At 72.7% G+C, this 57,671-nt stretch carries 54 protein-coding genes and 1 tRNA gene (1 of these 55 running past the window's edge); 47 read left to right on the top strand and 8 right to left on the bottom strand.

Going from position 1 to position 57,671, the window contains the following annotated elements:
* Positions 1–11: the beginning of an AAA family ATPase gene (locus ACERUN_RS00275; protein ID WP_370287534.1), read on the bottom strand. 1,024 nt of this gene lie to the left of the window's left edge; the window shows 11 of its 1,035 coding nt (coding positions 1–11); its start codon is at positions 9–11; the stop codon falls past the left edge of the window.
* Between the two features lie 390 nt (positions 12–401).
* On the opposite strand from ACERUN_RS00275, the gene mraZ reads away from it, so the two are divergent.
* From mraZ to ACERUN_RS00150, 25 genes are all read left to right on the top strand, one after another.
* Positions 402–824: a division/cell wall cluster transcriptional repressor MraZ gene (gene mraZ, locus ACERUN_RS00270; protein ID WP_370287533.1), complete on the top strand. Its 423-nt coding sequence runs from the start codon at positions 402–404 to the stop codon at positions 822–824.
* A gap of 378 nt (positions 825–1,202) precedes the next feature.
* Entirely contained in the window at positions 1,203–1,358 is a 156-nt protein-coding gene (locus tag ACERUN_RS00265; RefSeq protein WP_370287532.1) for a hypothetical protein, read from the top strand.
* A 94-nt stretch (positions 1,359–1,452) separates the two neighbouring features.
* Positions 1,453–2,472 carry a 16S rRNA (cytosine(1402)-N(4))-methyltransferase RsmH gene (gene rsmH, locus ACERUN_RS00260; RefSeq protein WP_370287652.1) on the top strand — a complete coding sequence of 340 codons (1,020 nt, stop codon included), beginning with the start codon at positions 1,453–1,455 and terminating at the stop codon, positions 2,470–2,472.
* A complete protein-coding gene (locus ACERUN_RS00255; RefSeq protein WP_370287531.1) occupies positions 2,472–3,053 on the top strand; it encodes a hypothetical protein in 582 nt (193 codons plus the stop codon). Before rsmH ends, ACERUN_RS00255 begins: the two co-directional genes overlap by 1 nt.
* Before the next feature lie 248 nt (positions 3,054–3,301).
* On the top strand, positions 3,302–5,056 hold the full coding sequence (locus ACERUN_RS00250; protein WP_370287530.1) for a peptidoglycan D,D-transpeptidase FtsI family protein: 1,755 nt from the start codon (positions 3,302–3,304) through the stop codon (positions 5,054–5,056).
* 8 nt (positions 5,057–5,064) lie between these two features.
* Positions 5,065–6,630: a UDP-N-acetylmuramoyl-L-alanyl-D-glutamate--2,6-diaminopimelate ligase gene (locus ACERUN_RS00245; protein ID WP_370287529.1), complete on the top strand. Its 1,566-nt coding sequence runs from the start codon at positions 5,065–5,067 to the stop codon at positions 6,628–6,630.
* Positions 6,627–8,015 (top strand): UDP-N-acetylmuramoyl-tripeptide--D-alanyl-D-alanine ligase, encoded by a 1,389-nt coding sequence (gene murF, locus ACERUN_RS00240; RefSeq protein ID WP_370287528.1) that lies wholly within the window; start codon positions 6,627–6,629, stop codon positions 8,013–8,015. Before ACERUN_RS00245 ends, murF begins: the two co-directional genes overlap by 4 nt.
* Positions 8,015–9,085, top strand: a complete 1,071-nt coding sequence (gene mraY / locus ACERUN_RS00235; protein WP_370287527.1) for a phospho-N-acetylmuramoyl-pentapeptide-transferase — start codon at positions 8,015–8,017, stop codon at positions 9,083–9,085. Before murF ends, mraY begins: the two co-directional genes overlap by 1 nt.
* Positions 9,082–10,101: a hypothetical protein gene (locus ACERUN_RS00230; RefSeq protein WP_370287526.1), complete on the top strand. Its 1,020-nt coding sequence runs from the start codon at positions 9,082–9,084 to the stop codon at positions 10,099–10,101. Before mraY ends, ACERUN_RS00230 begins: the two co-directional genes overlap by 4 nt.
* Before the next feature lie 122 nt (positions 10,102–10,223).
* Positions 10,224–11,585, top strand: coding sequence for a putative lipid II flippase FtsW (gene ftsW, locus ACERUN_RS00225; protein ID WP_370287525.1), 1,362 nt, complete (start codon positions 10,224–10,226; stop codon positions 11,583–11,585).
* Positions 11,586–11,594: 9 nt separating this feature from the next.
* A complete protein-coding gene (gene murG / locus ACERUN_RS00220) occupies positions 11,595–12,698 on the top strand; it encodes an undecaprenyldiphospho-muramoylpentapeptide beta-N-acetylglucosaminyltransferase (RefSeq protein WP_370287524.1) in 1,104 nt (367 codons plus the stop codon).
* Between the two features lie 8 nt (positions 12,699–12,706).
* Positions 12,707–14,158 (top strand): UDP-N-acetylmuramate--L-alanine ligase, encoded by a 1,452-nt coding sequence (murC, locus tag ACERUN_RS00215; RefSeq protein ID WP_370287523.1) that lies wholly within the window; start codon positions 12,707–12,709, stop codon positions 14,156–14,158.
* Entirely contained in the window at positions 14,151–15,089 is a 939-nt protein-coding gene (locus tag ACERUN_RS00210) for a cell division protein FtsQ/DivIB (RefSeq protein ID WP_370287522.1), read from the top strand. Before murC ends, ACERUN_RS00210 begins: the two co-directional genes overlap by 8 nt.
* A gap of 291 nt (positions 15,090–15,380) precedes the next feature.
* Positions 15,381–16,589 (top strand): cell division protein FtsZ, encoded by a 1,209-nt coding sequence (gene ftsZ / locus ACERUN_RS00205; protein ID WP_370287521.1) that lies wholly within the window; start codon positions 15,381–15,383, stop codon positions 16,587–16,589.
* A 3-nt stretch (positions 16,590–16,592) separates the two neighbouring features.
* Positions 16,593–17,312 (top strand): polyphenol oxidase family protein, encoded by a 720-nt coding sequence (locus ACERUN_RS00200; protein WP_370287520.1) that lies wholly within the window; start codon positions 16,593–16,595, stop codon positions 17,310–17,312.
* Entirely contained in the window at positions 17,309–18,007 is a 699-nt protein-coding gene (locus ACERUN_RS00195) for a YggS family pyridoxal phosphate-dependent enzyme (RefSeq protein ID WP_370287519.1), read from the top strand. The genes ACERUN_RS00200 and ACERUN_RS00195 overlap by 4 nt, the downstream gene beginning before the upstream one ends.
* Positions 18,008–18,059: 52 nt before the next feature.
* Positions 18,060–18,560 carry a cell division protein SepF gene (locus ACERUN_RS00190; protein WP_370287518.1) on the top strand — a complete coding sequence of 167 codons (501 nt, stop codon included), beginning with the start codon at positions 18,060–18,062 and terminating at the stop codon, positions 18,558–18,560.
* A 98-nt stretch (positions 18,561–18,658) separates the two neighbouring features.
* Complete coding sequence (locus ACERUN_RS00185) at positions 18,659–18,952, top strand: YggT family protein (RefSeq protein ID WP_370287517.1); 294 nt, start codon at positions 18,659–18,661, stop codon at positions 18,950–18,952.
* A gap of 132 nt (positions 18,953–19,084) precedes the next feature.
* Positions 19,085–19,843 (top strand): DivIVA domain-containing protein, encoded by a 759-nt coding sequence (locus tag ACERUN_RS00180; protein ID WP_370287516.1) that lies wholly within the window; start codon positions 19,085–19,087, stop codon positions 19,841–19,843.
* A gap of 191 nt (positions 19,844–20,034) precedes the next feature.
* Positions 20,035–20,829 (top strand): TraR/DksA family transcriptional regulator, encoded by a 795-nt coding sequence (locus ACERUN_RS00175; RefSeq protein ID WP_370287515.1) that lies wholly within the window; start codon positions 20,035–20,037, stop codon positions 20,827–20,829.
* Between the two features lie 81 nt (positions 20,830–20,910).
* Positions 20,911–21,525: a signal peptidase II gene (lspA, locus tag ACERUN_RS00170; protein ID WP_370287514.1), complete on the top strand. Its 615-nt coding sequence runs from the start codon at positions 20,911–20,913 to the stop codon at positions 21,523–21,525.
* Positions 21,522–22,460, top strand: a complete 939-nt coding sequence (locus tag ACERUN_RS00165; protein WP_370287513.1) for an RluA family pseudouridine synthase — start codon at positions 21,522–21,524, stop codon at positions 22,458–22,460. Before lspA ends, ACERUN_RS00165 begins: the two co-directional genes overlap by 4 nt.
* Positions 22,447–22,932, top strand: coding sequence for an N-acetyltransferase family protein (locus ACERUN_RS00160; RefSeq protein ID WP_370287512.1), 486 nt, complete (start codon positions 22,447–22,449; stop codon positions 22,930–22,932). Before ACERUN_RS00165 ends, ACERUN_RS00160 begins: the two co-directional genes overlap by 14 nt.
* Before the next feature lie 144 nt (positions 22,933–23,076).
* Entirely contained in the window at positions 23,077–26,646 is a 3,570-nt protein-coding gene (gene dnaE / locus ACERUN_RS00155; RefSeq protein ID WP_370287511.1) for a DNA polymerase III subunit alpha, read from the top strand.
* The gene (locus ACERUN_RS00150) at positions 26,643–27,308 is read left to right on the top strand and encodes a hypothetical protein (protein WP_370287510.1); all 666 of its coding nucleotides are present in this window, start codon (positions 26,643–26,645) and stop codon (positions 27,306–27,308) included. Before dnaE ends, ACERUN_RS00150 begins: the two co-directional genes overlap by 4 nt.
* Here the strand turns inward: ACERUN_RS00150 and ACERUN_RS00145 are convergent.
* The 4 genes from ACERUN_RS00145 to ACERUN_RS00130 are packed head-to-tail and all read right to left on the bottom strand — an operon-like array spanning position 27,269 to position 30,243.
* A complete protein-coding gene (locus tag ACERUN_RS00145) occupies positions 27,269–27,871 on the bottom strand; it encodes a nucleoside deaminase (protein ID WP_370287509.1) in 603 nt (200 codons plus the stop codon). The genes ACERUN_RS00150 and ACERUN_RS00145 overlap by 40 nt on opposite strands.
* 46 nt (positions 27,872–27,917) lie before the next feature.
* Positions 27,918–28,421, bottom strand: coding sequence for a Cys-tRNA(Pro) deacylase (gene ybaK, locus ACERUN_RS00140; protein ID WP_370287508.1), 504 nt, complete (start codon positions 28,419–28,421; stop codon positions 27,918–27,920).
* Positions 28,418–29,377, bottom strand: coding sequence for a serine hydrolase (locus ACERUN_RS00135; RefSeq protein ID WP_370287507.1), 960 nt, complete (start codon positions 29,375–29,377; stop codon positions 28,418–28,420). Before ACERUN_RS00135 ends, ybaK begins: the two co-directional genes overlap by 4 nt.
* The gene (locus ACERUN_RS00130; RefSeq protein WP_370287506.1) at positions 29,374–30,243 is read right to left on the bottom strand and encodes a LysR family transcriptional regulator; all 870 of its coding nucleotides are present in this window, start codon (positions 30,241–30,243) and stop codon (positions 29,374–29,376) included. The genes ACERUN_RS00135 and ACERUN_RS00130 overlap by 4 nt, the downstream gene beginning before the upstream one ends.
* Before the next feature lie 81 nt (positions 30,244–30,324).
* Here ACERUN_RS00130 and bla point away from each other — a divergent pair, with 81 nt between their 5' ends.
* Positions 30,325–31,341 (top strand): class A beta-lactamase, encoded by a 1,017-nt coding sequence (gene bla / locus ACERUN_RS00125; RefSeq protein ID WP_370287505.1) that lies wholly within the window; start codon positions 30,325–30,327, stop codon positions 31,339–31,341.
* A gap of 7 nt (positions 31,342–31,348) precedes the next feature.
* On the opposite strand, the gene ACERUN_RS00120 is transcribed toward bla, so the two are convergent.
* Positions 31,349–32,122 (bottom strand): LON peptidase substrate-binding domain-containing protein, encoded by a 774-nt coding sequence (locus tag ACERUN_RS00120; protein WP_370287504.1) that lies wholly within the window; start codon positions 32,120–32,122, stop codon positions 31,349–31,351.
* 76 nt (positions 32,123–32,198) lie between these two features.
* Between ACERUN_RS00120 and hisD the strand changes: the two genes are divergently transcribed.
* The 12 genes from hisD to ACERUN_RS00060 all read left to right on the top strand — a co-directional run bounded on the left by hisD (position 32,199) and on the right by ACERUN_RS00060 (position 42,958).
* Positions 32,199–33,530 (top strand): histidinol dehydrogenase, encoded by a 1,332-nt coding sequence (gene hisD, locus ACERUN_RS00115; protein WP_370287503.1) that lies wholly within the window; start codon positions 32,199–32,201, stop codon positions 33,528–33,530.
* On the top strand, positions 33,527–34,672 hold the full coding sequence (locus ACERUN_RS00110; protein ID WP_370287502.1) for a histidinol-phosphate transaminase: 1,146 nt from the start codon (positions 33,527–33,529) through the stop codon (positions 34,670–34,672). Before hisD ends, ACERUN_RS00110 begins: the two co-directional genes overlap by 4 nt.
* The gene (gene hisB, locus ACERUN_RS00105) at positions 34,669–35,277 is read left to right on the top strand and encodes an imidazoleglycerol-phosphate dehydratase HisB (protein ID WP_370287501.1); all 609 of its coding nucleotides are present in this window, start codon (positions 34,669–34,671) and stop codon (positions 35,275–35,277) included. The genes ACERUN_RS00110 and hisB overlap by 4 nt, the downstream gene beginning before the upstream one ends.
* A 4-nt stretch (positions 35,278–35,281) precedes the next feature.
* The gene (gene hisH / locus ACERUN_RS00100; protein WP_370287500.1) at positions 35,282–35,932 is read left to right on the top strand and encodes an imidazole glycerol phosphate synthase subunit HisH; all 651 of its coding nucleotides are present in this window, start codon (positions 35,282–35,284) and stop codon (positions 35,930–35,932) included.
* Positions 35,929–36,666, top strand: a complete 738-nt coding sequence (priA, locus tag ACERUN_RS00095) for a bifunctional 1-(5-phosphoribosyl)-5-((5-phosphoribosylamino)methylideneamino)imidazole-4-carboxamide isomerase/phosphoribosylanthranilate isomerase PriA (RefSeq protein ID WP_370287499.1) — start codon at positions 35,929–35,931, stop codon at positions 36,664–36,666. Before hisH ends, priA begins: the two co-directional genes overlap by 4 nt.
* Positions 36,663–37,439: an imidazole glycerol phosphate synthase subunit HisF gene (gene hisF / locus ACERUN_RS00090; RefSeq protein WP_370287498.1), complete on the top strand. Its 777-nt coding sequence runs from the start codon at positions 36,663–36,665 to the stop codon at positions 37,437–37,439. The genes priA and hisF overlap by 4 nt, the downstream gene beginning before the upstream one ends.
* A 49-nt stretch (positions 37,440–37,488) precedes the next feature.
* Positions 37,489–37,857 carry a hypothetical protein gene (locus ACERUN_RS00085; RefSeq protein WP_370287497.1) on the top strand — a complete coding sequence of 123 codons (369 nt, stop codon included), beginning with the start codon at positions 37,489–37,491 and terminating at the stop codon, positions 37,855–37,857.
* Between the two features lie 134 nt (positions 37,858–37,991).
* Entirely contained in the window at positions 37,992–39,773 is a 1,782-nt protein-coding gene (locus ACERUN_RS00080) for an ABC transporter ATP-binding protein (protein ID WP_370287496.1), read from the top strand.
* Positions 39,770–41,566: an ABC transporter ATP-binding protein gene (locus ACERUN_RS00075; protein WP_370287495.1), complete on the top strand. Its 1,797-nt coding sequence runs from the start codon at positions 39,770–39,772 to the stop codon at positions 41,564–41,566. Before ACERUN_RS00080 ends, ACERUN_RS00075 begins: the two co-directional genes overlap by 4 nt.
* A 65-nt stretch (positions 41,567–41,631) precedes the next feature.
* Positions 41,632–41,982: a phosphoribosyl-AMP cyclohydrolase gene (gene hisI / locus ACERUN_RS00070; RefSeq protein ID WP_370287494.1), complete on the top strand. Its 351-nt coding sequence runs from the start codon at positions 41,632–41,634 to the stop codon at positions 41,980–41,982.
* Complete coding sequence (locus tag ACERUN_RS00065; protein WP_370287493.1) at positions 41,975–42,676, top strand: Trp biosynthesis-associated membrane protein; 702 nt, start codon at positions 41,975–41,977, stop codon at positions 42,674–42,676. Before hisI ends, ACERUN_RS00065 begins: the two co-directional genes overlap by 8 nt.
* Positions 42,677–42,745: 69 nt before the next feature.
* Positions 42,746–42,958, top strand: a complete 213-nt coding sequence (locus tag ACERUN_RS00060; protein WP_370287492.1) for an HGxxPAAW family protein — start codon at positions 42,746–42,748, stop codon at positions 42,956–42,958.
* A gap of 114 nt (positions 42,959–43,072) precedes the next feature.
* Here ACERUN_RS00060 and ACERUN_RS00055 read toward each other — a convergent pair whose 3' ends face one another.
* The gene (locus tag ACERUN_RS00055; RefSeq protein ID WP_370287491.1) at positions 43,073–43,513 is read right to left on the bottom strand and encodes a hypothetical protein; all 441 of its coding nucleotides are present in this window, start codon (positions 43,511–43,513) and stop codon (positions 43,073–43,075) included.
* A 241-nt stretch (positions 43,514–43,754) separates the two neighbouring features.
* On the opposite strand from ACERUN_RS00055, the gene trpC reads away from it, so the two are divergent.
* The 7 genes from trpC to pyk all read left to right on the top strand — a co-directional run bounded on the left by trpC (position 43,755) and on the right by pyk (position 55,485).
* Positions 43,755–44,549: an indole-3-glycerol phosphate synthase TrpC gene (gene trpC / locus ACERUN_RS00050; protein ID WP_370287490.1), complete on the top strand. Its 795-nt coding sequence runs from the start codon at positions 43,755–43,757 to the stop codon at positions 44,547–44,549.
* Positions 44,546–45,766: a tryptophan synthase subunit beta gene (gene trpB / locus ACERUN_RS00045; RefSeq protein ID WP_370287489.1), complete on the top strand. Its 1,221-nt coding sequence runs from the start codon at positions 44,546–44,548 to the stop codon at positions 45,764–45,766. The genes trpC and trpB overlap by 4 nt, the downstream gene beginning before the upstream one ends.
* On the top strand, positions 45,763–46,587 hold the full coding sequence (gene trpA / locus ACERUN_RS00040) for a tryptophan synthase subunit alpha (RefSeq protein ID WP_370287488.1): 825 nt from the start codon (positions 45,763–45,765) through the stop codon (positions 46,585–46,587). Before trpB ends, trpA begins: the two co-directional genes overlap by 4 nt.
* A 57-nt stretch (positions 46,588–46,644) precedes the next feature.
* Positions 46,645–47,646, top strand: a complete 1,002-nt coding sequence (lgt, locus tag ACERUN_RS00035; RefSeq protein ID WP_370287487.1) for a prolipoprotein diacylglyceryl transferase — start codon at positions 46,645–46,647, stop codon at positions 47,644–47,646.
* A 246-nt stretch (positions 47,647–47,892) separates the two neighbouring features.
* Positions 47,893–52,443, top strand: a complete 4,551-nt coding sequence (gene gltB / locus ACERUN_RS00030) for a glutamate synthase large subunit (protein ID WP_370287651.1) — start codon at positions 47,893–47,895, stop codon at positions 52,441–52,443.
* Positions 52,436–53,905: a glutamate synthase subunit beta gene (locus tag ACERUN_RS00025; protein WP_370287486.1), complete on the top strand. Its 1,470-nt coding sequence runs from the start codon at positions 52,436–52,438 to the stop codon at positions 53,903–53,905. The genes gltB and ACERUN_RS00025 overlap by 8 nt, the downstream gene beginning before the upstream one ends.
* A gap of 119 nt (positions 53,906–54,024) precedes the next feature.
* Complete coding sequence (gene pyk / locus ACERUN_RS00020) at positions 54,025–55,485, top strand: pyruvate kinase (RefSeq protein ID WP_370287485.1); 1,461 nt, start codon at positions 54,025–54,027, stop codon at positions 55,483–55,485.
* Between the two features lie 18 nt (positions 55,486–55,503).
* On the opposite strand, the gene ACERUN_RS00015 is transcribed toward pyk, so the two are convergent.
* Positions 55,504–55,576, bottom strand: a tRNA-Leu gene (locus ACERUN_RS00015).
* A gap of 67 nt (positions 55,577–55,643) precedes the next feature.
* Between ACERUN_RS00015 and ACERUN_RS00010 the strand changes: the two genes are divergently transcribed.
* Together ACERUN_RS00010 and ACERUN_RS00005 are read left to right on the top strand one after the other, a co-directional pair.
* Entirely contained in the window at positions 55,644–56,261 is a 618-nt protein-coding gene (locus tag ACERUN_RS00010; RefSeq protein ID WP_370287484.1) for an ANTAR domain-containing response regulator, read from the top strand.
* Positions 56,262–56,503: 242 nt separating this feature from the next.
* The gene (locus ACERUN_RS00005; RefSeq protein WP_370287483.1) at positions 56,504–57,583 is read left to right on the top strand and encodes a branched-chain amino acid ABC transporter substrate-binding protein; all 1,080 of its coding nucleotides are present in this window, start codon (positions 56,504–56,506) and stop codon (positions 57,581–57,583) included.
* The last annotated feature ends 88 nt before the right edge of the window (positions 57,584–57,671 follow it).

Genomic DNA, 57,671 nt, shown 5'->3' with positions numbered 1-57,671 from the left:
GTGGGTTCCACGAGTACTCCCTGGTCGTGCGGGGGTGCGGGTGGCGCGGGTCGGTCGCCCTGCCGGTGGCGCCGTCCGCTGGTCGTGTCGACGCCTTTGGCCACCCTACGGCCGCAGTGGCTGAGACGGACCTGAGAAGGAGCCGCCCGCTCCACCGTCCTCCACCCGGACCCACCACGGCGCCCACCCCGGCGTCCCACGCCCCTCCACCGCGCCCCACTGCGCCTTCCCCCCCTGGTCGAGCGCTCCCATCGCTGCCGCCCGGGAGGGGCGTTCGGGGGTGGCCGGGGGCGGATCGGGGCGGTCGGTGGGGGAGTGGGGGGAGCGATGGGGGGCGAAGTGGTTGACGGTGGAGGAAAGTGGAGTAGGGTGGGGCGAAGTGGAGGAGAGGGAGGTGCCAGATGCTCTTCATGGGCACCTACACCCCCAAGCTCGATGACAAGGGCCGCCTCGTTCTCCCCGCGAAGTTCAGGGATCGACTGGCGGAGGGGCTCGTGGTGACACAGGGACAGGACAAGTGCCTCGTCGTGTGGCCCACGGACGTCTTCGAGGCCGAGGCCGAGCGGGCTGCCGCGCGGCCGATGACCAACCGGGCAGCACGCAACTACGCCCGTGTCCTGTTCGCGGGCGGCGACGAGTCGACGCCCGACAAGCAGGGCCGCATCGGCATCCCGGTGCCGCTGCGGGCCTACGCCGGACTCGAGCGCGACGTCGTCGTGATCGGTGTGCGGGATCGCCTCGAGATCTGGAACCCCACCGCGTGGGCGGAGTTCCAGAACCAGGCCCTGGAGGAGTTCGCCGACCTCGACGAGGACGACGACTGAGGTTGCCCGAGCCTCGGACGACGTCCGAGCCGGTCATCAGCACAACACCACAGCGGATCCGCAGGGCGAGGTCTCAGCCCGCTCCTGCTCCCGACGTCACCGTCGTCGCGACCTCCTGGGGCACCTTCCCCGGCACCAGGCGCTCGCGGCACCGGCGACCTTGACGACGCGGCCCCCTGGAGCACCTTCCCCGGCACCAGGTGGCCCCCGGAACGCCCGGGTCGGGAGCGGGCAGGGACCTGGCTCGGCGGATCCACCGGCGCGGCGGTCGTCCGCGCCCTGGCACCAATCAGCAGCAATTAGCAGCAACGCACAGCAGTCACAGCAGTCACAGCAGTCACAGCAGTACCGGGTCGAAACGGGTCGAGGGGTCGAGAGATGAGTGCCGTCGGAGCACAGTCGCAGTCGGAGCGGGAGGCGCCGCGCCGCGTGCGGGAGCAGGCGCGCGACGCCGCCGTCCTCATGGCCTTCTCGCTGGTCGTCTCGATCGGATGCGCGCTCGCGCTGCTGCTCGCCCCGCGGATCGGACGCTGATCACGCCGTGGGCACCTTCCCCCCCGAGCCCACCGAGCCCACCGAGCCCACCGAGCCAACCGGGGCCAGCGTTGTCGCGCCGCGTCACGAGCCCGTGCTGCTCGCGCGCATCGTCGAGCTGCTGAGTCCCGCCCTCATCTCGAGCGGCTCGATCCTCATCGACGCCACCCTCGGCCTCGGCGGCCACACCGAGGCCGTGCTCACCGCGTGTCCCGAGGCGACGGTCATCGGCGTCGACCGCGACCCGCACGCGCTCGCGATGAGCCGCGAGCGGCTCGCCGGATTCGGCGATCGCTTCCTCGGCGTCCACGCCGTCTACGACGAGATCCCCGATGTACTGGAGCGTCTCGGGATCCCCGCGGTGGCGGCGGTGCTCTTCGACCTCGGCGTCTCCTCGATGCAGCTCGACGTGCGCGAGCGCGGGTTCGCCTACGCCATCGACGCGCCGCTCGACATGCGCATGGACCCCACCCGCGGACTCACGGCCGCCGACGTCCTCAACACCTACAGCGCACCCGAGCTGGCCCGGGTGCTCAAGGAGTACGGCGAGGAGAAGATGGCGCGGCGCATCGCCGACGCGGTGGTGCGTGAGCGTGCGAGCGAGCCCTTCGCCACCTCCGCTCGCCTCGTCGAGCTGCTCTACGACGTGATCCCCGCGCCGGCGCGCCGCTCCGGGGGACACCCCGCGAAGCGCACCTTCCAGGCGCTGCGCATGGAGGTCAACGACGAGCTGGGCGTGCTGCGGCGCGCGATGCCGGCGGCCATCGAGGCCATCGGCGTCGGCGGGCGCGTGGTCGTCGAGTCGTACCACTCGCTGGAGGACCGGCTGGTCAAGCGCGCCTTCACCGGCGTCACCCGCTCCACCGTGCCCGACGACCTCCCGTTCGTGCCGGAGGGCTCCGAGCCCGCGTACCGCCTCGTGACCCGGGGTGCCGAGCAGGCCGACGAGGGCGAGCGCGAGCACAACCCCCGCGCGGCCTCCGTGCGACTGCGCGCGCTCGAGCGCCTGCGCGGGCCGCATCCGGTCGCGCCGCACCGGCCCGCCCTCGACGACGACCAGCTCGATGACCAGCACGACGACCAGCTCGACGACCACGGCAAGGGAGCCCGCTGATGTCCGCCACCGCCCCCCAGGCACGCGCTCGGCTGCCGCACGCCGCGCCGCGTCTCGCGCAGGCCGCCCTGGACCGCGCCCGCTTCACCGTGGTGCCGCGCCGGCGCACCACTGCTCCGCGCGTGCCCTTCGTCATCTTCGTCAGCGTCATCCTGCTGGCCGGCGTGGTCGGCCTGCTGATGTTCAACACCTCGATGCAGCAGGCTTCCTTCCGCGAGTCGGCCCTCCAGCGCCAGGCCACCGACCTCGGCGCCCAGCAGGAGGCGCTCGAGATGGACCTCCAGCGCCTGCGGGAGCCCCAGCGGGTGGCCGCGGCCGCCCAGCGCCTCGGCATGGTCATCCCCTCGACGCCGGCCGGCATCGTCCACCTCGACACCGGCAAGGTGACCGGGCGCCCCACCCCGGCCAGTGCTGACGACAGCATCCCGCTGCAGACGCCGGCCCCGGTCAAGCCCGGCGTGCTCCGGCCCGGCACCGTGCGCGTGGAGGTGCCCGCGCCGGTGCGGAAGGCCACGCCCGCCCCGCGCACCGCGCCCCAGCGCACCAGCACGGCCCCGAGGACGGCGCGCCCCGCGCGCTGACGAGCGGCCCGACCCGGCCACCCGCGTCGTCGGACCCCGGCGTGCCGAGCCGAGGTCGCGGGCCCGCGGATCGTAGGTTGAGCCCGAGCCCTCCCGAACCGTTCCCGACCACCCGCCCGACGCCACGCAGACGAGGAACCGTGAGCCGACCCAGCCCCCTCCGCAAGCCGCGCCCGGCCCGACCGCCGCGCCCCGGACGTGCCGGGAGCACGACGCGCGGGGGTCGGCGCGGGTCGCCGTCGCGACGCATGAGCGTGGGCTTCGTGCTCATCGCGATGGTGCTGTCGGTGTTCGCGGCCCGCCTGGTGCAGCTGCAGGCCGTCGACCCCCACTCCTACGCGCAGATGGCGGCGGAGGAGGGCTCGCGCACCGTGATCCTCCCGGCTGCGCGGGGCGAGATCCTCGACCGCAACGGCGAAGCGCTCGCCGAGACGGTCGACGGCCGCATGATCGTGGCCGACCCGGCCGTCACGAAGCGGGTGGCCCCGCAGCTCGCCACCTTCCTCTCCCAGCGCCTCGGACTCGACTACATCGAGACCCTGGAGAAGCTGCGGGTCACCGGAGCGGGCGGTCGCTTCCAGTACATCGCCCGCCAGGTGCCGGCGAGCAAGGCGGAGAAGGTGGTGGCCGACGCCACCGACAGATTCCGCGACGAGAAGGGCCGCCCCTTCGCCGGCCTCGCCACCGAGCGCGACCCGCTGCGGGTCTACCCGAACGCTGACATCGCCGCCAACGTCCTCGGCTTCCTCGGCACGCCTGACGCCGACGGCACCACCAAGCCGCTCGCCGGGCTGGAGGCGGCCTTCAACCGCTACCTCTCCGGCAAGGACGGCGAGGCCCGCTACGAGGTCGGGGCCGGTGGTGCCCAGATCCCGCTCGGCGACAGCACGCTCACCCCGGCGGTCGACGGCCGCGACCTGCACACCACGATCGACCGCGACCTGCAGTTCTACACCCAGCGGGTGCTCCAGCAGACCGTCCAGGGCTCCGGCGGCCAGTCCGGCATCGCGGTCATCATGGACTCGCGCACCGGTGACCTGCTCGCGCTCGCCGACTACCCGACCTACGACGCCTCGCGCCCCCGCGAGTACGACGACTCGCTCTACAAGTCCTCCGCGCTCACCGACGTCTACGAGCCCGGCTCGGTGGAGAAGGTGCTGACGCTCAGCTCGCTCATCGACGCCGGGCTGTCGAGCCCTTCGCAGCGCTTCCGCGTGCCGGGCAAGCTCATGCGCCAGGACCGCCCCATCGGCGACTACTGGGAGCACGGCACCCTGCGACTCACCCTGGCCGGCATCCTGGCCAAGTCGTCGAACATCGGCACGGTGCTCGCCGCCGACCAGTTCCGCCGGGGCCAGCTGCGCTCCTACCTCACCCGCTTCGGCCTCGGCACCCGCACGGGCCTCGGGCTGGGCGGCGAGACCCGCGGCCTGCTGCCCGACGGCGCGGCCTGGACCTCGCAGGTCGGCGACCGCATCGCCTTCGGTCAGTCGCTCTCGGTCAACGCGGTGCAGATGGCCGCTGCGGTCAACACGATCGCGAACGGCGGCGTGCGCGTCGACCCCAGCATCATCGAGGGCGAGGCCACCACCGATCGCGGGGCCGCCGTCGGCAGCGCGACGGCGTCGGCTCGCCGCGTGGTGAGCACGGATGCCGCCCGCGAGACCATGCTCATGATGGAGCGCGTCGTCGACCCCGAGGCGGGTGTGGCCCCCAAGGCGGCCGTGCCCGGCTACCGCGTCGCCGGCAAGACCGGGACGGCGCAGCGCGTCGGCGCGGAGTGCGGCTGCTACGACGGCAGCACCTCGGTCTCCTTCGCCGGGTTCGCGCCCGCCGACAAGCCGCGCTTCACCGTGTACGTCGTCGTCCACAGCCCCCGCGCCGGCAGCGGCGGTGGTTCGGTCGCCGGCCCCGCCTTCAGCCGACTCATGAGCTACACGCTGCGCCGCTACGGGGTGCCCCCGACCGGCCAGGCGCCCAACCGCATCCCGGTGGAGTGGTGAGGCGGGCCGTGGCGAGCACACCTGCGACCCGCCCGGCCCGACCTCCGCACACCCCGCTCGCGCGGGTCGCCGAGGTCGCGGGCGCGGTGCGTGCCCCCGAGGCTCCCGAGGTCGCCGTCACCGGGCTCACGCTCGACTCGCGGCGCGTGCAGCCCGGCGACCTCTACGCCGCACTGCCCGGCGCCCGCGCGCACGGGGCCGACTTCTCCCTCCAGGCCGCCGCAGCAGGGGCGGTCGCGGTGCTCACCGACGCCGAGGGTGCCGAGCGCTCGGCCGTGCGCGAGGCGGGGCTGCCCGTCGTCCTCGTGGACGACGCCCGCGCCGTGCTCGGGCGGGTGGCCGCGCTCGTCTACGACCACCCGGCCGAGGCGCTGCGCACGATCGGCGTCACCGGCACGCAGGGCAAGACCACCGTCACCCGCCTGCTCGAGGCCGCGCTACTCGCCAGCGGGGTGCGCAGCGCCGTGGTCGGCACGGTGGGCACCCGGATCGCCGGGCAGGACCTCGCCACCTCGCTCACCACGCCCGAGGCCCCCGACCTGCACGGCCTCTTCGCCCGCATGCGCGAGCTCGAGGTGCAGGCCTGCGCGCTCGAGATCTCCAGCCACGCCCTCGTGCTCGGGCGCGTGGACGGCGTCGTGGTCGACGTCGCGGTCTTCACCAACCTCGGACGCGACCACCTCGACTTCCACGTCGACATGGAGGACTACTACGCCGCGAAGGCCAGCCTGTTCACCCCCGAGCGCTCCCGCCGCGCCGTCGTGTGCGTGGACGACGAGCACGGCCGTCGCCTCGCCGGCGAGGTGGCCGCCACGTCGGTGCCGGTGCGCACCTACGGCGTGAGCGAGCGCGCGGCGGGCGCCGACTATCGCGCCGTCGACGTCGAGTCCGGCCCCACGGGCTCGCGCTTCACCGTGCTCGGCCCCGACGGCCTGCGCCTCCAGAGCGCCGTCGCGCTGCCGGGTGCCTTCAACGTGGCCAACGCGCTCGCGGTGGTGGCCGCCGCGGCCGAGGCCGGACTCGACCCGGCCGCCGTGGCGGCGGCGCTGCCCGGTGTGGGCGGCGTGCCCGGCCGCCTTGAGCGGGTGGTCGCCCCGAGCGCCACCGACCGGCCCCAGCCCACCGTGGTCGTCGACTACGCCCACAAGCCCGACGCGGTCGAGGCGGTGCTGCGCACCCTGCGCCCGCTCACCCGGGGCCGCCTGGTCGTGGTGATCGGCGCCGGTGGCGACCGCGACCGCGGCAAGCGACCCCTGATGGGCCGCCTCGCCGCGGCGCTGGCCGACGAGGTGGTCGTCACCGACGACAACCCGCGCAGCGAGGACCCCGCCTCGATCCGTGCCGAGGTGCTCGCCGGCGCAGCCGACGGGCCGGCCGTCGTCCGCGAGGAGGGCGACCGGGAGCGGGCGATCACCGGGGCGATCCTGGGCGCCGCACCCGACGACGTCGTGCTCGTGGCCGGCAAGGGCCACGAGACCGGCCAGGAGGTCGCCGGCACCGTCCACCCCTTCGACGACCGGGAGGTGGCCCGCGCAGCCCTCGCCGCACGAGCATCCCAGGAGGATCCCCGGTGATCGCGACCCGCCTCTCCGAGATCGCGGCCGCCGTCGGCGGCACGCTGGCCGGTGACGACGTCAGCGTCACCGGCGAGGCCTACTACGACAGCCGCACGCCCAGCGCGCACGGCCTCTACGTGGCGATCGTCGGCGCGCGCTCCGACGGTCACGACTTCGCCGACGGCGCCCACGCGGTGCTCGGCAGCCGCCCGACGTCGGCGCCCACGGTCGTCGTCCCCGACCCGGTGGCCGCGCTGGCCCGGCTCGCGCGCCACCAGCTCGAGCTGCCGCAGGCGCCCACCGTGCTGGCCATGACCGGCTCGCAGGGCAAGACCGGCACCAAGGACTACCTCGCCGCGGTGCTGCGCCACGTGCACGGCGACGACGCCGTGGTGGCCACGGCCGCGAACAACAACAACGAGCTCGGCGTCCCGATCACCGTGCTCAAGGCCGGGCCGAGCACCAGCCACCTCGTCGTCGAGATGGGGGCGCGCGGCGTCGGCCACATCGCCGAGCTGTGCCGCATCGCCCCGCCCCGGCTGGCCGCCGTGCTCAACGTCGGCAGCGCCCACCTGAGCGAGTTCGGCAGCCGCGAGGCCATCGCGCAGGGCAAGGGCGAGATCGTCGAGGCCCTCCCGGCCGACGGCGTCGCCGTGCTCAACGCCGACGACCCGCTCGTCGCGGCGATGCGCCCCCGCACCCGCGCCCGCGTGCTGACCTTCGGCACCGAGGGCGACGTGCGCTGGCGCGACCTGCGCACCGGTCGGCTCGGCAGCACCACCTTCGAGCTCGGCTACGCCGGGCGGTGGACGACGGTCAGCCTCCGCCAGCCCGGCGCCCACCAGGTGCTCAACGCGGCGGCCGCCGCGGCGCTCGCGATCGGCGACGGTGCTGACCTCGAGGCGGTGGCCGACGCGCTGAGCGCGGCCGGGCCGGCCTCGCGCTGGCGCATGGAGGTCGCCGAGCGCGCCGACGGCCTCGTGGTCGTCAACGACGCCTACAACGCCAACCCCGAGGCCGTGCGCGCCGCGCTCGAGGCGCTCGTCACGATGGCGGGCGAGCCTCCCGCGCGCCGACGCACGGTCGCGGTGCTCGGCGTCATGCTGGAGCTCGGCCCCGAGCACGACGCGGGCCACCGCTCGGTGGGTCGCGCCGCACGCGAGCTGGGAGTCGACGTCGTCGTCGTCGTCGGATCGCAGGCCGCAGGGATCGCCGAGGGCGCCGAGGGCACCGGGGAGGGCGGGGACGCACACGGTCCGCTCGTCGTCCGCACCGAGGGGCGCGACGGAGCCGTCGCCTGGGTGAGGCAGAATGCGCGCCCGGAGGACGTCGTGCTGGTCAAGGCGTCCCGAGGTGCAGCCCTCGAGCTCGTGGTCGAGGCGATCATGGAGGAGACGACGTAGTGAGAGCGATCCTGCTCGGCGGGGGCATCTCCCTGCTGATCTCGCTCCTCGGCACCCGGGTGGCCATCAACGTGTTCACCTCGTGGGGCTACGGCCAGGAGATTCGCGACGACGGCCCCACCAGCCACCACGTCAAGCGGGGAACACCCACGATGGGTGGCGTCGTCATCATCCTCGCCGCGGTCATCGGCTACTTCCTGGCCAAGCTCATCACGCTCACCACGCCGAGCGCCTCCGCGCTGCTGCTCCTCTTCCTCTTCGTCGGCATGGGCCTGGTGGGCTTCCTCGACGACTTCATCAAGATCTACAAGCAGCGCAGCCTCGGCCTGCGCAGCAAGGCCAAGATGGCGGGGCAGACCGTGATCGCCCTGGTCTTCGGTGGCCTGGCGCTCTCCCCGTGGCTGGAGGACGAGAACGGGCGCACCCCGGCGAGCCACAACGTCTCGTTCCTGCGCGAGATCGACTGGCTGGTGCTGCCCACGGTGCTCGCCCTGGTGCTCATCTGGCTCTTCGTGGCCGGCTTCAGCAACGCGGTCAACCTCACCGACGGGCTCGACGGCCTCGCGGCCGGCGCCTCGGTCGGTGTGTTCGGCGCCTACACGCTCGTCAACATCTGGCAGAACAACCAGTTCTGCCAGAGCGAGCCGTCGGCCACCTGCTACAACGTGCGCGACCCGCTCGACCTCGCGATCATCGCCGCGGCCATCACGGGTGCCTGCTTCGGGTTCCTGTGGTGGAACGCCTCGCCGGCGCGCATCTTCATGGGCGACACCGGGTCGCTCTCGCTCGGCAGCGCGCTCGCCGGCTTCGCGATCCTCACCCGCACCGAGCTGCTGCTGGTGATCCTCGGCGGGCTCTTCGTCCTCGAGACCCTTTCGGTCATGCTGCAGGTGGGCTTCTTCAAGGCCACCAAGGGCAAGCGGATCTTCCGCATGGCCCCGATCCACCACCACTTCGAGATGCTCGGGTGGGAGCAGGTCACCGTGGTCATCCGGTTCTGGATCATCACCGGGCTGTTCGTCGCCACCGGGCTGGGCATCTTCTACGCGGAGTGGGTCTCGCGGCTGTGAGCGAGCCGGCCCCCCGCGTCGATGCCCTGACCTCGCGCGACTCCTGGGAGGGCGTGCGGGCGGTGGTCGTCGGCTTCGACGCCGCCGGCGCCTCCGCGGTCGACAACCTGCTGCACCTCGGTGCCGACGTCCACGCCGTCTCCGAGGACGTCGACCCGGGCATGCTCGAGCGCGTCGAGCTCTTCGAGGTGCTCGGCGCCCGCGTCGACGTCCACGCCGGCGCCACCGCGGCGCTGCCGCGCGAGGCGGCGCCCGACCTGCTGGTCGTCACCCCCGACATCGCGTCCGACTGCCCGGCGCTGCGCGAGGCCGAACGGCTGGGCGTGCCGGTGTGGGGCGAGGTCGAGCTCGCCTGGCGCCTGCGCACCCCTGACTCCCCGCCCCCGTGGCTCGCCGTCACCGGCGCCGATCTCGAGGACGTCGCCCTCACCACCTCGATCCTCGGCAGCATCCTCACCGCGGCCGGCCTGCAGGTCGCGGTCGCGGGGGAGGGCGGCGCGCCCCTGGTCGAGACCGTGATGGATCCCGAGGCCCGCGACGTGCTCGCGGTCGGCCTCAGCGCGCGGCAGCTGGAGCGGGCCGGCGCGATGGCGGCCGAGAGCGCGGCGGTGCTCTCGCTGGCCGCCCCCGACGCGGCGGCCGGGGCCGACGAGGCCGTGCGGCGAGCCGTCGGGCGCATCTACCACCTCGTCGCGCAGGCCTGCGTGTACCCCTTCGCCGATGAGCGGGTCGAGGACCTCGTGCGCGACGCCGAGGTCACCGAGGGCGCCCGGGCGATCGCACTGACGCTCGGCACGCCGGCGGTGAGCATGCTGGGCGTGGTCGAGAACATCCTCGTCGACCGCGCCTTCATCGAGGAGCGCGCCACCAGCGCGGCCGAGCTCGGCACCTTCGACGACCTCGCCGAGGCCACGCCGCGCTACGTGCAGGCCGCACTCGCGGCGTCCGCGCTCGCCCGCGCCCACGGCGTGGGCCAGGTGGCCGTGCGCGACGGCCTGCGCGCCCACCGTCCCTGATCGCGCGCACCGGCCCCCCATCCCGTCCGGGCACTGCGGAGTCCTCGACCCCGCGACACGCGCCGGATGTGCACGGTGGTGAGCGCGGGACCGGTGAGACTTGTGGTGCGCCGGTGACGGATGTGACCAGCGCGTCCGTCGTCCACCGTGCGCCGCTCGTCGCCCGACCCCAGGGGGCCGTCATCACCACCGCGAACCCCGAGCCGTCGTCGCTCGACTGGCGAGCCCGCCTCGCGGGAGGCGCGGCGGCGCTGTCCCCGGCGCGGCTGCGACGCCACCGTCAGCGCGACGCCGCCGGCGCGACGGGCTGGACCGGCGCGCTGCGCGAGGCCCTCGACCGGCCGCTGACCACCTACTACCTGCTGCTCGGCGTCACCGCGCTCCTGCTGACCATCGGCCTGATCATGGTGCTGAGCGCCTCGAGCGTGTACTCCTACCGCCAGACCGGCGACTCCTACACTGTGGTCAAGCGGCAGCTGATGTGGGTGCTGATCGGGGTGCCGGCCGCCGTCGTCGCCGCGCGCGTGTCGCCGCGCTTCGTGCGCGGCCTCGCCTACCCGGCCTTCTCGGTCTCGCTCCTGCTCCTCGGCCTCACCGCCGTGGTGGGCGTCGAGCGCAACGGCAACACCAACTGGCTGGCACTCGGCCCCCTGCTCATCCAGCCCTCCGAGATCGCGAAGCTCTCGCTGATCATCTGGGCCAGCCACATCTACGCCAACAAGGAGCGCCGACTCCACGACCTGCACCACATGCTGGTGCCCGTGGTGCCCGGCATGGCGATGGCCACCGGCCTGGTGATCGTGGGGCGCGACCTCGGCACCGCGCTGGTCTTCTTCGCCCTCGGCGTGGCGCTGCTCTGGATCGTGGGCGCGCCCGGGCGGCTGTTCGCGATCGCGCTCGCCGGTGTCAGCGTGCTCGCGCTCGGCCTCGCCGCCACCGACACCGAACGCCTGGCGCGCATCGCGACCTTCGCCGACCCGTTCAAGGACTTCCATGGCACGGGGTGGCAGCCGGCGCACGGCCTCTACGCGATGGCCAGCGGGGGAGTGTTCGGCGAGGGCATCGGCGCGAGCCAGCAGAAGTGGGGTCAACTGCCCGAGGCTCACACCGACTTCATCTTCGCCGTGCTCGGCGAGGAGCTCGGGCTCATCGGCTGCCTGCTCGTCATCTCGCTGTTCCTCGCCCTGGCCTACGCCGGCCTGCGGGTCGCGCGCGAGGCCACCACGCCGTTCGTGCGCTACTGCTCCTTCGGCATCGTCGTGTGGCTCCTCGGGCAGATGATCATCAACATCGGCATGGTCCTGGCGATGCTGCCCGTCATCGGCATCCCGCTGCCGCTCGTCTCCTACGGCGGCTCGAGCCTCGTGCCCGCCCTCACCGCGCTCGGACTGCTCATCGGGTTCGCACGACGCGAGCCCGCGGCCGCCCGCGCCCTGCAGCAGCGGCGCCGGGCCCGTTCGGCCGGCCTCGCCGCGCGCCGGTAGGTTGCTCGCGTGAGAGTGCTACTGGCCGGCGGAGGCACTGCGGGCCACACCTCGCCCCTCCTCGCCACCGCCGACGCCCTGCGCCGCCTCGACCCCGCCGTCGAGATCACCTGCCTCGGCACCCCGCGCGGTCTCGAGAACACCGTGGTGCCCGCGGCCGGCTACCCGCTACGGCTGGTGCCGCCGGTGCCGCTGCCCCGCAAGCCCGGCGCCGACCTCGCGCGCGTGCCCGGCCGGTTGCGCGCGGCCGTCAAGGCCGCCCTCGACATCGTCGACGACGTGCGCCCCGACGTCATCGTCGGCTACGGCGGCTACGTCTCGGTGCCGGCCTACCTGGCTGCCCGCCGCCGCCGGGTGCCGCTCGTCGTCCACGAGCAGAACGCGCTGCCGGGCGTGGCCAACAAGCTCGGCGCGCGCATCGCGGGGCGGGTCGCGGTCAGCTTCCCCTCCACGCCGCTGCGCGGGGCGGAGTACGTCGGCCTGCCGCTGCGCCGGATGATCGCCACGCTCGACCGCGCGGCCCTGCGCGCTGAGGCCCGGGCCTCCTTCGGCCTCGAGCCCGACCGGCCCACGCTGGTCGTCACCGGGGGATCGCAGGGTGCGCGCCGGCTCAACCAGGCGGTCACCGGTGCGGCCCCGGCCCTCGCGGCGGCGGGCGTGCAGGTGCTCCACGTGGTGGGCCCGAAGGGGGCCGACGACCCCAGCTGGAGCGAGCCCGTGCCCAGCGGCGTGCCCTACATCGTCCTGCCGTTCGTCGAGCGCATGGACCTCGCCCTCGCCGCCGCCGACCTGATGATCTGCCGCAGCGGCGCCAACAGCGTGGTCGAGGCCGCCGCCACCGGTGTACCCGCCGTCTTCGTGCCGCTGCCGATCGGCAACGGCGAGCAGCGCCTCAACGCCCAGCCCGTGGTCGACGCCGGCGGCGCCCTGCTGGTGGAGGACGCCGCGATGACCGCCGACCACGTGGCCGACGTGATCGCCCCGCTGGCCCGCGACACCGAGCGTCTCGCCGCCATGAGCACCGCCGCCTCCGGCCTGGTCCCGCGCGACGCCGACGAGCGCCTCGCCCGCCTGGTCGCCGAGGTCGCCTCGTCCGGCGGGAGCGCCCGATGAGACTCCCTGTGCCTGACGAGCTGCTCGCCGCCGAGCAGCTCGGCCGCGTGCACTTCGTCGGCATCGGCGGCGCCGGCCTGTCGGGCATCGCGCGCATCATGGCGCGCCGCGGTGTCGCCGTCACCGGCAGCGACGACAACGACACCCCCTTCCTGGTGCCGCTGCGCGAGATCGGGGTGCCGGTGCACCGGGGCTACGCCGCCGACCACGTGGCCGACGCCGACACCCTCGTGGTCACCACGGCCGCCCGCGACGACAACCCCGAGGTGCTCGAGGCGCAGCGGCGCGGCCTGCGACTGCTGCCGCGCTCGGCCGGCCTGGCCGCGGTGATGGCCGGACGCCGCGTGCTCGCCGTCGCCGGCACCCACGGCAAGACCACGACCACGAGCCTGCTCACCACCGCGCTGATCGAGGCCGGTGCCGACCCGTCCTACGCGGTCGGCGGGGTGCTCACCGCCACCGGCCGCAACGCCGACCTCGGCGGCGGCGACCTGTTCGTCGCCGAGGCCGACGAGAGCGACGGCGCGTTCCTCGTCTACGACACACACGCCGCGATCGTGCTCAACATCGAGGCCGACCACCTCGACATCTGGGGCACGCCCGAGGCCTACGCCGCGGCCTTCGACGAGTTCGCCGACGGCATCGACGTCGCCGGCTTCGCCGTGTGCAACGTGGACGACGCCGGCGCCGCCCGCCTCGCCGAGCGCCAGCGCGCCGCCGGACGACGCGTCGTCACCGTCGGCGTGGACGCCGGCCCCGATCGCGCCGACCTGCGGGCGGTCGACCTGCGCGTGGTCGGCGGCGGCACGACGTTCACCGTGGTGCGCGGCCACGAGGTGCTCGCCGAGGTGGCCCTGCAGATCCCCGGGCGCCACTACGTCGTCGACGCGCTGGCCGCCTTCGCCCTCGGCGTCGAGCTCGGCCTCGACGCCTCCGCGCTCGCCCGCGGCCTCGGACAGTTCCGTGGCACCGGGCGCCGCATGGAGGCCATCGGCACCGTCGAGACCCCCACCGGCGCCGTGCGGGTCTACGACTCCTACGCCCACCACCCCAGCGAGATCGTGGGCGACCTCGAGGCCGCCCGCTCGCTCGTGGGGGAGGGCGGACGGCTGCTGGTGTGCTTCCAACCGCACCTCGTCTCGCGCACCCGGATCTTCGGCGCCGAGATGGGCGCCGCGCTGGGGGCGGCCGACGAGGTCGTCGTCCTCGACGTCTACGTGGCCCGCGAGCAGCCCGACGCCGAGGTGAGCGGTGCGCTCGTCGCGGACGCCGTGCCGCTGCCCGCCGACCGGGTGCACTTCGTGCCCGAGCGCGCTCGGGCGCTCGCCACCCTGCTCGGGCTCGTGCGCCCCGGCGATCTCGTGCTCACCCTGGGGGCGGGCGACGTCACGGCGCTCGCGCCGCAGGTCCTCGCGGCGCTGCGGTCCTCCGCCCCGGGCGAGGAGCGAGGCGATGGCTAGCGGCCGCGGCGCGACCCGCGGGCCGTCGGCCGCCCGGCGGCCGTCGTCCGCCTCGTCGGGGCGCGGCAGCACCTCGAAGGGTGCTGCGAAGAATGGCGCGTCCACGAAGCCGTCGGCGAAGTCGTCCGGCCGCCCGCCCGCCAAGAACGCGCCCAAGGGCGGCGCGAAGGGTGGTGCGAGAGGTGGCGGCCGTCGTCCGAGCGCTGCGGCCGATCGCTCGCTCGATCGCACCCGCCGCGCGTTCGCGCGACGCCAGCGTGCCCGCCGCTGGCTCACCTGGCGCTACGTGCTGGCGGCCGTGCTGGTCGTGGCCCTGGCCGGGTTCGCCACCTACGCCGTGTACTTCTCACCCTGGCTGCGCACCGAGTCGGTGCGCGTGGAGGGCACGAGCCTGGTCCCGCGCGACCAGGTGCTGGCCACCGCGAAGGTGCCCGTGGGCGAGGCGCTCATGAGCGTCGACATCACCTCGGTGGAGCGCAGGGTCGAGTCGCTGGCGGCGGTCAAGGACGTCGACGTCACCCGCAGCTGGCCGCACAGCATCAGCATCAAGGTCACCGAGCGCGTGCCGGTCGCCGTCCTCGAGCTCGGCGGACGACGCCTCGCCCTCGATGCCGCCGGCACCGCCTTCACCGCCCCCTCCCGTGCGCGGGAGGGGCTGCCGCGGATGCGCGTCGGCGCCACCGCGGATCGCGATGCCCTGCAGGAGGGGGCCTCGGTGATCACCGCCCTCGCCCCCGACGTGGCGCGGATGGTCGACTACCTCGAGGTGCGCACGATCGACGAGATCGTGCTGCACCTGCGCGGTGGTCGGCTGGTGCGCTGGGGGAGTGCGGAGCAGTCGTCGGACAAGGCGCGCGTGCTGCTCGCGCTGCTGACCCGCGACGCGCGGGTGTACGACGTGTCGGTGCCCGGCGCGCCGACCACGCGCTGAGCGCCCGCCTCGCGCCCGCCTCCCGCCCGCACGGCCCCGACCGGGGTCGGGGATTTCCTGCAGGACGCCGTCGCGCGGCGTGTCGGCGTCGATCAGGCGCTCGCGCTGCCTAGTGTCATGGGCACGACGAGGTTGACATAACTATAACCCTCTGCTTGAGGGTGAGGGTTGTGGACATCGGTCCGGTGGGGAAGCCGGCCCGCACCACTGACCCACCACCACCTCGATCACCACGTACGCCGACGAGACCATCGGGCCCGCAGGGTCCACCACCGGAAGGGTGAAGCCGCCGTGGCAGCTGCACAGAACTACCTGGCCATCATCAAGGTCGTCGGCATCGGCGGCGGCGGCGTGAACGCCGTCAACCGGATGATCGAGGTCGGGCTCAAGGGCGTGGAGTTCATCGCCATCAACACCGACGCCCAGGCGCTGCTCATGAGCGACGCGGACGTGAAGCTCGACATCGGCCGCGAGCTCACCCGCGGTCTCGGTGCGGGTGCCAACCCCGACGTGGGCGGCAAGGCCGCGGAGGACCACGCCGAGGAGATCGAGGAGGTGCTCAAGGGCCCCGACATGGTCTTCGGGCCCGCGGGCGCGGGCGGCGGCACGGGCCCCGGCGGTGCGCCGGTCGTGGCGCGCATCGCCCGCTCCCTCGGCGCCCTGACGATCGGCGTCGTGACGCGGCCCTTCACCTTCGAGGGCGCCCGCCGCAAGAAGTCGGCCGACGAGGGCATCGAGCGCCTGCGCGAGGAGGTCGACACCCTCATCGTCATCCCCAACGACCGGCTGCTGCAGATCTCCGACCGCAACGTGTCGATGCTCGACGCCTTCAAGCAGGCCGACCAGGTGCTCCTGCAGGGTGTCTCCGGCATCACCGACCTCATCACGACCCCGGGTCTGATCAACGTCGACTTCGCCGACGTCAAGGCCGTCATGAGCAACGCCGGCTCGGCCCTCATGGGCATCGGCTCGGCCCGCGGCGAGGACCGCGCCCTCCAGGCCGCCGAGATGGCCATCAGCAGCCCGCTGCTCGAGGCCTCCATCGACGGAGCCCACGGCGTGCTGCTCTCGATCGCCGGCGGATCCGACCTCGGCATCTTCGAGATCAACGAGGCCGCCGCGATGGTGGCCGACGCCGTGCACGAGGACGCCAACATCATCTTCGGCACCATCATCGACGACGCCCTCGGCGACGAGGTGCGCGTCACCGTCATCGCCGCCGGCTTCGACGGCGGCCTGCCCAAGCGCAAGGACGACGCCGCCGCGCGTCGGCCCGCGGCCTCGGCGGCCACCGCGCCCCGCGCGGCCCAGCCCGCCCCGGCCCGCCCGGAGCAGGCGCCGGCACGTCGCGAGGGCGAGTCGCGCGAGCAGCAGGCCCCGGCTCCCGCCCGGTCCGAGCGCCCCACCGAGCCCCCGGCGCCTCAGCCCGTCGGAGCCCGCACGCCGGCGCCGATGAGCTTCGACGACGACGACCTCGACGTGCCCGACTTCTTGAAGTGAGCCGTGTTCTCCTTCCGTGAGTCGTTCCTCCTCGACCCCGACGCCCCTGCGGCGTCGCGGGTCGAGGTGGCGTTCACGGACGCCTCGATCGACCTCCAGGGCTCGCGCGAGGGGTTCGCCTCGGCGCTCCACGAGCTCGAGGTGGTCGCGGGGGTGCCCTTCGCCCGTCTCAACCAGGTGCACGGGGCCGACGTCCACCGGGTGGAGGTCGTGCCCACCGTCGGTGTCGCCGACGACGTGCCCACCGCCGACGCCCAGGTCACGACCCTGCGCGGCGTGGGGCTGATGGTGCGCGTGGCCGATTGCGTGCCCGTCGTCCTCGCGGCGCGCGGTGCCGGTGACGGCGAGGCGGTGCTCGGGGTCGCCCACGCCGGACGACGCGGGGTCGCCCTCGACGTGGTCACGCGCACGGTCGAGGCGATGCGTGATCTCGGCGCCCGTGGCCTGCGGGCCTGGGTCGGGCCGCACGTGTGCGGTCGCTGCTACGAGGTGCCGGCGGCGATGCAGCGCGAGGTCGTCGACCTCGTGCCGGCCACGCGGGCCACCACCCGGGCCGGCACCGCCGCCCTCGACCTCGGCGCGGGCGTGCTGGCCCAGCTGGCGGCCGCCGACGTGGAGGCCGTCGCGGTCGGTCCCTGCACGCTGGAGGACGCGGGCCTCCACTCCTACCGTCGTGACGGATCGGCCGCGGGTCGGTTCGCAGGCCTGGTGTGGGCCGCATGAGCCGCGCGACGGAGTTGCAGGCCAACCTCGAGCAGGTGCGCGATCGCATCGCCCGGGCCGAGGCCGCTGCGGGACGCCCCGCGGGGGAGGTCGGCCTCGTCGTGGTGACGAAGTTCTTCCCCGCCTCCGACGTGCGGCTGCTGGCCGGCCTCGGGGTGCGCGAGGTGGGTGAGAACCGGCACCAGGAGGCGGAGTCGAAGGCCGCGGACTGCGACGACCTCGGTGTGCGCTGGCACTTCATCGGCGGTCTGCAGTCCAACAAGGCCGCTGCGGTCGGGCGTTACGCCGACGTCGTCGAGTCGGTCGACCGCGACTCGCTGGTGGCCCGGTTGGCCCGCGGTGCGGCCGAGACCGACCGCGTCGTCGAGGTGCTGCTCCAGGTGAGCCTCGACCCGCCGGGCACCGAGCACCGGGCCGGTGCCGATCCCGACGACCTCGCCGCCCTGGGCGAGGCCGTCCTCGCCCACGACTCCCTCGCGCTGCGCGGCCTCATGGCCGTGGCGCCGCTGGGTGAGGAGCCGGCGGCGGCCTTCGCCCGGCTCGCCGACATCCGCGCCAGGTTCCTGGCCCACCACCCGCAGGCCACCGTGCTCTCGGCCGGCATGAGCGGCGACCTCGAGGAGGCCGTGGCGATCGGCGCGACACACGTGCGCGTCGGCTCCGCGGTCCTCGGATCACGCCCGACAGTCCAGTAATGTCCGAACCAATCGATGCCCGCACGGGCAGCAATCACGGAGGCGAACAGTCATGAGCGGTGCGATGCGCAGGATCGGCGAGTACCTCGGCCTGCTGGAGGACACCGGCTACGACGAGTACGACGACGAGACCACCGAGCAGGCGCCGGCGCGCGATCAGCGCGCCGACCGGCTCCGCAAGGAGCCGGCGATGCGATCGGTCGCACCGGCCCCCGTCGCCGACCTCGCCGCCCACCGTCCCGTGGCCGCGGCGCCGGCGTCCATGGTCGCCGAGCTCTCGCGCATCACGACGCTGCACCCCACCACCTACAACGATGCGCGCGCCGTGGGGGAGCAGTACCGCGAGGGCATCCCGGTGATCATGAACCTCAGCGAGATGAACGACGCCGACGCCAAGCGCCTGGTCGACTTCGCCGCCGGCCTCATCTTCGCCACCCGCGGCAGCATCGAGCGGGTCACGAACAAGGTCTTCCTGCTCTCGCCGCCGAACGTCACCGTCGCCGCCGAGGACAAGCAGCGCATCGCCACCGACGGGTTCTTCAACCAGAGCTGACCGCACGCGGCCCCGTGCCGCCCGCAGCGCACACGACGCGCCGACACCGAACCGGTGTCGGCGCGTCCGCGTTCGGGGCCACCCGGTAGTTTGAGGGCGTGACGACCGTGGGCTGGATCATCGAGAGCGTCCTGTTCGCCTTCATCGCGTTCCTGTGGATCCGCTTCATCACCGACTGGGTGCTGGTGTTCGCGCGCGCCTGGGAACCCCGCGGCCCGGTGCTGGTGCTGCTGGAGGCCTCCTACACCGTCACCGACCCGCCGGTGAACGGCCTGCGTCGGGTGATCAAGCCGATCCGCATCGGCAACTTCTCCCTCGACCTCAGCTTCATCCTCGTGATGATCGTGGCCTACATCCTGCTCTCGGTGAACCGCTCGACGCTCCTGCTCTGACGCCGTTCCCGCGCGGGCTTCGTCCCACCGGTCCCACCTGTCTCGGCAGGTTGATGCGGCCATCGCCGAGGCAGGCGCTAAGGTTCGGTGGGACAGAGTGTCCTGTGAAGTTCTGCGAAGATAGGTGAGGTCATGCCGCTGACGCCTGAGGACGTGAGCAACAAGCGCTTTACGCCGGTCCGGCTGCGCGAGGGCTACGACATGGGCGAGGTCGACCAGTTCCTTGATGAGGTGGAGGCCGAGCTGGCCCGCCTGACCCAGGAGAACGACGACCTCCGCGCCAAGCTCGCGGCTGCCCAGGCGGGCAGTGCCGCCTCCTTCGATGTGCCCACGCAGCTGACGAAGGTGCCCGAGATCGCCCCCGAGCCCCCGGCCCCCGTGGTCGCGCCGGCTCCAGTGGCCGCGCCCGCCCCCGTCGCGAATGGTGGGGTCGAGACCATCCGCGTCGAGACGGTGCCCGAGGCCTCCAACGCGGCTGCGCGTCTTCTCGAGATCGCCACGCGCAACGCCGACGAGCTCGTCGAGGACGCCAAGAACGAGGCCGACAAGATCGTCGGCGAGGCCCGCACCAAGGCCGAGCGCCTGGAGTCCGAGGCCAAGGTCAAGGCCGACCGCCTCGAGTCCGACGCCCGCACGCGCGCGGAGATGCTCGACAGCGAGACCGCCGAGCGCCGCACCCAGCTCTTCGGCGACCTCGAGAAGGAGCGCGACAAGCTCTCCGCCGAGGTCGAGACGCTGCGCTCCTTCGAGCGCGAGTACCGCTCGCGTCTCAAGAGCTACTTCACCCAGCAGCTCGAGTCGCTGCAGACCCCGGGCGACACCCTCGCCCCCGCCGAGGAGTCGCCGGCACCCAAGCGCCTGCGCTCGATCCTCGGTGAGGACGACGCCTGAGGCGCACCCGCTCCACCACCTCGGCCGGCCCCGCGGGGCCGGCCGACGTGCTTTTCCGGGCCTGTCCTGCGCACGCCCGGGTCAGCAGTCGCCGACGTCGTGCGGTGTGGCTGCTTGGAGCCGTCGGGCTCAGCCGCTAGCCTCACGCTCGCCCGCGGGTGAGGCCCGGGCCGTCTGATGAGGAGGCCACCATGGCCCGCACCAAGAAGTCCCTCGCCGGTCAGGCCGCGTCGGCCGCGCGCAAGATCATCCGTCCGCGCAAGGCGGCCCCCGCGCCGGAGAAGCCCGCTGCGGCGCCCGCAGCGTCCGCGCCCGCGAAGAAGGCTGCGCCCGCGAAGAAGGCCGCGCCCGCGACGAAGGCCGCGCCCGCGAAGAAGGCCGCGCCCGCGAAGAAGGCCGCGCCCGCGAAGAAGGCGGCGCCCGCCAAGAAGGCCGCGGTCGACCCCGAAGTTGGATCGGCCCGCAAGACTGCTCCTGCATCGCCCGAGAAGGCGTCGTCCACCGACGCGCCGCCCCCCACGACGACCGAGGTGAACCCGGTGACCAAGGCCCCCGCCGAGAAGACCCCCGCCCCCGCTGCGAACGCCGACAGCGCGTCGCTCGTCGTCCTCGAGACCGAGGACGCGTGGTCGAGCGAGGAGCTCGCCGAGGTGTTGGCCGAGCTCAACGAGCAGCGTGAGCACAGCACGCAGATCCTCGCCGAGCAGGAGGCCGACCTCTCGGGCCTGCTGCGCAACCCCGGTGACGGTGCCGGCCAGGACCAGGCCGACGTGGGTGCCACCAGCTTCGAGCGCGACCACGAGCTCACCGTCGTCAACCACGAGCGCGAGAAGCTCGCCCAGATCGACCGGGCGCTGGCGCGTATCGCCGACGGCACCTACGGCGTGTGCGAGTCCTGCGGGCAGGCGATCGGCAAGCTGCGTCTGATGGCCTTCCCGCGCGCGACGCTCTGCATGGCGTGCAAGCAGCGCGAGGAGCGTCGCTGACCGCTCGTGCGATGGGCCGCCCCGCGGGCGGTCCTCGCGCTTGGGTGCGGTGCCCGCCCGTGTGGGAGACTCGGCCCCGCCATGGAAGACGCGTCCACCCCACCTCCGCCCGCCCCTGACGACACCGTGCGCGGGGGCGCCGGACGCCTCGCCGCCCCGCGGGTGTGGCGGATCTTCGCCGTGATCGCGGCGGTGATGCTGGGCGTCGACCAGGTCACCAAGGCGCTCGCCGAGCACCACCTCGAGGGCCGACCCGACATCCAGGTCATCGGCACGATCTTGCAGCTGCACCTCACCTACAACCCGGGCGCCGCGTTCAGCCTGGGCACCGGCTTCACCGCCGGCCTGAGCGTGCTGGCCATCGTGGCGACCTGTGTCGTGCTCTTCATCAGCCGCCGCCTGGTCGACCGCATCTGGGCGGTCGCACTCGGCCTGCTCCTGGCCGGCATCACCGGCAACCTGGTCGACCGGATCTTCCGCGACCCGGCCCCGTTCCGCGGCCACGTCGTCGACTTCCTCATGCTGCCGAACTGGCCGGTGTTCAACATCGCCGACGTGTGCATCAACGTCGGCGTCGCCCTCATCCTGCTGCAGGTGCTGCGCGGTATCGGGATGGACGGACGACGCGTGAGCGACGCCGAGAGTGCGGCCGACGACGACGCGCCGGCCGCACCGGCCGCGGAGGAGGGCCGATGACGCAGGTCGACCACCGCAGCCTCGCGGTGCCCGAGAGCCTGGAGGGCGAGCGCATCGACGTCGCCATGGCGCAGCTGTTCGGTGTCTCGCGGACCCGTGCCGCCGAGCTGGTCGCGCAGGGGCGCGTCGTCCTCGAGGGGGCGGCCGTCAGCGGCAAGAGCGAGCGGGTCTGGGCGGGCGCGCAGCTCGACGTCGAGATCCCCGCGGAGTCCGACCCGCTGGAGATCGTGCCCGAGATCGTCGAGGGCATCGGGATCATCCACGACGACGACGCCATCGTGGTGATCGACAAGCCCGTGGGAGTCGCCGTCCACCCCTCGCCCGGCTGGCGCGGCCCGACCGTCGTCGGCCACCTCGCCGGAGCCGGCTTCCGGATCTCCACCTCGGGGGCCAAGGAGCGTGAGGGCATCGTCCAGCGCCTCGACGTCGGCACCTCGGGCGTGATGGTGATCGCCAAGTCCGAGCACGCCTACTCGGTGCTCAAGAACGCCTTCCGCCAGCGCACCGTCGACAAGACCTACCACGCGCTCGTGCAGGGCCACCCCGATCCGCTCGAGGGCACGATCGACGCCCCCATCGGTCGCCACCCGAAGCACGACTACAAGTTCGCCGTCATGGACGACGGCCGCGCGAGCGTCACGCACTACGAGACCCTCGAGGCCCACCGCTTCGCCAGCCTGCTCGAGGTGCACCTCGAGACCGGTCGGACCCACCAGATCCGCGTGCACATGAGCGCCATGAAGCATCCGTGCGTCGGCGACCTCACCTACGGCGCCGATCCGGCCCTCGCCCGCCGCGTGCGGCTCGAGCGGCAGTGGCTGCACGCCGTGCGCCTCGGCTTCGAGCACCCGGGCACGGGGGAGTACGTCACCTTCTCCTCGAGCTACCCCGACGACCTCGCGGCCGCCCTCGAGACCATCCGTGCGAGCCACTGACGCCGACCCGCCCGACCTGGTGCTGCGCCCGGCCGAACCGGCCGACCTCGTCGAGATCGGGGAGCTGTTCTGGGCGGCGCGGGTGGCCGCCGCGCCGGCGATGCCGTCGCCGATGCACCCGCGGTCCGACGTCCTTGCCTTCTACTCCGCGATCGACCTCGCCGACGGCCGCGAGACGTGGGTGGCCGAGGACGCCGCCACCGCGAGGCTCCTCGGGTTCGCCGAGGTGAAGCGCGAGTGGCTCGACGACCTCTACGTGCTGCCCGCGGCCCAGGGCCGCGGGGTGGGCTCGGCGCTCCTCGACCTGGTCAAGGGCCTGCGCCCCGACGGCTTCGGCCTCTGGGTCTTCGCCTCCAACGCCCCCGCGCGAGCCTTCTACGCCCGTCACGGCCTCGTCGAGCACGAGACCACCGACGGCTCGGGCAACGAGGAGCGGGCTCCCGACGTCCGGCTCGAGTGGCCCGGGCGCTGATCCGTCGGTATGGGTCGGCGCCACTCGGACGCCGATCTGTGTCGGACCCTCCTGGCACGATCCGGGCGTCCGTTCACGTAGTCTGGTCCTCTTCCCCGAGGGCCCACACGTCCATCTCTCTTCTCGAGGAGTCGCGAACCGCACATGGCTGCTGACGCCGGGGATTTCGCTCACCTGCACGTCCACACCGAGTACTCCATGCTCGACGGGGCCTCGCTGCTCGACGGCCTGTTCTCGCGCGTGCGCGACCTCGGGATGTCGTCGATCGCGATGACCGACCACGGCAACCTCCACGGCGCCTACGACTTCTACTCCAAGGCCAAGAAGTACGACGTCAAGCCGATCATCGGCATCGAGGCCTACATCACCCCCGGCACCGCCCGAGGCGAGCGTCGCCGGGTGCGGTGGGGCAAGGGCGACCTGGCCGAGGAGGGCGGCGACGACGTCGCCGGCGGCGGCGCCTACACCCACATGACGATGTGGGCCGAGAGCACCGAGGGCATGCACAACCTCTTCCGGCTCTCCTCGCGCTCGAGCCTCGAGGGCTACTTCTACAAGCCGCGCATGGACAAGGAGATCCTCGCCGAGCACAGCAAGGGCCTCATCGTCTCCACCGGCTGCCCCAGCGGCGCCATCCAGACCCGCCTGCGGCTCGGGCAGTGGGACGAGGCCGTGCGCGAGGCCGGCGAGCTGCAGGAGATCTTCGGGCGCGACAACGTCTTCCTCGAGCTGATGGACCACGGCATCAGCATCGAGAAGCGGGTGCGCGACGACCTCCTGCGCCTCGGGCGCGAGCTCAACATCCCGCCGATCGCCACCAACGACTCCCACTACAACAACCCCGAGGACGCCGACGCCCACGACGCCCTCATCTGCGTCGCCTCCGGCAAGCGGCTCTCCGACACCAACCGCCTCAAGTTCGACGGGGGCGGCTACTACATCAAGTCCGCCGCCGAGATGCGCGAGCTGTGGGCCGACCGCTTCGGCATGCCCGAGGCCTGCGACAACACCCTCGCCATCGCCGAGCGCTGCGAGGTGCAGTTCACCGAGTCCACCGGCGGCTACATGGCCAAGGCCGACATCCCGGCCGGTGAGACCGAGGACTCCTGGTTCCGCAAGGAGGTCTGGCGGGGCATCGAGTCGCGCTACCCGGGCGAGGCGCTCACCCAGGAGGTGCGCGACCGCGTCGAGATGGAGCTCGCGATCGTGGCCCAGAAGGGCTACTGCGGCTACTACCTCGTGGTCGCCGACTTCATCCAGTGGGCCAAGGACAACGGCATCCGCGTCGGGCCCGGCCGCGGTTCGGGCGCCGGCTCGATCGCCGCCTACGCGCTGCGCATTACCGACCTGTGCCCGTTGGAGCACGGTCTGTTCTTCGAGCGCTTCCTCAACCCCGAGCGTCCCTCGATGCCCGACTTCGACATCGACTTCGACGACCAGCGCCGCGCCGAGGTCATCAACTACGTCACCGAGAAGTACGGCAGCGACAAGGTCGCCTACATCGCCACCTTCGGCCGGCTCAAGTCCAAGGCGGCCATCAAGGACGCCGCGCGCGTGCTCGACCACGGCTTCGCGATCTCCGACAAGATCACCAAGGCGCTGCCGGCCGACGTCATGGGCAAGGGCGTGCCGCTCAAGGAGCTCTTCAACCCCGAGCACAAGCGCTACAACGACGGCGGCGAGTTCCGCGCCCTCTACGAGTCCGACGCCGAGGTCCGCACGATCTACCAGACGGCGCTCGGACTCGAGGGCCAGATCCGCAACTGGGGCGTGCACGCCGCGGGCGTGATCATGTCGAGCGAGCCGCTCACCGACGTCGTCCCGATCATGATGCGCCCCCAGGACGGCGCCGTGATCACCCAGTTCGACTACCCGATGTGCGAGTCGCTCGGCCTGGTCAAGATGGACTTCCTCGGCCTGTCGAACCTCCGCATCCTCGAGGACGCCCTGCTCAACATCAAGGCCAACCGCGACGTCGACGTCGTCCTCGAGGAGCTGCCGTTCGACGACCGGGCCACCTACGAGCTGATGGGGCGCGGCGACACGCTCGGCGTCTTCCAGCTCGACGGTGGCGGCATGCGGGCCCTGCTGCGCTCGATGCTGCCCGACACCTTCGCCGACATCACGGCCGTCTCCGCGCTCTACCGGCCCGGCCCGATGGGTGCGGACTCGCACAACAAGTACGCGCGTCGCAAGAACGGCCGCGAGCCGATCGAGCCCATCCACCCCGCCCTGGCGGAGGCCCTCGAGCCCGTGCTGGGCGAGACCTACGGCCTGATCGTCTACCAGGAGCAGGTGATGGCGATCGCGCAGGTGCTCGCCGGCTTCTCCCTGGGCGCCGCCGACAACATGCGTCGCGCGATGGGCAAGAAGAAGAAGGAGGAGCTCGACAAGCAGTACGCCGGCTTCGAGGCCGGCATGCTCGAGCGCGGCTACCCGCTGGATGCGGTGAAGAAGCTCTGGGAGATCCTCGTCCCCTTCGCCGACTACGCCTTCAACAAGTCGCACTCGGCCGCCTACGGCGTCATCACCTACTGGACCGCCTACCTCAAGGCCAACTACCCCACGGAGTACATGGCCGCGCTCCTCACCTCGGTGAAGGACGACAAGGACAAGATGGCGATCTACCTCAACGAGTGTCGCCGCATGAAGATCCAGGTGCTGCCGCCCGACGTCAACGAGTCGGCGCACAACTTCACCGCCGTCGGCCGCGACATCCGCTTCGGCCTCACCGCCGTGCGCAACGTCGGGTCCAACGTCGTCGACGGCATCGTGGAGGCACGCACCAGCCAGGGCCGCTTCACCGACTTCAACGACTTCCTCTCCAAGGTGCCGGCCACGGTCTGCAACAAGCGCGTCATCGACTCCCTCATCAAGGCCGGCGCCTTCGACGACATGAAGCACCGCCGTCGTCCACTGGTGGCCGTGCACGAGACGGCGGTCGACCAGTACGTCGACATCAAGCGCAACGAGGCGATCGGTCAGGACTCGCTGTTCGCCGGCCTCGGGGACGACGACGACGCGGGCGGCTTCGGTGGCTTCGGGGTGAGCGTGGCGATCCCCGACCTCGACGAGTGGGACAAGATGACCCTGCTCGGCCACGAGCGCGAGATGCTCGGCCTCTACGTCTCCGACCACCCGCTGCTCGGCCTGGAGCACGTGCTGTCCAACGGCACCGACTGCACCATCGGCCAGCTGGTCACCGACGAGGACCGCCCCCACAACGCCACCGTCACGGTCGCGGGCCTGGTGACCTCCATCCAGCGCAAGATCACCAAGAACGGCGACCCCTGGGCCACCGTCACCCTCGAGGACCTCGAAGGTGCGGTCGAGGTGCTGCTGTTCCCGAGCTCCTACCGCCTGGCGGCCCCCTACCTCACCGACGACGCGATCATCCGGGTGCGAGGTCAGCTCGACAAGGAGCGCGAGACGCCGCAGCTGCGCGGCCAGGAGGTCACGGTGCCCGACCTCGAGCGCGGCAGCGACGGCCCCGTGGTCATCTCGCTGCCCTCCACCCGCTGCACCGGCCCGGTGGTCCAGCAACTGCGCGAGGTGCTCGTGACGCACCCCGGGCTCACCGAGGTGCGCCTGCAGCTGCTGAGCCGCGAGTCCACCAAGCTCATGCGCCTGGGGGACAATCTCAGGGTGACGCCCACTCCTGCGCTCTTCGCCGACCTCAAGCAGCTGCTCGGGCCCGGGTGCCTCGGCGCATGAGCGGCGCCCAGGCCGAATCCGCGGCCGATCACCAGCCCCTCGACACCTCGGCGGCCCGCTCGGGACTGGCCGCCCTCGGCGCCACCGTGGTGCTGGGCGCCGCGCTCGGCGCCCTCGGCGGCTGGCTGTGGTGGCGCTGGTGGGGCCCCGCACCGAGCGGTCGCATCTACCGCACCGACGCCGGCCCGGCCTGGTACCCCGACCCGTTCGACCCCGGCGTGGCGCGCGACTTCAGCGGCACGGCGGAGTACGTCGTCCTGGCGCTCGGGCTCGGCGTGCTGCTCGGCCTGGTCGGCGGGTGGCTCGCCCGGCGTCGTCCGCTCGCGGGGTTGGGCGCGGTGCTCCTCGGCGGCGTGATCGCCGCAGCCCTCAGCACCGTGATCGGGCAGGCCCAGAGCCCGCCCGATCCCCAGGAGAAGGCGAAGGAGGTCGCCATCGGCACCCGGCTGCCCGGCCACCTGAGCCTCGCCCAGGCGCAGATCGGTCCGGAGGGCAGCACGGTCGGCGTCACCGTGCCGTGGCTGATGTGGCCGGTGGCCGGCTCCGCGGGCTTCCTGGTGGTGATGCTCGCGCTGGGCAGCACCGAGCGTCGTGCCCAGCTCGCCACCTCGCTGCCGACCGCTCAGGGCAGCGGGATGCCGCTGCCGCCGCGCGAGGTCTGATAGGTCGCGGAAAGCTCGGCGTAGCGCGAGGAGAGGCCCGAGATGCGCTCGGCGACCCGCGCGTCGTCCACGCCCAGCTCGGCCACCGACCGCGCGGTGAAGAAGGCGTTGTCGCGCCGGTAGTCGACCGTGCCGAACACCTCCTGCAGGATCCGCAGGTCGTGCGGGATCGCGAAGCTGTCGCGCGAGTCCTCGTGGGTGAAGAGATAGACGATCGCGTCGAAACCCGACCACGTGATCGCGCTCAGGCACAGCGAGCAGGGCTCGTGCGTCGAGACGAAGAGCAGCTCCGAGGTGGCCGGGCGATCGCTCGACGGCAGCGAGTAGAAGCGCACGAGCGTGTGCACCTCGCCGTGGAAGAGCGGGTTGGCGGTCTCGTGGTTGGTCTCGGCCAGCACCAGCGACAGGTCGTCCTTGCGCAGCAGCGCCGCCCCGAACACCTTGTCGCCGCGAGCCACGCCCCGCGCGGTCAGCGGCACCACGTCGTGCTCGATCACGTCGAGCACGCGATGGGCGAGGGCGGGATCGGAAGCGCTCAGCAGCGCGGGCGGCAGGGAGGTCACGAGCGCCAGCGTGGCGCCCGCACGCTACGGGAAGGTTGCGGCCGGATCACGCTCGGGCGATCGGCGCGACCACGGCGTCGGTGAGGCGCTGCAGATCGGCGGGGGCGAGCTCGACGTCCAGCCCGCGTCGTCCACCCGAGACCAGCACGGTGCCGTGCTCGAGCGCGCTGGCGTCGAGAGCCGTCGGCAGCCGCCGCCGCTGGCCGATGGGGGAGATCCCGCCCACCACGTAGCCGGTGGAGCGCTCCGCCGCCCGGGGGTCGGCCATCGCGGCACGCCGGCCCCCGAGGGCGCGCGCGAGCGCCTTGAGGTCGAGCTGCCCGGTGACCGGCACGACGCCGACGACGAGGGAGCCGTCGAGGTCGGCGAGCAGCGTCTTGAACACCTTCGCGGGCGCCTCGCCGAGGGCCGCGGCCGCCTCCTCCCCGAACGAGGTGGCCCGCGGGTCGTGGTCGTACTCGCGCAGGGTGAACGCGACACCGGCGGCGGTGAGCGCCGCCGTGGCGGGCGTGCCACCTGCTCCGGGGGCGCCTCGTCGCGATCGCGTCATCGTCGTCCTCCTGAGTCGTGCTGGTCGTGCCGGTCGTGCCGGTCGCCCGCGTCCTGGAGCGCCTCGACGATCATCCGCGCGGTCTGCCCGATGGCCAGATCGGCCTCGATGTTCTCGATCGCCGGGACGGCGCACCGGGTGAGCATCGCGATCGCCACGGGTGCGCGGCCGGCGTCATCGTCGGCGTCCACCGCCTCGACGACACCCACCTCGTGGCGCAGGCTCAGGAAGGTGCCGGTCTTCGACCGCACCCGCACGGTGTCGCTGACCAGCTCGGAGGCGAGGCGGTGACGGGTCGTCTGGTGGCCGAGCATCTCGCGCAGCCGCGGGCCGACGCCGGGCGAGCCGAGACGATCGGCCCATGCGGCGTCCAGCAGGCCGACCAGTCCGCTCGCGGTGCCGACGTTGGCGCGGTCGACGGCAAGCTCGTCGATGACGTGGTCGCCGTCCGGGCCGCCTCCGCGCACGGCGATGTCGAGCCCCACCGAGTGGACCAGGCGCGACGTGCCGTAGAGCGAACGCATCGGGTGGCGCACGACCGCATCCTCCACCCCCAGCGAGCGGAGCCGAGCGGTGACCTCGGCGGGACCCCACCTCTCGAACAGGGCATCGGCGGCGGCGTTATCGCTGAGTGCGAGCGCGAGTCGCACGAGGTCCTCCAGCGCCACCCGGCACGGATGGCGCAGCAGGGCGATGCCGGTGGGGCCGGCGGTGCGGTCAGCGACGTCGAGCACCACCTGCTCGTCGGGGCGCGCCTCCCCGCGAGTGAAGGCATCGAGGACGACGGCCGCGAGGGGCAGCTTGACCACCGATGCGAGCGGCCACGCCTCGTGGGCCCGCAGGCCGATCTCGCGGCCGGTGCGCAGGTCGCGCGCCAGGAAGGATCCGCGCAGGCCCGCCGCGGCCCACTCGCGCTCGACGTCGGCGATCAGGCGGGCGCGATCCTCCCGCCTCACCGGCCGCCTCCGAGCGGCTCCCCGCCGAGCCCGCGGGCGAGGCGCCGGACGAGCGCGGTGCGGTCGTCGCGACCCAGACCGCCGTCGCCGAGCAGGCGGTACCCGCGGCGGAGCCCGACGCGGTCCGGCTCGAAGAACTCCAGCGCCTCCCGCTCGGCCTCCGCGCGGGTCGCGACCACGACGTCGTCCCACTCGTGCACGCTGGTCCACGCCTCCGCCTCGCCGGTGCCCACGACCACCTGGTCGGCCCGCAGGCCGGCCTCGGCCGCGGCGGCCCGCACGGGCTCGCGGACCGCGGGCACGTCGTCCTCGGCGCGCAGGTGGATGCGCCGCGGCCGCTCACCGCGCGGGCGCAGGGGGCGGCGCAGCGAGGACCACCGCAGTCGGGCCCCGGGGTGACCCACGAGACCGAGCGGCACCACGAGGTCGCCGGCGTCGCCGGCGACGGGCGTCAGCGCGAGGTGGGCACCCCCGTGGGCGAGGTGGCGCTCGCGCTGGTCGGCGTCGACGACCACGAATTCGACCCGCCGTCGCGGGAGGCCGCGGCGCACGGTGGCGCGGGTGCGAGCATCGACCGCGGCCGGCACGGCGAGCACCAGCCGCTCGGGTGCCGCCGTGAAGAGCGCCTCGATGCGGTCGAGTGCGGCGAGCACCTCCTCGGCGAGCGGGAGCAGACGCTCGCCCTCCGGGGTCAGGGACACGCTGCGCGACGATCGTTGCAGGAGGGCCACGCCCCACCGGCGTTCGAGCGCCGCCACCCGTCGGCTCGCGACCGGCTGGGGTTGGCCCAGCCGGGCCGCCCCGCGGGTGAAGCTGCGCTCGCGGGCCACCGCGACGAAGGTGGCGAGGGCCTCGGGGACATCCACCCGCCCGACCATACGCATCGTGCATGGATGGGCCCCTGATCGTCTTGGCGCGGGCATCCTGCGCCGCGGCAGGGTCGAGGCATGACCGAACCGCATCCGTCGCAGCCCGTCGATCCCACCGCACCTCCCGCCACGACTCGTCAGGGGGCCACCACCCGACGGAGCCTCCTGCTCGCCGGCTCCGCCGTGGCCGTTGGTCTGAGCGGCGCAGGCGCCGCCGTCAACCGACCGGGCCCGGCCGCGGCGAGCGCCGGCCCGGTCGCCGTAGGCCGCCCGCCCCACGCCGACGGCGGCCCGGTCCATCCGCAGGTGCTCGCGATCGAGCAGGCCCACGGGCGCCGCATCGGTGTGGTCGCCCACCACCTTGGCTCCGGGCGCACGCTGGTGCACCGGCCCGACGAGCGGTTCGCGATGTGCTCCACCTTCAAGACGCTGGCGGTCGGTGCCGTGCTGGCGGGCCACCTCACGAGCCCGGACCGCAGGATCCTCGAACGTCCGGCCCACTGGCCGCCGTCCCTGGTCGCGGGCTCCGGCTATGCCGTGCGCATGGAGGAGTGGCAGCGGCGCGGGTACGTGCCCCGCGTCGCCGAGGTGTGCGAGGCGGCCGTCGCCGAGAGCGACAACGCCGCGGGCAACCTCCTCCTCGGTCTGGTGGGCGGCCCTGCTGCCGTGGGCGAGCTCGCCCGCTCGGTCGGCGACCGGATCACCACCCTGACGCGTTGGGAACCGGACCTCAACGACTGGGAGCCGGGGAGCGCGGTCGACACCACGACGCCGCGGGCGGCCGCGCACACCCATGGTGCGCTCCTCCTCGGCCCCACCCTGCGACCGCGCGAGCGCGCGCGGCTCCTCGGGTGGTTGCGGTCGAGCACCACGGGCCGAGCCGCGCTGCGTGCGGGACTGCCGCGCGGCTGGACCATCGCGGAGAAGACCGGGTCGGGCGACTACGGCACCCGCAACGACGTCGGGGTCGCGTGGACGCCGGACGGCTCCCCGGTCGTGATCGCCTGTCTGACCCGTGCCGAGCAACCGGGCGCTCCCACCTCCGACGCACCCCTCGCCGACGTCGGTCGGCTCTGCGCGCGCCTGCTCGGCTGATCCGGACTCAGTTGGGCGACCAGCGCGTGCGCGCCACCTCGGTGGCGGGCAGCGAGGCGATCACGTTCATCGCCATCAGCTCGCCGCGCACCAGGTCGGTGGCCAGCGCGAGCCGCTCCTGCGCGTCGGTGGCCTCGAGCAGCTGCTGGCGCTCACCAAGCGGCAGCGCCGTGCCCGCTGCGATCGCCCACGCCAGGTAGTCCGGGTCGCGGGGGAGGGGGTCGTGGCCGGTGTCGTCGTCCAGCACGGCGAACGCGCCGGGCTCACCGCCGTCGGGCTCGTAGAGGTCGTCGTCCTCGGTGAACTCGGGCTCGAAACCGTCGGTGAGCAACCCACCGCGGCCGGCCACGATGTCGGCGACCACCACCCGGTAGGCCAGGTAGGTGGCCCGCGCGCGCTCCACCACCTCGGGGTGGACGACGGAGCGCTGCTCCGGCAGGGGGGTGATCTCACCGACGGGGAAGTCGCCGGTGGTGAGCAGGCGGTCGAGCTGCAGGCGGTCGCGGCCGAGCACCTCGATGTCGAAGCTGCCGTCGGGCCGCTCCCGCGCGGCCGTGAGCTGCAGGCGCACGCCGACCCGGAACAGGGACTGGGCGCCGTGCTCGCCGAGCTCGTAGCCCTCGCGGATGGCCACCGTGCCGAGCAGCCGCTCGGTCGGATCGCTGCGGCGCAGCAGGTGGTGCACGAGGGCGCGGTAGCGGTCGTCGGTGACCCGCACCAAGCGCCGGGCGCCGGGGAAGACCACCGCGTCGAGCGGGTACATCGGCAGCCGGTCGCTCACGTCGTCCACCCTAGGGCGTGGACGACGCTGGACGCCGCCGCGGGGCCGCGGGCGCGCCGACCGTAGAATCGGGGCCATGGCCCTCATCCGTCGCATCGACCTGCGCGAGGCCGGCCCCGCCGTCGACTACCGCGCAGCCGTGCCCCGCGCCGACTTCGACATCGAGGCGGCGGTGCCCGCGGTGCATGCGATCTGCGAGGAGGTCCGCACCGGCGGTGTGGACGCCGTGCGCTCGCTCGGCGAGCGTTTCGACGGCGTGCTGGTCGACGACCTCCGCGTGCCCGCCTCGGCGTTGAAGCAGGCCCTCGAGGACCTCGACCCGGCCATCCGCGCGGGTCTGGAGGAGTCGGTGCGCCGCCTGCGCGCCACCTGTGCCGCTGAGCTCGAGCGCGACGCCGTCACCGACCTCGCCCCTGGCGCGAGGGTCACACACCGCAAGGTGCCGGTCGGCCGGGTCGGCCTCTACGTGCCCGGCGGTCTCGCGCCGCTGGTGTCGAGCGTGCTCATGAACGCCGTGCCGGCGCAGGTGGCCGGCGTCGAGTCGATCGCCCTCGCCAGCCCGCCGCAGAAGGAGTTCGGCGGCTCGGTGCACCCCACGATCCTCGCGGCCTGCGAGCTGCTCGGCCTCGACGAGGTCTACGCCGTCGGCGGCGCCCAGGCGATCGCGATGTTCGGCTACGGCCTCGACGACGCCGATCCGGCCCGACGGGTGCCCCGCGTCGACCTCATCACCGGGCCCGGCAACATCTGGGTCGTCACCGCCAAGCGCCTGCTCAAGGGCCAGGTCGGCATCGACTCCGAGGCCGGTCCCACCGAGATCGCGATCCTCGCCGACGCCACCGCGGACGCCGGGTTCGTGGCGGCCGACCTCATCAGCCAAGCCGAGCACGACCCGGCCGCCGCAGCCGTGCTGGTCACGCCCTCGGAGGAGCTGGCCGCAGCCGTCGACGCCGAGCTCGACCGCCAGGTGCCGCTGGCCCGGCACCACGAGCGCATCCACACCGCCCTCACCGGCCCCCAGTCCGGCATCGTGCTCGTGCGCGACCTCGAGCAGGGCCTCGACGTCATCAACGCCTACGCCGCCGAGCACCTCGAGATCCACACCGAGGATGCGCCCGGCTGGGCCGCGCGCGTGCGCAACGCGGGCGCCATCTTCGTCGGCCCGCACGCGCCGGTGAGCCTCGGCGACTACTGCGCGGGCTCCAACCACGTGCTGCCCACCGCCGGCTGCGCCTGCCACTCCTCGGGCCTGTCGGTGCGCGCGTTCACCAAGTCGATCCACGTCATCGAGTACTCCGCCCAGGGCCTGGCCGACGTCGCCGACCACGTCGTGACCCTCGCCGAGGCCGAGGACCTCCCCGGGCACGGCGCCGCGGTGAGCATCCGCACGCGCGGGGCCGGGTCGTGAGCTGGCCGCCGCTGCGGGAGGAACTGCGAGGCATCGAGCCCTACGGCGCGCCGCAGCTCTCCCTCGAGCAGGCGCCGGTGCAGCTCAACGTCAACGAGAACCCCTACGGGCCCTCGCCGGCGTGCATCGACGACATCGCGAGCGCCGCGGCCGAGGCGGCAGCGACCCTGAACCGCTACCCCGATCGCGAGTTCGTCGCCCTGCGCGAGGCCCTGGCCGCCTACCTCTCGCGCGACACCCCGCACGGGATCGTCCCCGCCCAGGTGTGGGCGGCCAACGGCTCCAACGAGGTCATGCTCCAGCTGCTCCAGGCCTTCGGTGGCCCGGGTCGCACCGCGGTCAGCTTCGCCCCGACCTACTCGATGTACCCCGAGTACGCCCGCGACACCAGCACCCGCTGGGTGGCTGGCCGCCGCGCCGAGGACTTCAGCCTCGACCTGGACGCCGCCCGTGCCCTCATCGAGGCCGAGCGGCCGAGCGTCGTCCTGCTGCCGAGCCCGAACAACCCCACGGGCACCGCACTCGAGCCCGCGGCGGTCGACCTGCTGTGCCGCGCCACGGCTGCGGCCGGCGGCGGCATCGTCGTGGTCGACGAGGCCTACGGCGAGTTCCGGCGTGCGGGCGTGCCCAGCGCCCTCGCGATGCTCCCCGAGCACCGCAACCTCGTCGTCACGCGCACGATGAGCAAGGCCTTCGCCGGGGCGGGTCTGCGCCTCGGCTACCTGGCGGCCGACCCGGCGATCTGCGACGCGATCCGGGTGGTGCGCCTGCCCTACCATCTCTCGGCCGTCACCCAGGCCGTCGCGCTGGCTGCGCTGCGCCACGCCCCCGAGCTGCTCGGCCGCGTCGACGACCTGCGGGTCGAGCGTGACGCACTCGTCGCCTGGCTGCGCGAGCAGGGCCACGAGGTGGCCGACTCGGACGCCAACTTCTGCCTCTTCGGACGATTCGCCGACCGTCACGCGGTCTGGCAGGGTCTGCTCGACCACGGTGTGCTCATCCGCGAGACCGGCCCCGACGGCTGGCTGCGGGTCTCGGTCGGCACGCCGGAGGAGATGGCCGCCTTCCGCGCCGCCCTCACCGAGGTCACCGGCGACCTTCGCACCCACCTGACCACACCCCTGGACGGAGCCCGAGCATGAGCCGCACCGCCCGCATCGAGCGGCAGACCAGCGAGTCCAAGGTGATCGTCGAGGTCGACCTCGACGGCACCGGCCGCCACGACATCTCCACCGGCGTCGGCTTCTACGACCACATGCTCACCGCGCTCGCCCGCCACGCCCTCCTCGACCTGACGGTGCGCACCGAGGGCGACGTCCACATCGACGCCCACCACACGGTCGAGGACACCGCCATCGTGCTGGGTCAGGCGCTGCGCGAGGCGCTCGGCGACAAGCGGGGCGTGCGCCGCTTCGGCGACGCCACCGTGCCGCTCGACGAGGCGCTCGTGCAGGCCGTCGTCGACGTCTCCGGACGCCCCTACTGCGTGCACACCGGCGAGCCGGAGGGCCAGCAGTACGTGCAGCTCGGCGGCTCGGGGGTCTCCTACCTCGGCTCGCTGACCAAGCACGTGTTCGAGACCATCGCCTTCCACGCCCACATCGCGCTGCACGTGCGCGTGCTCGCCGGTCGCGAGCCGCACCACATCGTCGAGACGCAGTTCAAGGCCTTCGCGCGCGCCTTCCGCGACGCCGTGGCGCTCGACCCTCGCGAGACCGGCATCCCCTCCACGAAGGGTGCGCTGTAACCGCATGGGCGCCACGACGCCGTCCGTGGTCGTTCTCGACTACGGCTCCGGCAACCTGCGCTCGGCCGTGCGCGCGATGGAGCGCGCCGGGGCCGACGTCACCTTGACCTCCGACCTCGACGCCGCGCAGGAGGCCGACGGCCTGCTCGTGCCGGGTGTCGGCGCCTACGAGGCGTGCATGCGCGGGCTCCGCGCGATCCGCGGCGAGCGGATCATCGCGCGACGGCTCTCCGGAGGCCGCCCCGTGCTCGGCATCTGCGTGGGCATGCAGGTGCTGTTCGAGCGCGGCATCGAGCACGGCGTCGAGACCGAGGGGTGCGGCGAGTGGCCCGGGCTCGTCGAGCGCCTGCAGGCGCCGATCGTGCCGCACATGGGCTGGAACACCGTCGACGTCGCCGAGGGCACGCGCCTGTTCGACGGCATCGAGTCCGAGCGCTTCTACTTCGTGCACTCCTACGGCGTGCGCGAGTGGACCCTCGTCACCAACGACCGCACGCCGCCCAGCCACCAGCCGCTGGTGACCTGGGCCGAGCACGGCGGCGACCGCTTCGTCGCCGCCGTGGAGAACGGACCGCTCTGCGCCACGCAGTTCCACCCGGAGAAGTCGGGGGATGCGGGCGCACAACTGCTGAGGAACTGGGTGAAGTCACTGTGAGCGCCTACCTGGAGCTGCTGCCGGCCGTCGACATCAAGGGGGGCCAGGCCGTCCAGCTGGTGCAGGGCGTCGACGGGTCCGAGAAGCGCTTCGGCGACCCCGTCGAGGCCGCCCTCCGCTGGCAGGAGGCCGGCGCCGAGTGGCTCCACCTCGTCGACCTCGACGCCGCCTTCGGGCACGGCCAGAACCGCGAGCTGCAGGCCGAGATCGTCGGCCGGCTCGACATCTCGGTCGAGATGAGCGGCGGTATCCGCGACGACGAGTCGCTCGAGGCTGCCATGGCCACCGGCTGCCGCCGCGTCAACATCGGCACCGCGGCCCTGGAGCAGCCCGAGTGGTGCGCCAAGGCCATCGCCACCTACGGCGACCGCGTGGCCGTCGGCCTCGACGTCCGCGGTCGCACGCTCGCGGCCCGCGGCTGGACGAAGGAGGGCGGCGACCTCTACGAGACCCTCGCCCGTCTCGACGCCGAGGGCTGCGCACGCTACGTCGTCACCGACGTCAACAAGGACGGCATGCTGCAGGGCCCGAACCTCCAGCTGCTGCAGGACGTCTGCGCCGCCACGGACCGCCCGGTCGTGGCCTCCGGCGGCGTCACGACCCTCGACGACATCCGGGCCCTCATGAAGCTGGTGCCGATCGGCGTCGAGGGCGCCATCGCCGGCACCGCGCTCTACACCGGCCAGTTCACCCTCGAGGACGCTCTGGCGCTCACCAAGGGCGGTCTCGTATGACGCTCGCGGTGCGGGTCATCCCGTGCCTCGACGTCGACGCCGGTCGCGTCGTCAAGGGCGTCAACTTCCAGGAGCTGCGCGACGCCGGCGACCCCGTCGAGCTCGCTCGCCTCTACGACGCCGAGGGTGCCGACGAGCTGACCTTCCTCGACATCTCCGCCTCCCACGAGGGGCGCGCCACCACCATGGAGATCGTCTCGGCCACCGCCGAGCAGGTGTTCATCCCGCTCACCGTCGGCGGCGGCATCGCCTCCGTCGAGGACGTCGACCGCCTGCTGCGTGCGGGCGCCGACAAGATCGCGGTCAACACCGCGGCACTGCGCCGGCCCGAGCTGATCGCCGAGATCGCCGACCGCTTCGGCAACCAGGTGCTCGTGCTCTCGGTGGATGCTCGCCGCGTGCCGGAGGGAGCCGAGGCGCCGGGTGACTCCGGCTTCGAGGTGACCACCCACGGCGGTCGGCAGGCCGCCGGGGTCGACGCCGTGGAGTGGGCCGTGCGCGCCGCCGAGCTCGGTGCGGGGGAGATCCTGCTCAACGCCATGGACGCCGACGGCACCACCGACGGTTTCGACCTCGAGATCATCCGTCGCGTGCGTGCGGAGGTCGCGATCCCCGTGATCGCCTCCGGAGGCGCCGGAGCGCTCGAGCACTTCGCACCGGCGGTGGAGGCGGGGGCCGACGCGGTGCTCGCCGCCACCGTGTTCCACTTCGGCACCCTGCGCATCGGCGAGGTCAAGCAGACGCTGGCCGGCGCCGGTCTGCCCGTGCGCTGAGGCAAGCAGATCCCGCGACGGCGCGCGCCGCTCGGGCAGGATGACCCGCGTGAGCTACCAGCCGTACCGACCCCCCGGTGACGATGAGGGCCGTCCCGGACTCCCGCCCCTGCGTCGCGGCTACGAGGACTGGACCCGCGAGACCGGTGGCGTGTGGCGGGTGATCGTGGAGTACGCCAACAACGGCCAGGCCAAGCCGCCCACGGTGGTCAAGGTCGGGCAGCGCTCCTTCCTCCACTTCGACGAGGCGCTCGCCTCGGCCCACCTCACCGCTTTCGAGTACAACCCTCCGGACCCGTGGTCGCTGCAGTCGCGCGAGGTCTACCGCGACGGTCCGCACTCCTATCTCGTCGTCCTGCAGGGCGCGACCTCGACCTTCCACATGAGCGTGCGCGCGGTGCGGGTCGTGACCGCCTGACCCGCCTGACCCGTCTGAGCCGCTGACCCGCCGGGGGCGGCCGTCGGAATAGAGACCCCGGTGGCAGGGTTGGTGGAAGGCCCGGCCGCCCACCGCTGCCGGGCGTTCCGTTCACCGGCGAGGGGGAGACAGGCGTGACGACCGCGGAGCAGCAGGCGCCGGCGGCGGCCATCGGGACGACGTCCGCGGGCTTCCGGGTGCTGGGGGTGGCGATCCGCCGCGAGCCGTGGATCTTCACGCTCTCCACCGTCGGCAGCGTCCTCTTCGGCGCGCTGACCGTCGCCGACGCGTGGGTGCTCGGCTGGGCCACCGACCACGTCGTCCTCCCCGCCTTCCGCGACGGCGAGATCGGCGCGGGCCTGCTGTGGGCGGTGCTCGGGCTCTTCGTCGGGGTCGCCATCCTGCGCGCGGTCGGCATCGTCGCGCGGCGCCTCGGCGCCGGCATCATGCAGTACCGCATGCAGGCGCACAGCCGCCGCGCCGTGACGCGGCAGTACCTCCGCCTCCCGCTCTCCTGGCACCAGCGCCACCCGACCGGCGAACTGCTGTCGAACGCCAACTCCGACGTGGAGGCGGCCTGGGGCCCGATCGCTCCGCTGCCGATGGCGGTCGGCACGGTGGCGATGATGGTCATCGCGGTGGTGCAGATGCTGCTCACGGACCTCGCGCTGGCGGCCGTCGGGCTGCTCCTCTTCCCGATCGTGATCGCCGTCAACGTCGTCTACCAGCGCCGCGCGCAGGGCTGGGCCACGCGCGCGCAGCAGCTTCGCGCCGAGCTCTCCGAGATCGCCCACGAGTCCTTCGACGGCGCGCTCGTGATCAAGACCCTGGGGCGCGAGCCGGAGGAGACCGCCCGGTTCCGCGCCACCGCCGAGGCCCTGCGCGAGGCCAACATCCGTGTCGGCCGGATCCGCGCGGCCTTCGACCCCACCCTCGCGGCGCTGCCGAACCTGGCCGTACTCGTCGTGCTGGTGCTCGGGGTGCACCGCGTGGTGAGCGGAGCCAGCGTGGCCGGCGACGTCGTCACCGTCACCTACCTGCTCACCGTCGTGTCCTTCCCGATCCGCTCGATCGGCTGGCTGCTCGGCGACTTCCCCCGCAGCGTCGTGGGCTTCGAGCGGGTCACCGCGGTGCTCGGGGCCACCGGCGAGATGCCCTACGGCGACGCCCCGGCGCCCACCGGCTCCGGCGGCGCACGCCTCGAGGTCGACGACCTCGCCTTCGCCCACACCCCCGACCGCCCGCTCCTGCGCGGCGTCAGCTTCGACGTCGAGCCCGGACGACGCGTGGCCGTCGTCGGCGCCACGGCCTCGGGCAAGAGCACGCTGACCACGCTGCTCTCGCGTCTCGTGGACGCCGACCGCGGCGCCGTGCGCCTCGACGGCGTCGATCTGCGCGACCTGGCGCCGGGCGCGCTGGCCGAGGTGATGGCGGTCGTGCCGCAGACGCCGTTCCTGTTCGACGACACCGTGCGCGGCAACGTCGCGCTCGGTGCGGCGGTGGACGACGCCGACGTGTGGGAGGCGCTGCGCGTGGCGCAGGCCGACGGCTTCGTGGCCGCCCTGCCCGACGGTCTCGACACCCGCCTGGGAGAGCGCGGAACCTCGCTCTCGGGCGGTCAGCGCCAGCGGCTCTCGCTCGCGCGGGCCATCGTGCGGCGCCCGAGGGTGCTGGTGCTCGACGACGCCACCTCGGCGGTCGACCCCGAGGTGGAGAGCCGCATCCTCGCCGCGCTCGGAGCCCAGGACACCACGCTCGTGGTGGTGGCCTACCGGAAGGCGACGATCGGCCTGGTCGACGAGGTGCTCTTCCTGGCCGACGGCGAGATCGTCGACCGCGGCACGCACGACGACCTCGTGGCCCGCAACGAGGCCTACGCCCGACTGGTCAACGCCTACGAGGAGGTGCCGGCGTGAGCACCGCGCTGCACACGGGCGAGGAGCTCGGGGCGATCGCCACCATCCGGCGCGGCATCACGCACTCGCCGGAGCTGAAGGAGGGCATCGGCGTGACGCTGCTGCTCGCCGTCCTCGCCTCGGTGGGGCAGGTCGTGGTGCCCGTCGCGGTGCAGCAGACCATCGACCGCGGCCTGCGCGGGCCCGATGGACCGGACGTGTCGTTCACGACGTGGTTGGCGCTGGCGGCCGCGGCGGCCATCGTGGTCACGAGCTGGGCCTCCTACGCGATGACGGCGCGACTGTTCTCTACTGCCGAGCGCGGTCTGGCCACGCTGCGGGTCAAGGCGTTCCGGCACGTGCACGACCTGCCGCTGCTGACCCAGAACACCGAGCGGCGCGGTGCGCTCGTCTCGCGCGTCACCAGCGACGTCGACCAGGTCAGCCAGTTCCTGGTGTTCGGCGGGCTGCTGTTCGTCGTCAGCGTGGGGCAGATCGTCATCGCCACGGTCGTGATGGTGGTCTACAGCTGGCAGCTCGCCCTGGTGGTCTGGCTGTGCTTCGCTCCGCTGTTCCTCAGCCTGCGCTTCTTCCAGCGCAAGCTCGCCACGGCCTACGGCGTGGTCCGCAGCCAGGTGGGCGTGATGCTCTCGGCCGTCTCCGAGCCGGTCGTCGGCGCCGGCGTGGTCAAGTCGTTCGCGATCGAGGCGCGCACCCAGGAGCGCATCGACACCGCCATCGACCGCTACCAGGCCGCGAGCACCCGCGCGCAGGGCTTCACCGCGTTCTCGTTCAGCCTCGGCGGCCTCTCGGCCGGGCTGGCGAACGCCGGGGTGCTGATCGTGGGCATCTGGCTCGGCCAGGGCTTCGCCTGGGGCGAGGGCATCACGGCCGGCGAGGTGCTCGCCTTCGCCTTCCTCGTCACCCTGTTCGTCGGGCCCGTCCAGATGGGCACCCAGATCCTCACCGACGCGCAGAACGCCGTCGCGGGTTGGCGGCGGGTGATCGGCATCCTCGACACCCCGGCCGACCTCGTCGACCCCGGCGCCGACGGCCGCACGCTCCCCGTAGGCGCGATCGACGTCCGCTTCGACGGCGTCTCGTTCGCCTATCCGGGTGGCCCGGAGGTGCTCTCGGGCATCGACCTCGTCGTGCCGCCGGGGCAGCGGGTCGCCGTGGTCGGCGAGACCGGCTCGGGCAAGTCGACCGTCGCGAAGCTGCTCACCCGGCTCATGGACCCCAGCAGCGGTCGGGTGCTGCTCGACGGCATCGACCTGCGCGAGATCGACGAGGCCTCGCTGCGCCGCAGCGTCGTGCTCGTCCCGCAGGAGGGCTTCCTCTTCGACGACACCCTCGCCGCCAACCTGCGCTACGGGCGCATCGACGCCGACGAGCAGGAGATCCGCGCCGCCGCGGCCGAGATCGGCCTCGGCGACTGGCTCGACGGGCTGCCCGACGGGACCGCCACCCGCGTGGGGCAGCGCGGCGAGTCGCTGTCGGCAGGGGAGCGCCAGCTGGTCGCCCTGCTGCGCGCGCAGCTCGCCGACCCCGACCTCCTGGTGCTCGACGAGGCCACCAGCGCGGTGGACCCCCAGTTGGAGACCCGCATCGCCCGCGCGCTCGAGCGGTTGATGAGCGGGCGCACCTCGGTGACCATCGCGCACCGGTTGTCGACCGCCGAAGCCGCCGACGTCGTGGTCGTCGTCGATCGTGGCCGGATCGTGCAGCACGGGCCGCACACCGAGCTCGTCGCGCAGCCCGGCACGCCCTACGCCCGCCTGCACGCCTCGTGGGTCGCCCAGCAGGCCGGCTGAACCCGCTCCGCCCGACCGGCGCACCGATGCGGCCCCCACCCGCGCGGGTGGTGCCGCCTGAGAGGATGGAACCCGTGACCTCGCTCGCTCCCGACATCGCCGAACGGCTCAAGCGCACGCCCGACGGGCTCGTGCCCGCGATCGTGCAGCAGCACGACACCGGCGAGGTGCTGATGCTCGCGTGGATGGACGACGAGGCGCTGCACCGCACGCTCAGCAGCGGGCGGGCCACGTACTGGAGCCGCTCGCGCGGCGAGTACTGGGTCAAGGGCGAGACCTCCGGCAACCCCCAGCACGTGCACGAGGTCCGCCTCGACTGCGACGGCGACACGCTGCTGGTGAAGGTCGACCAGGTCGGCGTGGCGTGCCACACCGGTGCGCGCACCTGCTTCGACGCGGACCGGCTCGATGGCTGAGGCGCCGACCACCGGCCCCGGCAGCGGACCCGGCGAGCCGAGCTCGGGCCCCGCGGTCGCCGAGCATCGTGGGCGCGGGCTGTTCGGCCCGACGGTGCTCCTCGGACTCGCCGCCAGCGGCGGCGCGGCCGTCGGCGGCCACCGACCGATGCTGGCGGTGCCGGCCGAGACCGTCACGGCGGCGGGCGGCCTGGCCACGGCGCTCGCCGATCGATCGGCCGAGTTCCCCCTGGCCGGAGCGCTCGCGCTGGTGTCGCTCGCGTGCTGGGGCGCGCTGCTCGTCACCCGCGGGGTGGTGCGGCGTCTGGTCGCCGGCCTGGCCGCTCTCGCCTGCTCCGGGATCCTGCTCGTGCTCGTGGTCGGCGGCCTCGTGCAGGACGACTCCGCCGCCGCGGACCTGGCCACCCAGCTCGCACTCAACCCCGCGGCCATCTCGGTCGAGCGCACCGGCTGGTACTGGGTGACGTTGGTCTCCGCGGTGCCGGCGCTGCTGGCTGCGGTCGTCGCGGTGCGGCTGCTGCCGTCGTGGCCCGAGATGGGCACCCGCTACGACTCGCCCACCGGCGCCCCCGCCTCGCCGGGTGCCCGCACCCCCGTCGGCGAGGATGACGGCGAGCGCAGCAACCTCGACCTCTGGAAGTCGCTGGACGAGGGGCGAGACCCCACGGCCGAGGAACCCCCGGCGTCCTCCTAGAATGGTCGCGGCAGCGCAGCGCTGCCGTCCCGGACCCCGGGTCGGATCGAGCAGTCACGAGGAGCACCCATGGCCGACAACCACGGCAACACCCCGGCAGCCTGGACGGGCGTCCTGGTCTCCCTGCTCGGTTTCGCGGTGGGCTCGGCAGGAGTGATGCTCTCGCCGCTGAACTACGTGCTGCTCTGGGTGGGCATCGCGCTGATCATCGCCGGCGGCGTCGCCTTCGTGGTGATGGACAAGCTGGGCCTGCACACCTCGGGCCACTCCTCGGGCCACTGACGCGCCGCATCGTCGGGGTGCCGCACACCCGCGGCGACGCGAAAGCCCCTCTCCTGCCGCAGCAGGAGAGGGGCTTCGTCGTCTGGTGCGCCGGTGCCCGCCGCCCAGGTCCGATCAGGGCGACGTCGAGGAGCCGGCCGCGATGATCGCCAGGATGCCGTAGCCGATGATGCCCACCACGCAGAGCGCGGTGGCCACGATGCCGCAGATGCGCCCGGCGTTGACCTGGCCGCGGTTGGTGTAGGCGGCGGGGTTGGCGTCGATCTCGCGGATGGCCTTGTTGCCCATCACCCACGCGGCGATGCCGAGAGGACCGCAGCACACGATGCCGAGGATGCCGAAGATCAGGATCTGCGTGCCCTTCGGGTGCTCCTGCGCGAACCCGCCGCCGTAGCCGCCGCCGCCGTAGCCGCCGCCGCCGTAGCCGCCGCCGCCGTAGCCGCCGCCGCCGTAACCGCCGTCACCGCCCTTGCCGGGGTCGCCGGGGCCGCCGCCGTAGCCACCCGGGGGCGGGGGCGGGGGAGTGCCGTAGTTCGGGGGTTCGTTGTAGCTCACGTGGGTTCCTCCTGGCTGCGTGAAGGGTCCTCGACGTCGCTGACGGCCACGGCCGAGGTCCGGGCGGTGTGTGGCACCCTAACGGCCGCGTGGGACGATGGACACCGGGACCCGCGGGCCCGGGGCGTCCGAGTGCTGGCGCCGCGCCCGCCGACGGGTCCGTGAACGGATCGGTCGGGAGATCGGTGGCCGGACGGCCCTGGGGCCGCACGGAGGACGAGCGCGAGGAGGGACGCACGCCATGGCAGTGCAGGAGACGGTGCTCGACTCGATCGTGGCCGGAGTGCTGGAGGACCTCGCCCCGCGCCGCGCAGCGGCGCCGGAGGCCGAGTTGCGCGCGGTGCTCGCCGACGTGCCCGCTCCGCTCGACCCGATGCCGCACTTCCGCGGCGCCGGCTCGAGCGTCATCGCCGAGGTCAAGCGGCGCAGCCCCAGCAAGGGCGATCTCGCCGACATCCCGGATCCCGCGGCCCTGGCGGCCGAGTACGCAGCCGGCGGCGCGGGTGCGATCAGCGTGCTCACCGAGCAGCGGCGCTTCGGAGGATCTCTCGACGACCTCCGAGCGGTGCGTGCAGCGGTCGACGTGCCGGTGCTGCGCAAGGACTTCATCGTCACCGAGTACCAGCTGCTCGAGGCTCGCGCGGCCGGCGCCGATCTCGCCCTGCTCATCGTGGCCTCCCTGCCCGGCGACCTGCTCGACCGTCTCCACGACGCAGCCCGTGAGCTCGGACTCACCGTGCTGGTGGAGGTGCACGACGAGGAGGAGACCGAGCGCGCGGTCGCCCTGGGCGCGGAGCTGATCGGGGTCAACGCCCGCAATCTCAAGACCCTCCACGTCGACCCCGACACCTTCGGACGGCTGGCGCCCCTCGTGCCGGCCGACCGGGTGCTGGTCGCCGAGTCCGGCATCAGCGGACCGGGCGACGTGGAGCGGTACGTCGGCGAGGGCGCACGCGTCGTCCTCGTGGGCGAGGCACTGGTGAAGGACGGCGCTCCGCGCGAGGCGGTCGCCGCGATGACGGGAATCGAACGATGACTACCTTCGAAGCCGACACCCTCGGCTGGTTCGGCGGCACCGGCAGCTTCGGCGGCCGCTTCATGCCCGAGGCCCTGATCGCCGCCCTCGACGAGCTCGACCTCGCCTGGCAGGAGGCGATGGCCGACCCCGCGTTCACCGGTGAGTTCGACCGCCTGCTGCGCGAGTACGCCGGCGTGCCGAGCGCGCTCTACGAGGCGCACCGCCTCTCCGAGCACGCCGGGGCCCGCATCCTGCTCAAGCGCGAGGACCTCAACCACACCGGCGCGCACAAGATCCGCAACGTGCTCGGTCAGGCGCTGCTCACCAAGCGGATGTGCAAGACCCGCGTCATCGCCGAGACGGGTGCCGGCCAGCACGGCGTGGCCTCGGCCACCGCCGCCGCCTACCTCGGCCTCGACTGCACGGTCTACATGGGCGAGGTCGACACCGAGCGCCAGGCCCTCAACGTCGCGCGCATGCAGCTGCTCGGCGCCGAGGTTGTGCCCGTCACCAGCGGGTCGCGCACCCTGAAGGACGCCATCAACGAGGCCCTGCGCGACTGGGTCGCCAGCGTCGACCACACCGCCTACCTCTTCGGCACCGCCGCCGGGCCGCACCCGTTCCCGAGCCTGGTGCTGTCGTTCGTGCGCGGCATCGGCGACGAGGCCCGGCGCCAGTGCCTCGAGCTCACCGGCGGGCTGCCCGACGCCGTCACGGCGTGCGTGGGCGGGGGTTCCAACGCGATCGGCCTGTTCGCCGGCTTCCTCGACGACCCCGAGGTCGCGGTCTACGGCTTCGAGGCCGGCGGCTCGGGCGTGGAGTCCGGCAAGCACGCCGCCACCATCTTCGCCGGCACCGTCGGCGTCCTGCACGGTGCGCGCACCTTCGTCCTGCAGGACGACGACGGCCAGACCGTCGAGTCGCACTCGATCTCCGCCGGGCTCGACTACCCGGGCGTGGGCCCCCAGCACGCGGCGCTGGCCGCCGGCGGCCGCGCGACCTACCTGCCGGTCACCGACGACGAGGCGATGGAGGCGATGTCGCTCCTGGCCCGCACCGAGGGCATCATCCCGGCGATCGAGACCGCGCACGCCATCGCGGGCACGCTGAAGGTCGTTCGGGAGCGCCCCGGCCAGACCCTCCTGGTCAACCTCTCCGGTCGCGGCGACAAGGACATGGGCACCGCCCTGGAGTACTTCGGGCTCGGCACCGCCGGACGCGGGGGGCACGCGTGAGCGCCCGCAGCGTCACGGCGGCCTTCGAGAAGGCCCGCAGCGAGGGCCGGGTGCCGCTCGTCGGCTACCTGCCCGCCGGTTTCCCCGACGTCGAGGGCAGCATCGAGGCCCTCACCGTCATGGCTGAGGCCGGCTGCGACGTGATCGAGGTCGGGCTGCCCTACACCGACCCGGTGATGGACGGTCCCGTCATCCAGGCGGCCGCGCAGCAGGCCCTGGAGGCGGGCGTGCGCACCGACGACGTCTTCCGCGTCGTCGAGGCGGTCGCCGCCACGGGCACCCCGACGCTCGTGATGACCTACTGGAACCCCGTCGAGCGCTACGGAGTCGAGCGCTTCGCCGAGCGGCTCGCCGACGCCGGGGGAGCGGGACTCATCACCCCCGACCTCACACCGGACTTCGCGCCCGAGTGGAGCGAGGCGGCCGATCGCCACGGCCTCGACAAGGTCTTCCTCGTGGCGCCGTCGTCCACCGACGAGCGCATCGCGCTGACCACGGCCGCCTCGCGCGGCTTCGTCTACGCCACCGCCGTCATGGGGGTCACGGGCGGGACGCCGGTCGGCGACCTCGCCCAGCCCCTCGTGCAGCGCGCCCAGGCCGCCACCGACCTCCCGGTCTGCGTCGGCGTCGGGGTGAGCACCCGCGAGCAGGCGGCCTCCGTGGCCGGCTACGCCGACGGCGTCATCGTCGGCTCGGCGTTCGTGCGGGTGCTGCTCGACCACGCCGACGACCGGTCGGCCGCCCTCACGGCGCTGCGCGGGCTGACCGAGGACCTCGCGGCCGGGGTGCGCGAAGCAGCCGCCGCCGTCCCCGCGCAGTAGCCTCACCGGAGCACGACCCGTGCCCCCGCGTCGCCGAGCCACCTGAAGGAACGCCCCGTGAGCCTGCACCTGATCGCCGCCTCGATCCCGAGTCCGAGCAACGGGGTGTGGCACCTCGGCCCGTTCCCGATCCGCGGTTACGCGCTGTGCATCATCCTCGGCATCGTGGTCGCCGTCTGGATCGGCGAGCGGCGCTGGCAGGCGCGCGGCGGTCGCCTCGGCGAAGTGCAGGACGTCGCGCTCTGGGCCGTGCCGTTCGGCATCGTCGGTGCCCGCGCCTACCACGTCGCCACCGACTGGGAGAAGTACTTCGGCGCCGGCGGCAAGCCGATCGAGGTCTTCTACGTCTGGCACGGCGGCCTCGGCATCTGGGGCGGGGTCGCGCTCGGCGCGGTCGGCGCATGGGTGGGGGCCCGCCGCAAGGGCATCCGCCTGGCCCCGCTGCTCGACGCCCTGGCGCCCGGCGTCCTCGTGGGCCAGGCGATCGGGCGCTGGGGCAACTGGTTCAACCAGGAGCTCTACGGCCGACCCACCGACCTGCCGTGGAAGCTCGAGATCGACCGCGACCACTTCAGCGGCGAGTACGTGCGATCGCTGGTCGCCGCCGGCAAGCCGATCCCCGACGTCGCCTACTTCCACCCCACCTACCTCTACGAGTTCCTCTGGAACCTGGCCGCCTTCGCCGTCGTGATCTGGCTCGACCGGCGCTTCCGCCTGGGCCACGGTCGCGTGGTCGCCGTCTACGTGATGGCCTACACCCTGGGGCGCGGCTGGATCGAGGACCTCCGCATCGACGACGTCCAGCTGAACAACGTGCTCGGGCTGCGCTTCAACGTGTGGACCTCGATCGTCCTCTTCGTCGCGGCCGCGGCCTACCTGCTGTGGTCGCTCCGTGCCCGGCCCGGACGCGAGACCGAGGTGTACCTCCCCGGTCGCGGGCCGGTCGAGAGCACCCCCGCGGGCGAGGCCGACGGGGCACCTGGCGAACCGGCCGACATCGTTTCCGGCGGTGAGGTCGATGGCGGTACTGAGCCGCCTCAGCAGGACGAAGGGTCCTGAGGGGCCGTGCACCGACACCGCGTCAGGCGGTTCTTCAAGAGGCTGGCGCGAGGCGTGTCTCACGTCCACGTTCCGCTCCTCAAGACGCGGTGCTCCGCAACACAGTGGTAACCTGAGCATTCCGCCGCGTGGGCCAATGCTGTCCCCTGCGCCCCACCTTCTGGTGGCCCCGGGTCTCGGTCTCCGTGCCGAAGCCGGCCAGCCCCAGACGTAGTCGACGGGAGAACCCTGGTGCCCTACCCGCACATGTTCCCGCCGCCGGAGGGTCTCTACGACCCGCGTCACGAGCACGACGCCTGCGGCGTCGCCTTCGTCGCGACGCTGACCGGTGAGGCCAGCCACGACATCGTGGTGAAGGCCCTGACGGCCCTTCGCAACCTGGACCACCGCGGCGCTGCCGGCGCGGAACCCAACTCCGGCGACGGCGCCGGCATCCTGATGCAGGTGCCCGACGCCTTCTTGCGCGAGGTCGCCGCCGACGCCGGCGTGTCCCTCCCTGGCGCCGGCACCTACGCGGTCGGCACCGCGTTCCTGCCCGGTGACGCCGAGCAGGTCGCCAAGACCCGCGGGCGCATCGAGGAGATCGCCGCCGAGGAGGGCCTCACCGTCCTCGGGTGGCGCGAGGTGCCGGTCGAGCCGGCGATCCTCGGCACCATGGCGCGCAGCGTCATGCCGACCTTCACCCAGCTCTTCGTCACCGCCGCCGGTCCGGCCGGCGACCAGATGCAGCTCGAGCGCCTCGCCTTCTGCCTGCGCAAGCGCGCCGAGCGCGAGACCGAGGTCTACTTCCCGTCGCTCTCGTCGCGCACGCTCGCCTACAAGGGCATGCTCACGACCGACCAGCTCGACCACTTCTATCCCGACCTGCGCGACGAGCGCATGGCCTCGGCGATCGGCGTCGTCCACTCGCGCTTCTCCACCAACACCTTCCCGAGCTGGCCGCTGTCGCACCCGTTCCGCTTCATCGCGCACAACGGCGAGATCAACACCGTGATGGGCAACCGCAACTGGATGCGCGCCCGCGAGGCCCTGCTGGCCTCCGAGGCCATCCCGGGCGACCTCGAGCGGCTCTTCCCGATCTGCACCCCCGGTGCCTCGGACTCCGCCTCCTTCGACGAGGTGCTCGAGCTGCTCCACCTCGGCGGTCGCAGCCTGCCCCACGCGGTGCTGATGATGATCCCCGAGGCGTGGGAGAACCACACCGAGATGGACGAGAAGCGGCGCGACTTCTACCGCTTCCACTCCGCGATGATGGAGCCGTGGGACGGCCCCGCCTGCGTGGTCTTCACCGACGGCACGCAGATCGGCGCGGTGCTCGACCGCAACGGCCTGCGCCCCTCGCGCTTCTGGGTCACCGACGACGGTCTCGTCGTCCTCGCCTCCGAGGTGGGCGTGCTCGACCTCGACCCCGCCACGATCGTGCGCAAGGGCCGGCTGCAGCCGGGTCGCATGTTCCTCGTCGACACCGAGGAGCACCGCATCGTCGAGGACGACGAGGTCAAGGAGCAGCTCGCAGCCGAGCACCCCTACGGCGAGTGGCTGCACGGCGGCCTGATCCACCTCGACGACATCCCCGAGCGCGAGCACATCGTGCACACCCACGCCTCGGTCACGCGGCGCCAGCAGATCTTCGGCTACACCGAGGAGGAGCTGCGCGTCATCCTCACCCCGATGGCCAACACCGGGGGAGAGGCGCTCGGCTCGATGGGCACCGACACCCCCATCGCGGCGCTCTCGGACAAGCCGCGGCTGATCTTCGACTACTTCAGCCAGCTCTTCGCGCAGGTCACCAACCCGCCGCTGGACGCCATCCGCGAGGAGCTCGTCACCTCGCTCAACGGCTCGATCGGCCCCGAGGCCAACCTGCTGGAGCCGAGCCCGGCGTCGTGTCGCCAGATCGTGCTGCCCTTCCCGGTCATCTCCAACGACGACCTGGCCAAGATCCGCCACATCAACCGCGACGGCGACCACCCCGGGTTCGTCACCCACGTGGCGCGCGGCCTGTACGACGTCCACGGCGGCGGCGAGGCGATGGCCACGCGCATCGAGGAGATCTGCACCGAGGTCTCGGCCGCCATCGCCGACGGCGCGCGCATCATCGTGCTGTCCGACCGGCACTCCACCGCCGACCTCGCCCCGATCCCGTCGCTGCTGCTCACCGGCGCGGTGCACCACCACCTGGTGCGCGAGAAGACCCGCACGCAGGTGGGTCTGCTCGTCGAGGCGGGCGACGTCCGCGAGGTGCACCACGTGGCGCTCCTCGTCGGCTACGGCGCGGCCGCGGTCAACCCCTACCTGGCGATGGAGACCGTGGAGGACCTCGCTCGCGAGGGCCACTACGTGTCCACCGAGCCCGAGCAGGCCGTCAAGAACCTCATCAAGGCGCTCGGCAAGGGCGTGGTGAAGGTGATGTCGAAGATCGGCGTCAGCACCGTCGCCTCCTACACCGGTGCGCAGATCTTCGAGTGCATCGGCCTGTCGCAGACGGTGGTCGACAAGTACTTCACGGGCACCACCTCCAAGCTCGGCGGCGTCGAGCTCGATGTCCTCGCCGAGGAGGTCGCCGCCCGCCACGCCAAGGCCTACCCGCCGGCCGGCATCGCGCCCGCGCACCGCGAGCTCGAGATCGGCGGCGAGTACCAGTGGCGTCGCGAGGGCGAGCCGCACCTGTTCAACCCCGAGACGGTCTTCCGGCTCCAGCACTCCACCCGCACCGGTCGCTACGACATCTTCAAGCAGTACACGAAGGCCGTCGACGACCAGTCCGAGAAGCTGATGACCCTGCGCGGTCTGTTCCGCTTCAAGGACCCCGCGGCCCTGGGGCGCACGCCGGTGCCGATCGAGGAGGTCGAGTCGGTCAGCTCGATCGTCAAGCGCTTCTCCACCGGCGCGATGTCGTACGGCTCCATCTCGAACGAGGCCCACGAGACCCTCGCGATCGCGATGAACAAGCTGGGCGGCAAGTCCAACACCGGTGAGGGCGGCGAGGACGCCGAGCGCCTCTACGACCCGGTGCGCCGCAGCTCGATCAAGCAGGTCGCCTCGGGACGCTTCGGCGTCACCTCGGAGTACCTCACCAACGCCGACGACATCCAGATCAAGATGGCGCAGGGCGCGAAGCCCGGCGAGGGCGGTCAGCTGCCGGGCAACAAGGTCTACCCGTGGGTGGCCAAGACCCGGCACAGCACGCCCGGCGTGGGCCTCATCAGCCCGCCGCCCCACCACGACATCTACTCGATCGAGGATCTCGCCCAGCTGATCCACGACCTGAAGAACGCCAACCCCGAGGCCCGCGTCCACGTGAAGCTGGTCTCCGAGGTCGGTGTCGGCACGGTCGCGGCCGGTGTGTCGAAGGCCCACGCGGACGTCGTCCTCATCTCGGGTCACGACGGCGGCACGGGTGCCTCGCCGCTCACCTCCCTCAAGCACGCGGGCGGCCCGTGGGAGCTCGGCCTCGCCGAGGCCCAGCAGACGCTGCTGCTCAACGGCCTGCGCGACCGCATCGTCGTGCAGACCGACGGCCAGCTGAAGACCGGTCGCGACGTCGTGATCGCCGCCCTGCTCGGTGCCGAGGAGTTCGGCTTCGCCACCGCGCCGCTCGTGGTGTCGGGCTGCATCCTCATGCGGGTCTGCCACCTCGACACGTGCCCGGTGGGCGTCGCCACGCAGAACCCGGTGCTGCGCCAGCGCTTCAGCGGCAAGGCCGAGTACGTCGTGAACTTCTTCGAGTTCATCGCCGAGGAGGTGCGCGAGCTGCTCGCCGAGCTCGGTTTCCGCAGCATCGACGAGGCCATCGGCCACGTCGAGGCGCTCGACGTCGCCGACGCGGTCGACCACTGGAAGGCCCGCGGTCTGGACCTCGCGCCGATCCTGCACAAGGTCGACGTCGCCTCGACGCACTTCCCCGACCAGGACCTCCGCAACACCGGCACGCAGGACCACGGTCTCGAGCGCTCGCTCGACGTGACCGAGATCCTCCCGCTGGCGCGGCCGGCGATCGAGTCGGGCGAGCCGGTGCGCGCCCAGCTGCAGATCCGCAACGTCCACCGCACGGTCGGCACGATCCTCGGCCACGAGGTCACCAAGAAGTACGGCGGCGCGGGTCTGCCCGAGGGCACGATCGACCTCACCTTCACCGGTTCGGCGGGTCAGTCGCTCGGCGCGTTCGTGCCGCGCGGCATCACGCTGCGCCTCGAGGGCGACGCCAACGACTACGTGGGCAAGGGCCTCTCCGGCGGTCGGATCGTGATCCGGCCCGACCGTTCGGCACCGTTCAAGGCCAACGAGCACATCATCGCGGGCAACACGATCGCCTACGGCGCGACCTCGGGTGAGATCTTCATCCGCGGGGGCGTCGGCGAGCGCTGCTGCGTACGCAACTCGGGTGCCACGGTGGTCACCGAAGGTGTGGGCGACCACGGCTGCGAGTACATGACCGGCGGGCGGGTCGTCGTCCTCGGCAAGACCGGGCGGAACTTCGCGGCCGGCATGTCGGGTGGCATCGCCTGGGTCCTCGACCTCAAGGAGTTCCGTGTGAACCCCGAGCTGGTCGACCTGCGTCCCGTGAGCGCCGAGTACGCCGAGGAGCTCCAGCGCATCGTGCGCTCGCACTTCGAGGAGACCGGCTCCGAGGTCGCCGAGGCGCTGCTGGCCGACTGGGAGGCCGCACTGCCGCGGTTCACCGAGGTCATGCCGCGCGACTACGCGAAGGTCCTGGCGGTGCAGGCCGAGGCCGAGGCCGAGGGCCTCGACGCCGACGCCGCCGCCAACAAGGTGATGGAGGTGCTGCATGGCTGACCCGAAGGGCTTCTTGAAGGCCGGGCGTGAAGTGGCCGGACGTCGTCCGGTCGAGGAGCGCGTGAAGGACTGGAACGAGGTCTACCCCGACGGTGTCGGGCGCGCGCTCCTGCCGATCATCAACACCCAGGCGAGCCGCTGCATGGACTGCGGCATCCCGTTCTGCCACCAGGGTTGTCCGCTGGGCAACATCATCCCGGAGTGGAACGACCTGGGGTACCGCGACGACTGGGACGGCGCGATCGAGCGCCTGCACGCGACCAACAACTTCCCGGAGTTCACCGGTCGCCTCTGCCCCGCCCCGTGCGAGACCGCCTGCGTGCTCGGCATCAACGCCGACCCGGTGACCATCAAGAACGTCGAGGTCTCGATCATCGACCGCGCCTGGGAGTCGGGCAACGTGCGGCCGCAGCCGCCGGAGTGGCTCTCGGGCAAGACCGTGGCCGTCATCGGCTCAGGCCCCGCGGGCCTCGCGGTCGCCCAGCAGCTCACCCGGGCCGGTCACACCGTGGCCGTCTACGAGCGGGCCGACAAGCCCGGTGGTCTGCTGCGCTACGGCATCCCCGAGTTCAAGATGGAGAAGAAGCACCTCGACCGGCGTCTGGAGCAGATGCGCCGCGAGGGCACCGTCTTCCGCTCGGGCGTCGAGGTCGGCGCGGGCACCCTGACCGGCGACGCCCTGCGCGACCGCTACGACGCCGTCGTCCTCGCGACGGGCTCGACGGTGGCGCGTGACCTACCGGTGCCCGGGCGCGAGCTCGCCGGCATCCACCAGGCCATGGAGTTCCTCCCACAGGCCAACCGTGTGGCGCTGGGCGAGACCGTGGAGGGTCAGATCCGCGCCGACGGCAAGCACGTGGTGATCATCGGCGGCGGCGACACCGGTGCCGACTGCCTCGGCACCTCGATCCGCCAGGGCGCGGCCTCGATCACGCAGCTCGAGATCATGCCGCAGCCCACGGACGAGCGTCCCGGCAACCAGCCGTGGCCCACGTACCCGATGCTGTTCCGCGTCTCCTCGGCCCACGAGGAGGGCGGCGACCGGATGTACTCGGTCTCCACCAAGGAGTTCCTGGGCGACGACGACGGCAACGTGCGCGCACTCAAGCTCGTCGACGTGCAGTTCAAGGAGGGCCGCCTGGTCGAGATCGAGGGCTCCGAGCGCGAGATCCCGGCCGACCTCGTGCTGTTCGCGATGGGCTTCGTCGGCCCCGAGCGTCCGGGCCTGGTCGAGCAGCTCGGCGTCGAGCTCGACGAGCGCGGCAACATCAAGCGTGCGAACAACTACGCCACCAGCGTGGACGGCGTCTTCGTGGCCGGCGACGCCGGTCGCGGTCAGTCGCTCATCGTCTGGGCGATCGCCGAGGGCCGTGCTGCAGCAGCCGCTGTCGACACCTACCTCAGCGGCAGCACCCAGCTGCCGGCGCCGATCCCGCCGACGGCGCGCCCGCTCGTGGTGTGAGCGCGGTCGGCTGAGGCGCCGAGGGCGTCGGACGACTGGAGAACCGAGCCGGTGGGTCCCGTGAAAGCGGGACCCACCGGCCTTTTTCACGTTCCAAGGCGCCCGCTAGGGTGAGGCACGTGCGGAGAGCCAAGATCGTGTGCACCCTGGGTCCGGCCACCAGCTCCGAGCGGCGCATCCGCGAACTGGTCTATGCGGGCATGGACGTCGCCCGGCTCAACATGAGCCACGGCAGCCACGAGCAGCACGCCGAGGCCTACCGGCTCGTGCGCGCGGCCTCGGACGCCTCCGGTCGCGGAGTCGGCATCCTGGCCGACCTGCAGGGCCCCAAGATCCGTCTCGAGACCTTCCCCGACGGCTTCGCGGTGCTCAAGCGCGGCCAGCGCTGGACCATCACCACCCGCGACGTGCCTGGCGACGGCGAGATCTGCGGCACCACCTACAAGGGGCTGCCCGGTGACGTCTCGGTGGGCGACCCCATCCTCATCGACGACGGCAAGATCCGGCTGCGCGTCGCCGACGTCACCGACACCGACGTCGTCACCGAGGTGCTCACCGGCGGTCGCGTCAGCGACCACAAGGGCATCAACCTCCCGGGCGTGGCCGTCTCGGTTCCGGCGCTCTCGGAGAAGGACAAGACCGACCTCCGCTTCGCCCTACGTCTCGGTGTCGACTTCATCGCGCTGAGCTTCGTGCGCAACGCCGCGGACGCCGAGGACGTGCGCGTGATCATGCGCGAGGAGGGGGTGATGCTCCCCATCATCGCCAAGATCGAGAAGCCGCAGGCCATCGAGAACCTCGACGAGGTCGTGGCGGCGTTCGACGCGTTCATGGTCGCCCGCGGCGACCTCGGCGTGGAGTGCCCGCTGGAGGAGGTCCCCTTCCTGCAGAAGAAGGTCATCTTCGCCGCGCGTCGCAACGCCAAGCCGGTGATCGTGGCCACGCAGATGCTGGAGTCGATGGTCGCCAACCCGGCGCCGACGCGCGCCGAGGCGAGCGATGTGGCCAACGCCGTCCTCGACGGGGCGGACGCGGTGATGCTCTCGGGCGAGACGAGCGTGGGGGAGCACCCCATCCACGTGGTCGAGACGATGGCTCGCATCGTGAAGGCCACCGAGGACCACGCCCTCGAGGACGACAACTTCTCCCGCTTCGGTCGTATCGAGTGGGACCCCCACACCCGCTCCGGCGTCATCACGAAGGCGGCGGAGGAGGTCGCGCAGCGGGTCGGTGCCAAGTACGTCGTCGCCTTCACCCAGTCGGGCGACTCGGCCAAGCGCCTCGCGCGCCTGCGCAGCCCCATCCCCGTGCTGGCCTTCACCCCCGAGGCCCGGGTGCGCTCGCAGCTGGCCGCCACCTGGGGTGTCGAGGCGTTCAAGACGCTGCCCGTGGAGCACACCGACGAGATGGTGCGCCAGGTCGACGAGGAGTTGCTGCGCATCGGTCGCGTGCAGGAGGGCGACCTGGTCGTCATCGTCGCGGGGAGCCCTCCGGGCATCGCCGGTTCGACCAACGCGCTGCGCGTGCACCGCATGGGCGACGCGATCAACGAGGTCGCTCCCGCCTACCGACGCTCCTGAGGGAGCGGATCGACTCGGTGCCCCGGGTGGGATTCGAACCCACACTGGATGGTGTTTGAGACCACTGCCTCTGCCGTTGGGCTACCGGGGCGGCAAGGTCACACCGTAGCCGAGACGGTTCGTGCGCTCGGCGGCGGTCGGGCCGATAGCCTTGCGCCGTGACCCAGAGCGTGCCGAGCCCCCAGTCGACCCCGCGCACCGTCGTCATCGCCGAGGACGAGACCCTCATCCGCATGGACCTCGCCGAGATGCTCGTCGAGGAGGGCTACGACGTCGTCGGTCAGGCCGGCGACGGCCAGAAGGCGATCGAGCTGGCCGAGGAGCTGCGGCCGGACCTCGTCATCCTCGACGTGAAGATGCCGGTGCTCGACGGCATCGCGGCCGCCGAGGCCATCGCCGGACGACGCATCGCTCCCGTCGTGATGCTCACCGCCTTCTCCCAGCGCGACCTCGTCGAGCGCGCCCGGGAAGCCGGCGCGATGTCCTATCTCGTCAAGCCGTTCAGCCAGGGTGACCTCGTGCCCGCCATCGAGATGGCGGTGAGCCGCTTCGCCGAGATCACCCAGCTCGAGAGCGAGGTCACCGACCTCAAGGAGCGTCTCGAGACCCGCAAGGCCGTCGACCGAGCCAAGGGCATCCTGCAGGAGCAGCTGGGCCTCACCGAGGCCGACGCCTTCCGGTGGATCCAGAAGACCGCGATGGACCTGCGCCTGTCGATGCGACAGGTCGCCGAGGGCGTCGTCACCCACGGCGTGCCGGGCACCACGTCGTCCTGACGGCGCCGCTGGCGGGGCGCGCGGCGCAGAAATTGCGGTCGGTACCCGCTCCCAGGTAACAGATTCGTCAGGATTTGTGACCTGGAGCACCGAGTTACTGCCGAGACGGCTGTTACCGGTGTAGGTTCCCGCGGCAGGACACCACCTCCTGCGTGCGCACGAACGCCGCGGGAACGACGAAGGAAGCGGGATTCCCCTTGAGGCTTAACAAGGTAGTTGGAATCAGTGCAGTCGCTCTGACGATGAGCCTTTCCCTCACCGCATGCGGCTCGGACGACAGCGACGGCGGCGACGGCGGCAGCTCCGCCGACAGCGGCTTCTGCGGCAAGAACCTGGCCTTCCTCGGCGCCCTCACCGGCGACGCCGGCGCGCTCGGCCAGAACATGGTCAACGGCATCGAGCTGGCGCTGAAGGAGTACAACGCCGACAACGCCGACTGCAAGATCAGCCTGAAGAAGTTCGACTCGCAGGGCAGCCCGGACAACGCGCCGGCGCTCGCGACCCAGATCATCAACGACGACACCATCTTCGGCCTCGTCGGCCCGGGCTTCTCGGGTGAGTCGCTGGCCACCGGCAAGACCTTCTTCGAGGCCGGTCTGCCCTCGATCTCCCCCTCGGCCACCAACGTGACCATCACCGACCAGGGCTGGTCGACCTGGCACCGTGTCATCGGCAACGACGACGCGCAGGGCAAGGCCGACGCCAAGTACCTCACCGAGACCGCGGGCGCCAAGAAGGTCTTCGTCGTCCACGACGGCCAGGACTACTCCAAGGGCCTCGCCGGTACCGTCGAGGAGGCTCTGGGCAGCGCCGTCGTCGACACCGACACCATCTCCGTGGGCCAGACCGACATGTCGGCCGTGGTCACCAAGGTCAAGGCCTCGGGTGCCGACGCCTTCTTCTACGGTGGCTACTACACCGAGGCCGGCCTGCTGGCCAAGGCCCTGCGTCAGGGTGGCTTCACCGGCACCTTCATGTCGGGCGACGGCTCGCAGGACCCCGCTTTCGTCGAGGTCGCCGGTGCGGACGCCGCCGAGGGCGCCGTCCTCTCCGCGCCCGCCGGCCCGGCTCCGGCCGACTTCGAGGCCACCGGTCTCTACGCCACCCAGGCCTACGACGCCTCGAACATCTTCCTCGCCGCGGTCAAGGACGGTGTCAAGGACGCCCAGGAGCTCAACGAGTTCATCGGCAAGTATGACGAGGACGGCGTCTCCGGCCCGATCGCCTTCGACGACAAGGGTGACATCAAGGAGTCGAAGATCTACGCCTACTTCGTCAAGGGCGGCAAGCTCGACGTCGACAACCCCGAGGCCATCGAGTGACCTCGGTCTCCACGTCGTGAGACAGACCGTGGCCGGGGGCGGATCCGCCCCCGGCCACGGCCGACCGTGAGCCAGATCCAGTCACGCG

This window comes from Nocardioides sp. (assembly GCF_964229035.1).
Classification (GTDB): Bacteria; Actinomycetota; Actinomycetes; order Propionibacteriales; family Nocardioidaceae; genus Nocardioides.
Note: the sequence above shows the minus strand (reverse complement) of the source record. Positions and strands in the feature narration are given on the sequence as shown.

Excerpts from the sequence above, each read along its gene's own strand:
- lspA (WP_370287514.1), top strand. The coding sequence starts at position 20,911 with ATGGAAGACGCGTCCACCCCACCTCCGCCCGCCCCTGACGACACCGTG.
- hisB (WP_370287501.1), top strand. The coding sequence starts at position 34,669 with ATGAGCCGCACCGCCCGCATCGAGCGGCAGACCAGCGAGTCCAAGGTG.
- ACERUN_RS00065 (WP_370287493.1), top strand. The coding sequence starts at position 41,975 with ATGGCTGAGGCGCCGACCACCGGCCCCGGCAGCGGACCCGGCGAGCCG.
- ACERUN_RS00250 (WP_370287530.1), top strand. The coding sequence starts at position 3,302 with ATGAGCGTGGGCTTCGTGCTCATCGCGATGGTGCTGTCGGTGTTCGCG.
- mraZ (WP_370287533.1), top strand. The coding sequence starts at position 402 with ATGCTCTTCATGGGCACCTACACCCCCAAGCTCGATGACAAGGGCCGC.
- ACERUN_RS00180 (WP_370287516.1), top strand. The coding sequence starts at position 19,085 with ATGCCGCTGACGCCTGAGGACGTGAGCAACAAGCGCTTTACGCCGGTC.
- hisH (WP_370287500.1), top strand. The coding sequence starts at position 35,282 with ATGGGCGCCACGACGCCGTCCGTGGTCGTTCTCGACTACGGCTCCGGC.
- trpC (WP_370287490.1), top strand. The coding sequence starts at position 43,755 with ATGGCAGTGCAGGAGACGGTGCTCGACTCGATCGTGGCCGGAGTGCTG.
- dnaE (WP_370287511.1), top strand. The coding sequence starts at position 23,077 with ATGGCTGCTGACGCCGGGGATTTCGCTCACCTGCACGTCCACACCGAG.
- ACERUN_RS00060 (WP_370287492.1), top strand. The coding sequence starts at position 42,746 with ATGGCCGACAACCACGGCAACACCCCGGCAGCCTGGACGGGCGTCCTG.
- ybaK (WP_370287508.1), bottom strand. The coding sequence starts at position 28,421 with ATGACGCGATCGCGACGAGGCGCCCCCGGAGCAGGTGGCACGCCCGCC.
- hisF (WP_370287498.1), top strand. The coding sequence starts at position 36,663 with ATGACGCTCGCGGTGCGGGTCATCCCGTGCCTCGACGTCGACGCCGGT.
- ACERUN_RS00025 (WP_370287486.1), top strand. The coding sequence starts at position 52,436 with ATGGCTGACCCGAAGGGCTTCTTGAAGGCCGGGCGTGAAGTGGCCGGA.
- hisD (WP_370287503.1), top strand. The coding sequence starts at position 32,199 with ATGGCCCTCATCCGTCGCATCGACCTGCGCGAGGCCGGCCCCGCCGTC.
- ACERUN_RS00005 (WP_370287483.1), top strand. The coding sequence starts at position 56,504 with ATGAGCCTTTCCCTCACCGCATGCGGCTCGGACGACAGCGACGGCGGC.
- ACERUN_RS00150 (WP_370287510.1), top strand. The coding sequence starts at position 26,643 with ATGAGCGGCGCCCAGGCCGAATCCGCGGCCGATCACCAGCCCCTCGAC.
- trpB (WP_370287489.1), top strand. The coding sequence starts at position 44,546 with ATGACTACCTTCGAAGCCGACACCCTCGGCTGGTTCGGCGGCACCGGC.
- ACERUN_RS00195 (WP_370287519.1), top strand. The coding sequence starts at position 17,309 with ATGAGCCGCGCGACGGAGTTGCAGGCCAACCTCGAGCAGGTGCGCGAT.
- ACERUN_RS00190 (WP_370287518.1), top strand. The coding sequence starts at position 18,060 with ATGAGCGGTGCGATGCGCAGGATCGGCGAGTACCTCGGCCTGCTGGAG.
- ACERUN_RS00165 (WP_370287513.1), top strand. The coding sequence starts at position 21,522 with ATGACGCAGGTCGACCACCGCAGCCTCGCGGTGCCCGAGAGCCTGGAG.
- ACERUN_RS00175 (WP_370287515.1), top strand. The coding sequence starts at position 20,035 with ATGGCCCGCACCAAGAAGTCCCTCGCCGGTCAGGCCGCGTCGGCCGCG.
- hisI (WP_370287494.1), top strand. The coding sequence starts at position 41,632 with ATGGAACCCGTGACCTCGCTCGCTCCCGACATCGCCGAACGGCTCAAG.
- gltB (WP_370287651.1), top strand. The coding sequence starts at position 47,893 with ATGTTCCCGCCGCCGGAGGGTCTCTACGACCCGCGTCACGAGCACGAC.
- bla (WP_370287505.1), top strand. The coding sequence starts at position 30,325 with ATGACCGAACCGCATCCGTCGCAGCCCGTCGATCCCACCGCACCTCCC.
- ACERUN_RS00265 (WP_370287532.1), top strand. The coding sequence starts at position 1,203 with ATGAGTGCCGTCGGAGCACAGTCGCAGTCGGAGCGGGAGGCGCCGCGC.
- ACERUN_RS00210 (WP_370287522.1), top strand. The coding sequence starts at position 14,151 with ATGGCTAGCGGCCGCGGCGCGACCCGCGGGCCGTCGGCCGCCCGGCGG.
- ACERUN_RS00255 (WP_370287531.1), top strand. The coding sequence starts at position 2,472 with ATGTCCGCCACCGCCCCCCAGGCACGCGCTCGGCTGCCGCACGCCGCG.